The sequence below is a fragment of the Arthrobacter agilis genome, from assembly GCF_006494655.1.
Lineage (GTDB): Bacteria > Actinomycetota > Actinomycetes > Actinomycetales > Micrococcaceae > Arthrobacter_D > Arthrobacter_D agilis.
The window spans coordinates 56947-114617 of sequence record NZ_VHIM01000005.1 but is presented as its reverse complement, the minus strand read 5'-3'; the positions used below and the strand labels follow the sequence as shown (position 1 = coordinate 114617).

Here is a 57671-nt window from a genome sequence, read left to right as displayed (position 1 = left end):
GGCTTTTCCGGCCGGGCAGCGCTATTCGGCGGCGTGTCGCAGGAGGCCACGCTCCCGACGACGGCGAAGCCCCCGGATCCGGGCCGGAAGGGGGGCGTCACTCCCCCGCCATCACCGCACCGACGGCGTCGATCGCGGCCGGCGACAGCACGTGGGAGATCGCCAGGACGGCCGCGCCGGTCACGCCCGCGTTCTGCCCCGACACCGACGGCGCTATGCGCAGGTGCTCCGTCGCGAGCGGAAGCGACCGCGTGTAGACGACCTCGCGGATCCCGGCGAGCAGGTGCTCCCCGGCCTGGGCGAGGGAACCGCCGATCACGACGACGGACGGGTTGATCAGATTGATGCACATCGCCACGACGTCGCCGATGTCACGGCCCGCCTGGCGGATGGCCTGGAGCGCCCTGGCGTCGCCGGACCGCACGAGGTCGATCACGTCCTGGCTGCCCATGAGGTCCTGCTGCACGGCCCCGCCGAGCGAGGCTGCGAGCGCCGGACCGCTGGCGACGGCCTCGAGGCAGCCGAGGTTGCCGCAGCGGCAGGGGGCGTCCCCTCCGCTCGCCACCCGGACGTGCCCGAGGTCGCCGGCAGTCCCCTGTGCGCCGCGCTGCAAAATGCCCCCCGAGATGATGCCGGCGCCGATACCGGTGGCCACCTTGATGAAGACGAGGTCATCGATCTCGGGCCAGTTCGCGCTCTGCTCCCCCAGCGCCATGATGTTGACGTCGTTGTCCACGAGGACGGGTACCGCGAAGGTCTCCTGTACGAACCCCGGCACATCGAAGCGGTCCCATCCGGGCATGATCGGCGGGTTGATCGGCCGGCCCGTGTCGTGCTCCACCGGCCCCGGCAACCCGATGCCGATCGCCGCCAGATCGGCCGTCGCACGGCCAGCCGACGCCAGGAGCCGTCCGATCGCGGACACGAACCATCCGAGAACGGCGTCCGGACCATCGGCGATGCTGATTCCCGAGCGCTCCCGCGCCAGCTCCTCGCCCGCGAGGTCGGCAAGGATCACGATGGCATGGGTGGCCCCGAGATCGGCACCGATCACCACCCGCGCAGCGGGGTTCAGGGCGAAGAGCGACGGAGGCCGGCCACCCGTGGAGACCGCTCCGCCCGTGGGGGACACGAACCCGAGGGTCATGAGGGCGTCGACGCGCGCGGCGACCGTGGACCGGGCCAGGCCGGTGATCTGGGCCAGCTCGGCCCGGGTGCGCGGACGGCCGTCACGCAGCACCTGGAAGATCTCGCTGGCGCCCGGGATCGACGGCGGTGCCGGCCGCGGTCGCGAGCCGCCGTGGCTCGTCACGATCGGCATCGGGTGCAGGGAGGACACACTTCCAGTAAACCACGAGCGGCTTTCCCAGCTACTGCGAACATCTTTTGCATGTCTCTCGACAGAAGTGCCCCGTGCGTGTCACAGTGGGCGCGTGGACATCGATGTCAGCACCGGAAGGCCCTCCGCCCCGATCCTTCGGGTCGCCGGACTCTCGAAGAGCTTCTTCGGGGTGCCGGTCCTGCAGGATGCCGCCCTGGAGCTGTTCCCCGGCGAGGTCCACGGGCTCGTCGGCGAGAACGGCGCCGGGAAGTCCACGCTGATGAAGATCCTCGCCGGAGTGTATGAGCGGGACGCGGGGACCATCGAGATCGACGGACGTCCGGTGTCCTTCACCCACCCCGTCCAAGCCCGGCGCGCGGGCCTCTCCACCGTCTTCCAGGAGTTCAACCTCCTACCCGAGCGGAGCGTCGCACAGAACATCTTCCTCGGGCGGGAGCCGCGACGGGGCCTCCTGGTGAACCGGAGGGAGATGAACGACGCCACCGCCGAGCTCCTCGCCGAACTGGGGATCACGGACATCAGGCCCACAGCCACCCTGGCGTCGCTGTCCGTCGCCCAGCAGCAGATCGTCGAGATCGCCAAGGCAGTGAGCTACGACGCGCGGATCATCTCCATGGACGAACCCACGGCCGCCCTCGCCGGCGCCGAGGTCGAGCTCCTCTACGGCATCATCGACCGACTGAAGGAGCGCGGCACGAGCATCCTCTACGTCTCCCACCGCCTCAGGGAGATCTTCGATCTCTGCGACACCGTGACGGTGCTGAAGGACGGGAGAGTCGTCGCATCCGCACCTGCGCGGGAATTCGACGACGCCTCGCTCGTCCGGGCGATGGTCGGCAGGCCCATCTCGGCGTACTTCCCCGACCCGTCGCCGGGTACCGCCGCCGGGATCCCCCTGCTCGAGCTGAGCGGGTGCGGCAATCACCAGCTCGACGGCGTCGGTCTGACCCTGCGGGCCGGCGAGATCGTGGGTGTGGCGGGCCTGCAGGGCTCGGGCCGCACCGAACTGGTCGAGGCGGTCTTCGGCGCAGCGCCCTTCACCCGCGGGAGCATGACGCTGGGGGGACGCGCCTACAACCCGGGTTCCCCCCGGGACGCCATCCGCCACCGGGTGGCCCTCATCACGGAGGATCGCAAGGCCCAGGGCCTGAGCCTCAACCAGTCAATTATCGACAACGCCCTCAGTGTGGTCCGCTCGGTCCATCCCGGCCGCACCGGCGCTGCCCGCCGCGACGCACCGAACGTGTTCTCCTCCCTGGAGGTGGTGGCGCGGGACCTCGACCAGGAGGTGCAGTACCTCTCGGGCGGCAACCAGCAGAAGGTGGTCCTGGCCAAGTGGCTCGCCATCGACCCGCAGGTCGTGCTCCTGGACGAGCCGACCCGCGGCATCGACGTCGGCGCGAAGGTCGCCGTGTACACCCTGATGCGCCGCCTGGCGCAGGAAGGCAAGGCCATCCTCATGGTCTCCAGCGAACTGCCCGAGGTGCTCGGCATGTCGGATCGCGTGCTCGTCATGCGCGACGGCCGGCTCGCCGGCGAGCTGCCGGCCGGAGCCACGGAGGAGCAGGTGCTGCAGTTGGCCACCGGTGCCCGGGGGGTCCACTCGTGAATCGCCTGACCTCCACGCACATCGTGTATCTCGTGGCCCTGCTGACGGTCGTCGCCGGTACCGTGCTGGTGGGGAGCACGGGCCGGAACTTCTTCAGCGCCGGCAACATCTCGGACATCCTGACCGGGACGAGCATCCTCGGCTTCATCGCGATCGGGCAGACCCTCGTCATCCTCGTCGGCAGCCTGGATCTCTCGGTGCCGTACGTGATCAGCCTCTCCAGCCTCATCGGCGCCGGGATCATGGCGGACCAGGCCGGGAACATCCTGCCGGCGGTCCTAGCGGCACTGCTCGTCAGTGCGCTGATCGGGCTGGCCAACGGTGCGGTGGTGGCCGGCCTGAAGGTCCACGGGTTCATCGCAACGCTCGGCATGGGGCTGATCGTGAGCGGTTACCTCGGGTCCACCTATCAAGGCAGTTCAGGCCAGGCACCCCTGGCGTTCCGCCTGATCGGCGCCACCGGGCTGGGCCCTGTTCCGGTCTCCACACTCATCATGCTCGCGTGCGCCGCCGTCGTCCTCGTCATGCTCAACACCACGCGGCTCGGCCACGCGATGTACGCCGTGGGCGGTGACGCGTCCGTGGCGAGGATGTCCGGCATCAGGACCACGACCCCCGTGATCGCCGCCCACGTGCTCTGCTCCGTCCTGGCGGGACTCGCCGGCCTCCTGCTGGCCGCACGGCTCGGCGTCGGGAGTCCCACCATCGGCTCGCAGGGCGGGTACGCCCTGCTGTCCATCGCCGCGGTGGTCCTCGGCGGGACCCTCCTCGCAGGGGGCAAGGGTTCGCTCGTGGGGACGCTCGGCGGTGTCCTCATCTTCGCGATGCTGGACAACATCATGAGCGTGCTGCAGATCAACCCGTTCCTCAAGGACGTGGTGCGGGGCATCGTGATCGTCGTCGCCGTCGCCGTCTATGCGCGCCGCCGCACTGTCCACCGGCAGGCCCGGTTCGGCCGCACCTCGACGCCGCCGCCCGGCCCGGGCGATGCGCGGTCGGGCGACGACGACGGACGGTCGGGCCGGGATGCCGGCACGCGTGACGGGGTGACGGCATGAGTGTCGCGACCGGGCGGTCCGCCGTCCTGGAGCAGAATCGCTCTCCGCGCGGCGAACGGGTCCTGCGGGCCCTGAGGACTCCGAGCGGCGCGATCTTCGTCCTCGTCGCGGTCCTCTTCGTCGCCGTCCTCGCGGCGAACCCGTCGTTCGGCGAGCCGGGGTCGCTCATCCGGTTCATCGGCCGTACGGCCCCTATCGCCATCGCGGCGATCGGCCAGTACTTCGTGATCGTGTCCGGCGAGTTCGACCTCTCGATGGGCTCCGTCGTCACGGCCCAGGTGATCATCGCGGGCAACCTGATCGGCCAGGACGAGGCACGCGCGCTGCCGGTCCTGGCCCTGATGCTCGTCTTCGGAGCCTTCGTCGGACTGGTCAACGGGCTGGTCACCACGCTCCTCAGGGTGCCGAGCTTCATCGTCACCCTCGGCACCATGCTGGCCCTGCTCGGCCTCGTCCTGTACTGGACGGGCGGCGCGGCGACCGGCAACCCGGCCGACAGCTTCCGCCAGATCGGCCGTGGTGGCATCCGGGACGTCCCGGTCCTGGAGATCATCCCCTATCCCGTCCTGATCCTCGCGGCCGTCGCCGCCGGTGCTTTCTGGCTCATGCGACGGCCGTACGGCCGCACGCTCGTCGCCGTGGGTGACAACGCCCAGGCCGCTGCGCTCACGGGAGCCCCGGTCTGGTGGATCCGCACACGGGCGTTCATGCTGTCCTCACTCGCGGCCACCGTCGCCGGGATCATCCTCGTCGGCTACGCCGGAGTGCACCCGTCGGTCGGCCGTGGCTACGAGTTCACGGCCATCACTGCCGTCGTGCTCGGCGGGGTCGTCCTCGGCGGCGGACGCGGCTGGGTGCTGTCCGCGGCGGCGGGCGCCTTCGCCCTGGAGCTGCTGTTCACGCTCCTCAACTTCGTCGGCGTCCAGTCCACCTGGCGTGACAGCGTGCAGGGCGCCATCATCATCCTCGCCGTCGGCGCCGCGGCACAGAACTGGCAGCGCAGGCGCCGCACTGCCGCCAGCCCGACCCATGACCCGAACCGTCCGATCGAAGCACCACGGCCCACACCGGGCACCACTGAGGGAGGAACATGATGCGAGGAAGCATTTTGAGCAAGGCCACGGTGATCGCAGCGTCGTCGCTGCTCGCCCTGACCGCCTGTACCACCGATTCATCCATCGAGAACCCGCCGGCCGCCGAGACGGGAGCGGCCGGCGAGGCGACCCCGGCGGCCGGGGAGCCGTCGGAGTCGAGTGCGGAATGGTTCGACCAGGCCGTCTTCGACGAACAGGACGAGCAGCGATCCGCCACGTTCGAGGGCGATCCGGCGCAGCCCTACCTGCAGTACATCGACGGCGAGATGACGGACACCTCGGCCTTCGCCGCCGACGGCGCGCAGAAAGCGTGCTTCTCCAATGCCTCCATCTCGAACCCCTGGCGCCAGACCGGCTGGATCACCATGAACCAGCAACTCCAGGTCCTGCAGGACTCCGGCGTCATCTCCGAGATGGAGACGCGTGACGCCCAGGACGACGACAACACGCAGATCTCCGACATCGACTACTTCATCGCAGAGGGGAACTGCGATGCGTTCATCATCTCGCCCAACTCGACGGCGGCCCTGACGCCTGCCGTGGAACGGGCCTGCGAGACGGGCAAACCCGTCATCGTCTTCGACCGCGGTGTGCAGACCGACTGCGCCGTGACGTTCATCCACCCGATCGGCGGGTTCGCCTGGGGCATCGACACCGCCGAATTCCTCAGCGAGCGGCTGGAGGAGGGCGACAAGGTGGTTGCACTGCGCATCCTGCCCGGAGTCGACGTGCTGGAACAGCGCTGGGCCGCGGCCGAGCGCATCTTCGAGGAGAACGGTATCGACGCCGTGGACTACTTCACGGGCGCGGACCCCGTGGAGATCAAGTCCATCATCTCGGACGAACTCGCCACCGGCGATGTCCAGGGCATCTGGATGGACGCGGGCGACGGCGCCGTGGCGGCGATCGAAGCCTTCGAGGACGCCGGTGCGGACCTGCCCGTGATGACGGGCGAGGACGAGATGAGCTTCCTGCGCAAGTGGGAGGAGACAGGCCTCGACGGCCTGGCGCCGGTCTACTCGAACTTCCAGTGGCGCACGCCCTTGCTGGCACTCGAGAAGATCTTCGCCGGAGAGGAGATTCCCGCGGAATGGGTACTGCCGCAGTCACCGATCACCGAGGAGGAACGCGGCGAGTTCCTGACCGCGAACGAGGGCATGCCGGACGGGCACTACGCCAAGTTCGGCGGCGAGGACCTGCCGGGCTACCCGACCGTGTGGCAGGAACGCCAGATCCCCTGACGGAAGCACCTCACCCGGCCACCGGGTGAGGAACCAGCAGCAGCAAGGAGGCAGGGCCGTGCACAGCCGAGCAGTGCGCCCCATCGGCGTCAACACCTGGGTCTGGACGTCCCCGCTCACGGACACGGACCTGCCTCCCCTGCTCCGGCGGATCGCCGCGATGGGCTTCGACGCCGTCGAGCTCCCCCTCGAGAACGTGGCCGACCTGACGGCCGACGCCGTCCGGGAGGTCCTGGCGGAGACCGGTCTGTCACCCTCCGTCGTCGGGGCGATGGCGCCGGGCCGGGAGCTCGTGAACGCACCGGACGACGTCGTCCGCCTCACGCAGCAGTATCTGGCCGGCTGCATCGCCCTGGCCGGTTCGATCGGGGCCACCAGGGTGTGCGGCCCCTTCTACGCGCACACCGGACGGCTCTGGCGGATGGACGCCGGTGAACGCGAACGCTCCTACGCCGAGCTGCGGCGCAACCTCGAACCCCTCGCCGAGCAGGCCCTGGCTGCCGGGGTCACGCTCGGGATCGAGCCCCTCAACCGCTACGAGACCTCGCTCATCAACACCGTCGCGCAGGCGCTCGAGGCCCTCGGTCCGCTGCTGGGCCAGGGCGTCGGGCTGGCCCTCGACACCTATCACCTGAACATCGAGGAGCGCTCCTCCGCCGACGCCATCCGCGCAGCGGGCGAGCACCTCGTCCACCTTCAGGTGTGCGGCAACGACCGCGGTGCACCGGGTGGCGACCAGACCGACTGGGGAGGCATCTTCGGCGCGCTCGACGACGTCGGCTATGACGGTGCGCTCGCCATCGAGAGTTTCACGGCGCACAACGCGAGCATTGCCACGGCCGCTGCCATCTGGCGACCCCTGGCCGCCTCGCAGGACGAGTTGGCGGAGAATGGGCTGGTCTTCCTCCGCCATGCGGACCCCTCCCGCTCCCGGGACGCACCACCCCACCAAGGAGAAACACCATGACTTCCCCCCTCCCCGGTCAGGCGCCGGACGGCCAGGCGGCGAGGCCGCTCGGCGTCGCCATGATCGGCTACGCCTTCATGGGCAAAGCCCACTCCGCCGCCTGGCGCACCGTCGGCAGCCACTTCGACGTGCCCCGGATCGCACGCCGCGTCGTCGTGGGCCGTGATGCCGCGCGGACCGCCGAGGCCGCCGAGCGTTACGGCTGGGAGGGATCCGCCACCGATTGGCGCGAGGCGATCCACCGGGACGACGTCGACATCGTGGACATCTGCACGCCCGGCTACCTGCACGCGGACATCGCGATCGAGGCCCTGAAGGCCGGCAAGCACGTCCTCGTGGAGAAGCCGCTCTCCAACACCATCGCGGAGGGCACCGAGATGGTCGCCGCGGCAGTCGATGCCCGCCGCCACGGCATCCAGTCCATGGTGGGCTTCAACTACCGCCGGGTGCCCGCCCTCGCCCACGCCCGCGACCTGATCGCCGCCGGCAGGTTGGGAGCGATCCGGCAGCTGCGTGTCGCGTACCTGCAGGACTGGCTCACGGACGCGGACGCGCCCATGACGTGGCGGCTCCGGAAGGAGACGGCAGGGTCCGGTGCGCTCGGGGACATCGCGTCCCACGCACTCGACCAGGTCCAGTTCCTGACGGGCGAGGCCGTCACCGAGGTCTCCGGGAGGCTCCGCACGTTCGTCGAGGAGCGCCCGGGCCCCGATGGACGGGAACCGGTCACGGTCGACGACGCCGCCTGGATCACCGCCGAGCTGTCGGGCGGTGCCATCGCGACGGTCGAGGTCTCGAGGGTTGCGACGGGCGTCAAGAACGGACTGCGCATCGAGGTGTTCGGCGACCACGGTGCGCTCCGCTTCGATCTGGAGAACCTCAACGAACTCTGGTTCATGGAGGCGACGGGGCCCGCTACGGAGCAGGGCTTCCGCCGCATCCTGGTCAGCGAACCGGAGCACCCCTACCTGGCGGCCTGGTGGCCGCAGGGCCACATCATCGGCTGGGAGCACACCTTCACGCATCAGCTGCGTGACTTCCTCACCTCCATCCGGACGGGCGATGCCCCACGCCCCTCGTTCGAGGACGGCCTGCAGATCCAGCGTGTCCTGGCCGCGGTCGAGGAGAGTGCGGCGGCCAAGAGCGCCGTCGTCCAGATCGGCTCCGCCGACCACGCCCAGCCCTGATCCACCCCACCCAAGGAGCCCGTATGACCCGCAACTTCACCCTGTTCACCGGCCAGTGGGCCGATCTCCCCTTCGAGAAGGTCGCCGAACTGGCCGGGCAGTGGGGCTACGACGGCCTGGAGATCGCAGTCTCCGGCGATCACCTCGACGCCTGGCGCTGGGACGACGACGCCTACATCCAGGACCGCCTCGACATCCTCGATCGCAACGGTCTGAAGGTCTGGGCCATCTCCAACCACCTCAAGGGGCAGGCCGTCTGCGACAACCCCATCGATTTCCGGCACCAGGCCATCGTGGGCCCGAAGGTGTGGGGCGACGGCGACCCCGAGGGGGTGCGGCAGCGCGCGGCCGAGGAGATGAAGCTGACGGCGAGGCTCGCGAAAAAGCTCGGCGTGGACACCGTGGTGGGCTTCACCGGCTCTTCCATCTGGCAGTACGTGGCCATGTTCCCGCCAGTACCGGCGTCCACCATCGACGCCGGGTACCAGGACTTCGCCGACCGCTGGAACCCGATCCTGGACGTCTTCGACGAGTGCGGCGTCCGGTTCGCCCACGAGGTCCATCCCTCCGAGATCGCCTACGACTACTGGTCCACGCAGCGTGCCCTCGAGGCCATCGGCCACCGGCCGGCCTTCGGCCTGAACTGGGACCCGAGCCACTTCCTGTGGCAGCAGATCGACCCCGTCTCCTTCATCTCGGACTTCAAGGACCGGATCTACCACGTGGACTGCAAGGACACGAAGATGCGCATGGGCGGCGGCCGCAACGGCATCATGTCCTCGCACCTGCCCTGGGGCGACCCGCGCCGCGGCTGGGACTTCGTCTCGACGGGCCGCGGCGACGTCCCCTGGGAGGACAGCTTCCGGGCCCTGACCGCCATCGGCTACACCGGGCCCATCTCGGTGGAGTGGGAGGACGCCGGGATGGACCGCCTGCAGGGCGCGCCCGAGGCCCTCGCGTTCCTCCGGGGCTTCGACTTCGCGCCGTCGGACACCTCCTTCGACGCGGCGTTCAGCCAGTAGGTCCTTCCTCCGTCCACGCGGCTCGGCACGTCAGACCCGCGGAGGCGCCCCCGCGGGTCTGACCGCCCGGCGCGGCGGGTCACCCGGTTCACCCGGTTCACCCGGTTCACCCGGACAATCCACTACAGCACCGGCATCAGCGGTTCGCCGGTGCTGCTGTCCTGTTTGCCCCATTTCCGAGCGAAACAGGGCAACTCCGAGAGAAGCGAGAGAGCGCTCTCTTGACGTTGTGACATTCCGCACATACGCTGGTCCCACATCCCAGAGAGCGCTCTCCCGCCCGTCGGCGTATGTCGCTCGCATTCACACAAAGGAGTGATCGTGGAATACTCGCGACTCAGGAAAATCACCGCCCTCGCCGGCGTCGCATCCCTCGCCATCGTGGCCTCGGGCTGCGGCGGAGGCGGAGGGAGCGACGAAGCGGCCAGTGCCGACAACCCCGTGACCTTGACCGTCACCACCTTCGGGCAGTTCGGCTACGACGACCTCTACGCCGAGTACGAGGAGCAGAACCCGGGCGTCACCATCGAGGCCAACAACATCGACGGCAGCGCCAATGCCCGCGTCGACGCCTTCACGAAGCTCGCCGCGGGCTCGGGGCTGAGCGATGTCGTCGCCGTCGAGGAGGGCTGGCTCGGCTCGATCATGGAGGTCTCCGACCAGTTCGTCGATCTGAACGAGTACGGCGCCGCCGACATCAAGGACAACTGGGTGGACTGGAAGTTCGAGCAGGGCACCGACCCGGAGGGACGCGTGATCGGCCTCGGCACGGATATCGGACCCCAGGCCCTGTGCTTCAACCGCGAACTGTTCGACGCCGCGGGCCTGCCCACGGATCGCGAGGAAGTCGCCGAACTCTTCGGCGGCGACGACGCCACGTGGGAGACGTACTTCGATCTGGGCCGCCAGTACAACGAGGCCACCGGCAAGGCGTGGTACGACCAGTCGTCCTTCGTCTGGAACTCCATGGTCAACCAGATGGACGAGGGCTACTACACGGCCGACGGCGAGCTGAACATCGAGGGCAACGAGGCCATGCGCGCCCAGTTCGACCTCCTCGCCGCGGGGACGGCCGACGGCCTCTCCGCCAACCAGAAGCAGTTCGACTGGGGCAAGGGCAAAGCCTTCGTCGACGGCTCCTTCGCGGTCCACGTCTGCCCCGCGTGGATGCTCGGCACCATCAAGGAGCAGCTCGAAGCCGCCGGTGGCGGCCCCGAGACCGGGTGGGACGTCGCCGATGTCTTCCCGGGCGGTGCGTCCAACTGGGGCGGCGCCTTCCTCTCCGTCCCCGAGAGCTCCGAGCACCCCGCCGAGGCCGCCAAGCTCGCCACCTGGCTCACCGACCCCGAGCAGATGGTCAAGCAGTCCGCCGCCGCGAACAACTTCCCGAGCACGCTCGAGGCGCAGCAAAAGATCGTCGCCGACGCCGTGCCCAACGAGCTCTTCAACGACGCTCCCTACGGTGAGATCTTCGCATCACGCGCCGAAGGGGTCGTGGCCCAGTTCAAGGGCCCGCAGGACTCGGAGATCCAGGAGAACGTCTTCGCGCCGGCCCTGAAGATCCTCGACTCCGATGCAGGCACGGCCGACGAGGCCTGGAACGAAGCCCTCCAGCTCCTCAACGACCGTGTCGTGAACAACTAGCAGCACCGGCCGCGGGGCCTCCGGCAGCACCGGAGGCCCCCCTGGAGTCTGGAACCTCATGACCACGACACTGAACCGCCCGGCAGCCAGCAGCCCTGCCCCTGCGAAACCCGTCCTCACCTTCCGTCAGCGGCTGAGCGTCTTCGACATGAAGGCCTCGCCCTACCTGTACATCTCACCGTTCTTCATCCTCTTCGCCCTGGTGGGCCTGTTCCCTCTCGGCTACACCTTCTTCGTCTCGCTCTTCGACTGGCACCTGCTCAAGGGGCAGGGTGAGTTCGTGGGCCTGCGGAACTTCCAGGAGGTCCTCCAGGACCGCTTCTTCTGGAACTCACTGTTCAACACGATGAGCATCTTCCTGCTCTCGACCATCCCGCAGCTGATCGTCGCCACGGCCATCGCGGCCGTGCTGGACCAGAATCTCCGCGCCAGGACGTTCTGGCGCATGAGCATCCTGCTCCCCTACATCGTGACCCCCGTTGCCGTCGCCCTGATCTTCTCGAACCTGTTCGGTGAGCAGTACGGGCTGATCAACAACATCCTGGAGAGCTTCGGGATGGACCGGATCCTGTGGACGAACGAGACCCTGCCGAGCCATATCGCGATCGCCACCATGGTGAACTGGCGCTGGACCGGCTACAACGCCCTGATCCTGCTGGCAGCCATGCAGTCCGTACCCCGCGACATCTACGAGTCCGCGTCGATCGACGGCGCCGGAACCTTCCGCCGTTTCTTCAGCATCACGCTGCCGAGCATCCGGCCCACCATGATCTTCGTGGTCATCACCGCGACCATCGGCGGGCTGCAGATCTTCACCGAGCCCCGCCTGTTCGACCCGCGGACGTACGGCGGAACCGCAGCGCAGTTCCAGACAACGGTGCTCTACCTGTACGAGATGGCGTTCCAGCGATCGAACTTCGGCAAGGCCTCCACCATCGCCTGGCTCCTGTTCCTCATCATCGTGCTGTTCGGCCTCATGAACTACCTGATCTCGCAGAGGATCGCCACCACCGGCGACGGGCGCCGACCGCGCAGGAGTGCCGGCAGCCGCCGGCGCAAACGCTCCGCAGCGCCCGCCGTCGTACTCCCGGCCGTCGGTCCGCAGCCACCGGCGCCTACAGCCGACCCGGACCACGGCGCCGGCGCCGCGGGACCATCAGACACCAACGGAAGGAACGTGCGATGACCGCCATCGACACCAGGCCGCGGACGACGGCGGAAGCTCGGCCCGCCCGGAAGCGCTCCCTGCGTCGTGGGCTGTTCGGCAACGGGCGCCGGCCCGGGTTCCTGACCTACGGCCTGCTGATCGCGTTCTTCCTGGCCTCCGCCTACCCTCTCTGGTGGTCGGTGATCATCGGCAGCCGGTCCAACGAGGCTCTCGGGGAGACCTGGCCGCCGCTGTTCCCCGGCGGCAACTTCTGGACGAACGTCGGCGAGGTGTTCGACACCGTCCCGTTCTGGCTGGCCCTCGGCAACAGCGTGGCCATCTCCGGGATCATCACGGTCTCGGTGGTCGGGTTCTCCACCCTCGCCGGGTACTCGTTCGCGAAGCTCCGCTTCCGTGGCCGCAACGGACTCATGGTCGCGGTGATCGCCACCATGGCCATCCCCACGCAGCTCGGCATCATCCCGCTGTTCATGCTCATGCGCACGCTCGGCTGGACGGGTGAGATCGGTGCCGTCATCATCCCCACGCTCGTGACGGCGTTCGGTGTCTTCTTCATGCGCCAGTACCTCGTGGACGTCATCCCCGACGAGCTCATCGAGTCGGCCCGGATGGACGGAGCTTCCATGATCTCCACCTTCTGGCACGTCGCTCTTCCCGCCGCCCGTCCCGCCATGGCGATCCTGGGCCTGTTCACGTTCATGACCGCGTGGACGGACTTCCTCTGGCCGCTGCTGGTGCTAGGTCCCGGCAACCCCACCCTGCAGACAGCTCTCAGCCAGCTGCAGTCGGCGCGGTACGTGGACTACTCGATCGTCCTGGCCGGCGCCGTCCTGGCCACCCTCCCGCTGCTGGTGCTCTTCGTCATCGCGGGCCGTCAACTCATTTCCGGAATCATGCAAGGAGCAGTGAAGGGCTAATGCCACTCGACGCAACATCCCATCAGCCGACCCCGCCCGCCCCGAGGACCTGGCCCGAGGGCTTCCTCTGGGGCTCGGCCACCGCGGCCGCGCAGGTCGAAGGCGCCAGCCACGAGGGTGGCAAGGAGGATTCCGTCTGGGACGCCTTCGCGCGCGTCCCGGGCGCGATCGCCAACGGCGAGACCCTGCAGGACGCCGTGCAGCACTACCACCGGATGCCGGAGGACGTCGCGATCATGAAGGACCTGGGGCTCGGCTCCTACCGGTTCTCGACGAGTTGGTCCAGGGTCCGCCCCGGCGACCGCGGCCCCAACACCGAGGGACTCGACTTCTACTCGCGCCTCGTGGACGAACTCCTCGGTGCCGGAATCCTCCCGTGGCTGACCCTCTACCACTGGGACCTCCCCCAGGCGCTGGAGGAGAAGGGTGGCTGGGCCAACCGCGACACCGCCTACCGGTTCGTGGACTACGCCAACGACGTGTATTCGGCGCTCGGGGACCGGGTGGATCACTGGACCACGTTCAACGAGCCGTTCTGCTCCTCACTCCTGGGGTACGCCGCCGGGGTCCACGCGCCCGGCCGCCAGGAGCCCGACGCCGCGGTGGCCGCCATCCACCACCAGCACCTCGCCCACGGACTCGTGGTGAACGAACTCCGCGCCCGGGGGGCGTCGCATCTCGGGATCACCCTGAACCTCAGCAACTCGATCCCCCGTGACCCGGCCGACCCGATCGACCTCGACGCCGCGCGCCGCTTCGACTCGCTGCAGAACCGGATCTTCCTCGATCCGATCCTCAGGGGCGCCTACCCCGAGGACACCCTCGCCGACCTCGAGCAGTTCGGACTCCGGGACGTCATCCGGCCGGGCGACCTCGAGATCATCGGGGCCCCGATCGACTTCCTCGGCGTCAACCACTACCACGACGACCTCATCAGCGGTCACCCGACCACCGAGCACGGGGACGGCCACTCGGGCGGCGCCACCCGCCCGACGTCGTCGTGCTGGATCGGCTCGGAGGACATCTCCTTCCCGAGCCGTGGCCTCCCGCGCACGGCCATGAACTGGGAGGTCAACCCGGACGGGTTGCGCACGCTGCTCGTGCGCCTAGGCGAGGAGTACCCCGCCCTCCCGCCGCTCTACGTGACGGAGAACGGCGCCGCGTACGACGACGTCGTCAGCGGTGACGGCGCGGTCCACGACCGCGAGCGCACCCAGTTCGTCCTCGACCACGTCGACGCCGTCGGGCGGGCGATCGACGCCGGTGCCGACGTTCGTGGCTACTTCGTCTGGTCGCTGCTCGACAACTTCGAGTGGTCGTGGGGGTACGGCAAGCGCTTCGGCGTGGTGCGCGTGGACTACGACACCTTCGAGCGGACGATCAAGGACAGCGGGCTGGCCTACGCACGGCTCATCGCTGCCGCGAACGCGCCCGCCCTCACCTCCGCGAACGCCTAGAGTAACCTCCAGGCACACTGTTCGAGGTTCCGGAGATGACGATGACGCAGGACACCAGCGGGCCCCGGCCGGTACCCACCCTCGAAATGGTGGCTGCCCTGGCCGGGGTCTCGCGGGCCACGGTGTCCCGGGTGGTCAACGACAGCCCCAGCGTGGACCCCGAGCTCGCGCAGTCCGTGAAGAGGGCCATCCTCGCCCTCGACTACACCCCCAACCGCGCGGCACGATCCCTCGCCACGCGACGGGCGAACACGGTGACACTGATCGTCCCCGAATCGACGTCGAAGGTCTTCGCGGACCCGTTCTTCGCCTCGGTGGTCCAGGGCATAGCCCTGTACCTCACGGACACCGACTACACCCTGAACATGGTGATCTCATCGGAGTCGAAGCCGGAGAAGACCCGCGGGTTCCTTCTCGGCGGCAACGTCGACGGCGTCCTGGTGGTCTCCCACCACAGTGGGGACCACTCCTGGACGCACCTGTCCGGGTCGCTCCCCATGGTCTTCGCCGGGCGCCCGCTCGTCGGCGGCGGGGAGAGCTACTACGTGGAGGCGGACAACGAGCAGGCGGCCTACAGCGCCACGCGGCTCCTCACCGATGCCGGGCGGAAGCACGTGGCGACGATCGCCGGGCCGCAGGACATGCCGCCCGGGCTCGACCGACTCGCGGGCTGGCGGACGGCGGTGCGGGAAGCCGGGCTCGGTGAGGGCCTCACGGAAATCGGCGACTTCACACTCGCCTCGGGCGCCCGCGCCATGCACCGCCTGCTGGATCGCGGCAAGCCCATCGACGCCGTCTTCGCCGGGAACGACCAGATGGCCGCCGGCGCCTACACCGCCATCCAGGGCCGCGGCCTGAGCATCCCGGAGGACATCGCCGTCGTGGGCTTCGACGACGACTCGTTCGCCACCTCGGTCACCCCTGCCCTGACCACCGTGCACCACCCGATCATCGAACTCGGCAGGAAGATGGCAGAGATCCTCGTGAACCTCATCGAGGGCAAGCCCGCGGAGCGCGTCACGAGGATGCCCACCTCGCTCGTGGTCCGCGACTCCGCCTGACCGGGACTCTTCCGTCCCACCCGCCGTACCCCCCCCTTCCTCCGACGCGCCCGCGAAAGGCCCATGCCATGCTCCCCGCACCCGTCAGTGCCGTCCTCCCCTCGGTGGCCACCGGCCGCCCCCTCCGCTGGGGCGTCGTCGCCACCGGCTCCATCGCCGCCCGCGTCGTGGAGGATCTCGCCCGCCTCGAGGACGCCGCCCTTCAGGCGGTCAGCTCCCGGACAGAGGCCTCCGCCCGGGCCTTCGCACGGCGATTCGGGTTCGCAGCTGCGTACTCGGATGCCGGGGACGTCCCCGGGTACTCCAGGCTCCTCGCCGACGCGGCCGTCGACGTCGTCTACATCGCCACGCCGCACGCGCAGCACCACGCCATCGCCCTGGCGGCGCTCACGGCGGGCAAGCACGTCCTCTGCGAGAAGCCGATCACCATGGACGCCGGCCAGGCCCGGCACCTCGCGGACGTCGCGCGTGAGCACGGCCTCTTCCTCATGGAAGCCGTGTGGACCCGCTTCCTGCCAAGCTTCCGCCGCGCGCTCACGATCCTGCGCTCGGGTGAGATCGGCCGGCCCCGCTGGCTCCAGGCGGACCTCGGGTTCGCGCCGGCCTACGACGCGTCGTCGCGCACGTGGGACCCGGCCGCGGGCGGCGGAGCCCTGCTGGACCTCGCCGTGTACCCGCTGACCTGGGCGCTCGGGGCTCTCGGGGAGCCTTCGAGCGTCCGAGCCGACGGGGTCCTGACGCCCGAGGGGATCGACCTCCAGAACACCCTCACCCTCCGGTACGACGACGGCGCGCACGCGCAGCTCATCACCTCGCTCGGCGCCCAGTGCCCGAGCGTGGTCACCGTCGGCGGCACGGAAGGGTGGCTGCGGTCCTCGGCCCAGCTGTTCAACCCCACCGAGTTGATCGTCCAGCCTCGGAAGGGCCTGCTGCGGACGGAGCGTTTCGAGGTGTTCGGCAACGGCTTCGCGTACGAGCTGCGCGAGGTGACGAGGTGCGTGCAGGCGGGCCTGACCGAGAGCCCCTTCATGACACCCGCGGAATCGGTCGGCACCATGGCACTGCTCGACGAGGCGCGCCGCCAGATGGGCCTGCGCTATCCGAGCGACGCCGTCGCGGTCGAGGCATGAGCGACGCCCGGCCGACGTCGTCCTCCACCGCCGCCGCCGGACACCCGGCTCGGCGCGTCAAACCCGCGGGTGCGCTCCCGCGGGTCTGACAGCCCGGCGCGGCGGACCGCCACCCCAAGGAGCATCGTCGCCGCGACGATTCCCCGATTTCGTAACCTCGTAGAAATGCAACGGGAGTAGCCTTGGGCCATGCGTGAAATCCAGGCTCAGATCATCGAGGACATGGGCGTCAAGCCCACCATCGACCCCGCTGCCGAGGTACGCAGCCGTGTCGGATTCCTCAAGGACTACGTACGATCCACGGGCACCCGTGGCTTCATCCTCGGGATCAGCGGCGGGCTCGATTCGACCCTCGCCGGCAGGCTCGCCCAGCTCGCCGTCGACGAACTCCGGTCCGAGGGCGTGGACGCCGACTTCATCGCCGTCCGCCTCCCCTACAACGTGCAGCACGACGAGGAGGACGCCCAGGCCGCGCTCGCCTTCATCCAGCCCCGCACGTCCAGGGTCTTCAACGTGGCACCGGCCGTGGACGGCATCCAGCAGGAGTACGCGGACACGACGGGCGAGCCGATCTCCGACTTCACCAAGGGCAACACCAAGGCGCGCGCCCGCATGGTGGCGCAGTACGCGATCGCCGGCCAGCACAACCTGCTCGTGGTCGGTACGGACCACGGCGCCGAGTCCGTGACGGGCTTCTTCACCAAGTTCGGCGACGGCGGAGCGGACATCCTGCCGCTGTTCGGCCTGAACAAACGCCAGAACCGAGCCCTCCTCCAGGAACTCGGCGCGCCCGCAGCGCTGTACAACAAGATCCCGACGGCGGACCTGCTGGACGAGCTGCCGGGCCGGGCCGACGAGCAGGAGCTCGGTCTCACCTACGAGCAGATCGACGACTACCTCGAGGGACGCGAGGTCGAGGCGGACGCCGCGAAGGCGATCGAGCACCGCTACTACATCACGCGGCACAAGCGCACGGTGCCGGTGACCATCTTCGATTCCTGGTGGCGGGAGTAAACAGCGCCGTTGGTAACGTAGGGACCGTGAAGATCGCCACCTGGAACGTCAACTCCCTCCGTGCCCGCGCCGACCGCGTCGAAGCCTGGCTGAACCGCTCCGACGTCGACGTCGTGGCCCTCCAGGAAACCAAGTGCAAGGACGACAACTTCCCCTGGGAGCTGTTCGAGAACAGCGGTTTCGAGGTGGCGCACTTCGGCCTGAGCCAGTGGAACGGCGTCGCCATCGCGTCGCGTGTGGGGCTCGACGACGTCGAGCGCACGTTCCCCGATCAGCCCGCCTTCGGCAAGCCGGGCACCGAATCCGTGCAGGAGGCCCGTGCGATCGCGGCCACGTGCGGTGGCGTCCGTGTCTGGAGCCTCTACGTGCCGAACGGACGAGCCCTCGACGACCCGCACATGCCCTACAAGATCGACTGGCTGGACACCCTCCGCGGTCACTCCGAGCAGTGGATCACCGAGGACCCCGAGGCGCAGATCGCCCTCATGGGTGACTGGAACATCGCCCCGCAGGACGAGGACGTGTGGGACATCGACCTCTTCGTCGACGGCGGTTACACGCACGTGAGCCCGGCCGAGCGCGCCGCCTTCCAGTCCTTCCTCGACGCAGGGTTCGCCGACCTGGCCCGCCCCTTCACCCCCGGTCCCGGCCTCTACACCTATTGGGACTACAAGCAGCTCCGCTTCCCGAAGAAGGAAGGCATGCGCATCGACTTCGTCCTCGGCTCCCCCGCCCTGGCCAGGCGTGCCACCGACGCCTTCGTGGACCGTGAGGAACGCAAGGGCAAGGGCGCCTCGGACCACGCCCCCGTGATCGTGGAACTCAGCGGGCCGTGAGTCGCATGGGCCGAGCGGCCCGGCCCTTCCCGTACGTGTCCTTCCTGCGCGTGTACGAACCGCTCGACGCCTTCCCGGACGCCCAGCAGCTCGTCATCCTCGAGCAGCGCGCCCGCGACCGGCAGCTCACGGAATCGATCGACCAGGACCAGTCGCTGCGCCGGGTGCTGCGCACGGTCTCCGATCCGTTCCCCCATCACGAACCCGACCTGGTCCGGGTGACCCACTTCCCCAGCCTCAACGGCACGACGGCGCCGTACTACTGTCCCAACCAGCTCGCCGTCCGGACCACCCTGGCCGCGGAGTCGCTGGACCAGAGCCTGCGAGGACCACTGATCGACGTCCTCGTCCCGGAGGCTGCACGCGAAGCCCACCAGGCGAGGCTCGACCCCGACACGTTCGCCGATTCGGTGGCCAGGCTGCACACGCGCTCCGCCACCTGGGGCGTGCCCTTCGCATGGTTCGCGCTCATCCACGAGGACGATCTGACGGAGGTGGTGGAGGACGACGGCCGGGTCACGACGGTACGCGTCACCGCCAGGATCGGTGACTGCATCGACCGCGGCAGGCGGTCCGTCGCGCAGCTCGCGATCGGCGCACCGGAGATGGATCTGCTCGATGAACTCACCGAGATCGTCGAGTGGCTCGAGATCTTCCGGCGCGACGCCGTCGTGGAGGTGGACTACGGGCCCGTGGCCGATCGCGTCTTCCCGGACGATTCCCCGATGGACGTGCGCCTCGGCATCGAGAGCCTCGCCGACTCGGACATGCTCGGGGCGGCGGCGTCCTACCGGCGCCTCGCCTCCCGCTGGATTCCGATCCGGCAACTCGCCCGCGCCTCCTGAGCCGGTGCTTCCGCTCAGGCCCTGACGGGGCCCGTGGTCCCGCGCTCGACGAGCAGATGCGGACGGGACGGCGGGTAGTCGGCCGGCTGGTCCCGCAGCAGTTCGCCGAGCAGGATGTCCGCGGCGAACGCGCCCTGGTCCTCGGGGTCCTGCCGGACGGTCGTGAGACCCATCGGCTCGGCGAACTCGTGGTCGTCGATCCCGATCACGGAGAGCTCGCCGGGCACGTCGATCCCCAGCTCCACGGCCGCCCTCAGCACGCCGAACGCCATCTCGTCCGACGAGCAGAACACTGCCGTGGGGCGGTCCGACGGATCCCGGAGGAGCTGCAGGGCGGAGGCATGGGAGGTGGAGAACCGGAAGTCGCCGAAGGCCGACCAGTCCTCCCTGACGTGCAGTCCGTGATCCGCCATCGCGTCGCGGTACGCCTGTTCCCGGATCCGCGGCACCTCGAAGTCGATGTCGAACGACCCGCCCCCGCGCATATGGGCGATCCTCGTGTGGCCGAGCGAGATCAGGTGCTCGACGGCATCGCGTGCTGCCGCGGCGTCGTCGATCCCCACGTGCCGCACACCCTCCACCGCGCCGCCGACCACGATGTTGGGGTAGTCCAGCTGCTGGACGGCCTTCCGCTCCTCCTCTGTCAGGTGCATGCACATCACCAGCAGGGCGTCGATGCGCTTGCGGAGGATGGAGCGGTGGAACACGCGGTCACGATTGATGCCGTCGCCGCCGAGGCTGAAGACGATGAGGTCGTACCCGGCGGCACGCAGTTGGCGGTCCACCCCCTCGAGCACCGCGGAGAAGTACCACCGGTTGATGACCGGGACCAGGACCCCCATGGCCATGGTGCGGCCCGACGCCAGCCCGGACGCCGCCGACGACGGCACGTAGCCGAGCGTCCTGGCCGTCGAGACGACCCGGGCCCGCGTCTCCTCGGCGACGCCGGGCAGCCCCCGGAGGGCGCGCGACACCGTGGCCGTCGAGACCCCGAGGGACGCCGCGACGTCGTCGATGCTGGTCACGGATCAGCCCTTCAGGCCACCCGCCAGCAGGCCCCGGACGAAGTACCGCTGCAGTCCGAAGAACACCGCCAGGGGCACGATGATCGAGACGAACGCACCTGCCGTGAGCCGCTGCCATTCTCCGCCGCGGGAGCCCTGGAGCTCTGCGAGACGCTGGGTGATGGGCGCGACGTCGGCCCCTCCACCCGAGAAGACGAGCGCCACCAGCAGATCGTTCCAGAGCCAGAGGAACTGGAAGATGCCGAAGGACGCCAGGGCCGGCGTGGCGAGCGGCACGATGATGCGCCAGAAGATGGTGCTGTGGCCCGCGCCGTCCACCCGGGCGGCCTCGATGACCTCGCCGGGGATCTCCGCGATGAAGTTGTGCAGCAGGAAGATCGCCAGTGGGAGCCCGAAGATCGTGTGGGCCACCCAGAGCTGCGCGTAGGTACCGCTCGGCAGCAGCTGGAAGTCGCCGATGGTCAGGACCTGGGTGAACAGCTGCAGCAGGGGGATCAGCGCCATCTGGAGGGGCACGATCTGCAGGGCGAAGACGAAGATGAAGAGATTGTCCTTGCCCCTGAAACGCCCCCACGCGAACATGTAGGCCGCCATGGAGCCGAGCACCAGCGTGAAGACGGTCCCCGGGATGACGATCGCGAGGGAGTTGACGAAGTAGGAGAGCAGGTTGGGCGACTGGCTGCCGCCGGGGCTGAGGACGTCGGCGTAGTTCTCGAGCGTGAACTGCCGGTCCGTGAGGACGTTCCACCAGCCGTTGCCCTTGATGTTGTCCTCGGGCCGGAAGGACGAGATGAGCAGTCCGAAGGTGGGGATGGTCCAGATGACCGCGATGATGACGGCGGCCGCCGTCGCCTTCCGTGACGTGAGGCGCTGCTTGACGCGCCGCTGCATGGGCGGCCGGTCCTGTGTGGGATCGCCCTTGACGTCCGGCTGGAGGTTCTTCTTGTTCTCGAGGGGCACGGTACTCATCGGATCTCCTTCTGCTTGCGGAGCAACCGGGCGTTGAAGACGACGACGGGCAGCACCATCAGGAACAGGACCAGCGCCAGCGCGGCACCCCTGCCGGGTTCACCGGCCCTGAACGCCTGGGTGTACATCTCGTTGGCCACCACCGATGTCTCGTACTGACCGGCCGTCATCGTCCGGACGATGTCGAACACCTTCAGCGTGCCGATGGTGATGGTGGTGACCACCACGACGAGGGACCCCCGGATGGTGGGGATGGTGACGTTGCGGAACTGCTGCCAGGCGCTCGCGCCGTCGAGCCTGGCCGCCTCGACGATCTCCGTCGGGATGCCCTTGATCGCCGCGGAGAGCACCACCATGGCGAAGCCGGTCTGGATCCAGATCATGACCGCGATCAGGAAGAGCGTGTTCTCGGGGGCGTCGAGCAGGAACTGCTTGGGCTCCTGCCCGGCCCAAACGAGGATCTGGTTGAGGAGCCCGATCTGGTCCTGCTCGGGGCCCTTGTAGGCGTACACAAAGCGCCAGATGACGCCGGCCCCGACGAAGGAGATGGCCATCGGCATGAAGACCAGGGCCTTGAGCGCCTTCTCACCACGCGCCCGGTCGATGAACACGGCGTACGCGAGGCCGACCGACGAGGCGAGCAGCGGCACGAGGATCACCCAGATGAGGGTGTTGCGGAGCGTCACGAGCGCTTCCGGCTGCGTGAACATCCAGACGAAGTTCTCGAGTCCCACGAACTCACCGTTGCGGTTCGTCAGCGACAGGTAGGACGTCTGGAGGGCGGGGAACACCAGGCCGACGGCGAGGAGCACGAGGGCCGGGGCGAGGAATCCTGCGATCTGGATCTTCTCCCGACCACTCTTGGGAGCGCGGTCGACGATCAGCATGATGATCCCGATGATGGCCGCGAAGACCGCGAGACCTATGACGACCTGTAGCCCTTTTTCTGCAATATCTTCCACAGCACAGCCTCCTTGGTGCGCTTGATGACGTGAAGTCGGGAGGGCGGAACAGGACAGGGCACACCCGCAGGGGGTGCCCTGTCCCGTTCCTCAAGGAGCCGCCGTCACGCCCGGAGGCGGGTCGGCGGCTCCCCGTGCGTCAGGAGCTGGGCCAGCTGTCCTCGACGGACTTCGTGACCTCTTCGGTGGAGGAGCCGTTGATCCAGTTCACGATGCCGCTCCAGAAGGAGTTGGCACCGACGGCGCCCGGCATGAGGTCGGACCCGTCGAAGCGGAACACCGTCTCGGGATCCTGCAGCAGCTCGATCGACTGGCGATCGAGGTCGGACTGCGCGTTGGCCGGGTCGAGCCCCTTGTTGGCGCTGATGGCCCCACCCTGCGACACACGGGCGTTCGCGAACTCGGCGCTGGCCAGGTAGGTCTGCAGTGCCTCGACCTCGGGCCGGTCGGCGTAGGCGCCGATCAGCTCGCCACCGCCGGTGATGGCGGTGCCCTGGGACTCGTCGATCGGCGGGGTCATGAAGGCCCAGACGTCGCCGTCCTCGGCCACCTCGGTGCCCTCGGGCCAGTTCGCCGCCTGGAAGGACGCCTGGTGGTGCATCGCGCAGCTGCCGTCGAGCACAGGCTGCCCGGCCTCCGAGAACGGGGTGGAGAGGATCGACCGGACGTCGCCGAATCCACCGTTGACCATGGTGTCGTCCTTCAGGATCTCGCCGACCCGGTCGAAGGAGTCGACGATCATCGGGTCGTCGAAGGGGATCTCGTGGGCGACCCACTGGTCGTACACCTCGGGGCCGTGCTCGCGCAGGACCGCGTCCTCCACCCAGTCCGTTCCCGGCCACCCCGTGGCCTCGCCGGACTCGAAGCCGGCACACCAGGGCTTCATCTCACCCTCCGAGGCGATGGTCCCACTGAGCTCCATCATCTCGTCCCAGGTGGTGGGGACTTCCCAGCCCTTCTCCTCGAACGTGGCGGGGACGTACCAGACGTAGCCCTTCACGTTGGCCAGCATCGGTGCGGCGTAGAACGTCCCGTCGACGGTGCCGTAGTTCTTCCAGTCCTCGGACCAGTTCTCGTCCACGAGGTCGGAGACGGCCTGCGGGGCGGGCACGAGGTTGGAGGCCTGGTCCGCGAGCAGCCCGGGCTGCGGGAAGATCGCGAGGTCGGGAGCAGTGCCACCCTGGGCGCGGACGCCGATCTGGGTCTCGAACTCCTTCGAGCCCTCGTAGGCGACGTCGATCCCGGTGCACTCCGAGAAGTCCGCCCAGGAGTTCTCGAGCAGTTCGGCCTCGAGGTCGACGATGGTCGAGTAGACGCTGACCTCCGCGCCGTCGAAGGTTCCGTAGGACTCGTAGGCGGAGCAGTCCGCGTCGCCCGATGTTCCTGCACTGTCGGAGCCGCCGGAACCGCACGCGGTCAGGCCGAGGAGGGAAACACTGAGGGCTGCGACGGGCAGCACCAATTTCCGTGCGCGAGAATTCGCCATTGCAAAAGACTCCTTTGTCCTGCGGCACGCGTGCCCCGAGCGCTCGGCACCACTGCCGCCCCGCCGAAACCGGTCCGCCTCACTGAATAGATAGGGAAAGAGTAAGCGCTTACGTACGGTCCGACAAGACCAGAGCCCTCAGGACTGCGTTCGATACCGGATCGTGACGTACGTCATGCGCCGAGGGTTCGTCAGTCGACGCGCTCACCGCGGGTGAAACGGACACGTGCCCCCGTGGTGATGCTGATGAGGACGGGGCTCCGGTACCCCGTCACGAGGTCGAGCGCCTCGATGAGGCGTGAGACCTCCTCCGCGATCACGTAGGGCGGAACACCTTTCCGGGGGAGCACGCGGACCCGCAGTCCGGGGACGCCGCCCACCAGCCAGGTGCTCACGGACGCGCTCGCGAGGTCGGACCGCTCGAGCAGCGCGGCCTTGAGCACCTGCTCCGCCGCGGCCGCCGTGATCGTCACCGTCCCGGCGGTATCGCCGTCGCCCCGCGCCGCATCGCGAGGGGCGGCCCGACGGAACGTCCCATGGCCCCGACCGTCGGCTCCGGCGAAAAGGCCCGTGCGGCCACGCCCCTGCGTTGCGATCCAGAGGATCAGCAGCACGATGATGAGCAACAGGACCGCCGCCAGGACGATCCACAGCCACGAATCGGACTGGCCCTCGAGCGTGGTGCCGGATCGCACGTCGTCGATCGCCTCCCCCACACGCGGCGCCGAGGCCGCCCACCATGCAGCGGCACGGGGCAGCGCCACGAGCGCGAGACCGGCGGCGCCCACCGACAGGGCGAGCAGGCCGACGACGGCGAGCAGGAGGCGATTGAGCGCCCGTGGTGTCGTGTTCACTGCCCGATCACGCCCGATTCGGCCACGACGACGGAGATCCTCGGAGCGGGTTCGACGCTCGAGCGTCGGAGGTCGTCCGCGACTGCGGCCCGCACGGCATCGGCATCGACCGGCACGCCCGATGTGGGCCTGATCTGGACGGTGACCGAGGAGCGGCCCACCGTCACGAGGACCTGCTCGGGTGCTACCCCGGCTGCGACCCGTGCTCGCCGCGCGAGCGAGGACGCCACCACCTCCGCGTCGACCACGACGGCCGCCCGCGGGTTCGGAATCGTGTACCGGGCGCGCCGGCCGGGGAGGACAGCCAGGAGCAGGAGCAGGACGCCGAGCACCACGAGCAGCAGCGCTCCTGTACCGAGCAGGGTCGGCGGCACGCCGGCCGGAAGCGCCCCGATCCAGGCGGCCGTGGCCTCGAGGTCCACGAGGAACGGACGATCGCCGACGGCGCGCAGCACGGCCTCGAAGAGCAGCACCAGGTGTGCGACCACGAGCACGATCGCCGTCATGACCGAGGGGACGGCACGCGAGGAATGCAGTTCGCGTCGCACGATCCGGGCGGTGACCGCCGGGGAGGAGCGGTCGGACGGATCGGCGCTCACAGGACCCTCGCCCCCTTCGTCACGGTGCTCCCGATGATGCGGATGTCCACCCGGCTGAGGCGTGCGCCGGTCAGGTGCTGCACCCGCTGCAGGATGGGGGTGCGTGCGGCGTCGGCCCGGACCCACAGCGGCCCACCGAAGGCCTCGAGGACCCGCGGGTCCTGGACCACACGGGTCAGAGCGGGAACCGGCAGGGGCAGGGAGAGCAGGAGTGCCAGGAGACCCCGGTCATCGGAGAAGGACGCCCTGACCTGCGCGGCCTGGACGCCGAGCACCTCGGCGGCCACTGCCCGGGCAGTGCTCGTCAACGCGTCCGTGGTGATGCGGTTGTGGCCGGCATACGACGGCGCGGAGGGGGCGTGGTCGGGCGTCATGGAGCACAGGGGCCGGGCAGTCCTGCGGGGCGGTCTGCGGTGGTCACGAGGACGAGCGTCGACCGGACAGGGCGTCGAGGACGCCGCGCAGATCGAGCTTGCCCTCGGCGATGCGCCCTGCGAGGGCTCCACAGAGCATCAGCACGAGCGTGAGCAGGAAGCCCCAGAAGCCGAAGACCAGGGCCGCGAAAGCGAGGACGGCGCCTGCCGTCATGCCGATGGTGGTGGGTGTCATCGCCGCATCACTCCACCGGCTGCTTGAGCGAGGAGGCGCCGGTCGGACGGGGTTTGTCCGCCGCCTTCGATTCGGCGGCTGGCTGGATGTGGACGTCGAGGACTTCGATGTTCACCTCGATGACCTCGAGTCCCACGAGATCGGTCAGGGCCTCGTAGACGGCGGCCCGCACGGCGTCGGCCAACGCATTGAGTGGGAACCCGTAATCCGCGACGAGGCTGATATCCACGGCGAGCTGGGTCTGCCCAACCTCCACCTTGACGCCGTGGGCGAGATCGTTGGCCCCGACGGCGTCCCGGATCGCGCCCAGCGCGCGTCCGGCTCCCGGCCCCAGCGCGTGCACGCCGGGCACGGACCGCGCAGCGATGGCGGCGATCTTGACGGCCGCCGGATCCCCGATCACCGTCCGGCCCGCCGGCGCATCCTGCAGGGCGGGCGCGGGCCGCCCCATGGGTTGCTCGATCATCGGAGAGTCCCCTTTCACTTGAGCCCAAGCCTAAGCCACAGGCCCGGCCACGCTGCCGCGAGACAGCCGACGGCTCGGATCAGCGCGTGGCGCAGTGGCGGTCGAGCCAGTCCTCGACGGGCAGAATCGCCTGCCGGAAAGCGACCTCGTCGAAGGTACCCGACCCCTCCGGTGGGGCTTCCATGGTGTGGGCGAGCGCGGTGAAGTCGTCACTCAACTCGGCGGGCATCTTCTCGCGGAGATCCAGGATCTGCTGCTCGAGGACCACGAGCTGCTGATGAGTGGAGGAGGGGCCGAGACTCAGCGGAGCCAGCATGACCGTGGTGACGCCGCCGGCGACCATCACGCAGTGGTCGGACGGATCGGAGGCCGCCTCGGCCTCGGCGCTGCCGTCTGTCCGTCCTGTCGGATCGGCCGGCGAGGGCTCTGTCGACGGAACGGCCGATCGGGCGGCCTCTGCCGAAGGACTTGCGGGCATGATCAGGACGGTCTCGACCGGCGACGGCGCTCCCTGACTGCAGCCACTCAGGCTCGCGAGGACAGCGAGGGCACCAAGAGAACCGAGTAGGAATCTCACAAGTGTCCTTTCAGATCGGTGCAGTGCCGGAGGTGACAACGGGCGAGGGTCCCACTCCTCTCCCAGGTGGTTCTCCTGGGTAACGTCCGGACTCCGGCCGCGGGACTTCTCGACGGACGCGTCGCACCCGCGCTGATCGTACGGGGCCAACCAGCGGATTGGCTGGGAGGCGCACGCGCCGGCCGGCCGGCGCGCGGGAGATCGAGAAGAGGGTGCACGAAAAAACCCCGCGTTCCGAGGAACTACGGGGTTTTCAGCGGTGGCTCCGACCGGCGTCGATCCGGTGACCTTTCGATTTTCAGTCGAACGCTCTACCAACTGAGCTACAGAGCCTTGCGACCATCATTCCGATGATCACCGTATCCAGCCCGGCCGGCCCCCGAGGGGTACCAGCCGCCTGAGCGACCCTGACGGGACTTGAACCCGCGACCTCCGCCGTGACAGGGCGGCGCGCTAACCAACTGCGCTACAGGGCCTTGCTAACATCACTTGCTGTTTTTGCAAGAGCTCCAGCCTACCAGCACTTTTCGTGCCGGTTGACCGCCCGTGAGGGCTGCCCATGCGTACCCCCAACGGGATTCGAACCCGTGCTGCCGCCGTGAAAGGGCGGTGTCCTAGGCCGCTAAACGATGGGGGCCCGGGCCACGCGTCGAAGTACCGCTACCTGCCGGAAGACCTGCTTTCCCGGCGGATCACTCCCTGTCGTGGACCTATAAAACTATAGGGGCACGGAAGGGATTCCACAAAATCGCACCAGGGGCGCCCGCCCGGGTCAGGCGCGCGTGCGGGCTGGGAAGCACCCGAGTCCCCTGGCTCGCCCCGAGCTCACCCCGGACCGGTGCGGCTGCAGGGAATCGGTACGATCAGGGCGTGCCCTTCGAGATCCCGCGCCCGGAATTCGAGGATGCCGTCGACGATGCCATCGACCGCATCCCAGAGGACCTTGCGCGCGCCATGGACAACGTGGCCATCTTCGTCGTCGAGGAGTACCAGCCGGGTCCGGGCGAGCCGCCGGACACCGAGCTGCTCGGCCTCTACGAGGGCACGCCACTGACCGAACGCGATTCCTGGTGGGCGAGCGGATCGCTCCCCGACCGGATCAGCATCTTCCGCGGACCGCTCATGCGCCACTGCGAGTCCCGCGAGGAACTGGTGGAGGAGATCCTGGTGACGGTGGTGCACGAGATAGCCCACCACTTCGGAATCGACGACGATCGGCTGCACGAGCTCGGGTGGGGGTAGGCCGACACGCACGCAGGTGCCATGGAATGACAACCTGCGTCGAAGCCTTGCAACACTGGTCGCCGTCGTCGTGATCGGCTGCACAGCCGCCGTTCCCTCCCTCGCCGCTCCGAACGCCCCGCTCCCCCGGGTCTCGGACATCCCCTCCGATCAGGACATCCGGCGCACTCAGGACGACACAGCCACCGCGGCAGGTCTGGTCAGGGAGATCGAAGGGACGTCCGCCGGTCGCATCTGAGGCACGCAGTTGGGGGCCCGGGACGCGAGGGAGGGGCGTCGAGCGGAGGTGAGCCTCCGCCCGCAGGAGTGTCGATCAGCGGGCGGGAGCGATCATCGGGCCGAAAGCGCTCCGGTCCTCGAGGCGCGGATCGGCACGGTCGGGGACCACGAGCACGGGTCCCCGCGCATGGTGCAGCACACCCTGGCTCGTCGAGCCGAGGAGCATGCCGGTGAAACCGCCCCGGCCGCGCGTCCCCACGACCAGCAGTTCCGACGTCGCGGACGCACTGATGAGGACCTCCGCCGGGGACCCGTCCACGAGCTCGACCCGGATGTCCACGTCGGGGTAGTGGCTCTGCAGCCAGTCGCGCCCTGCCGCCAGCTGGACGGCGAGATCGGCGTGCAGGGCCTCCCGGTCCACGGGCGCGGGTACCCAGGCGAGCGACCCGTTGAAGGGTGCGACGGAGCAGATCACCCGAAGGGCGAGCCCGCGCGACCGCGCTTCCTCGGCGGCCGCGAGCGATGCCATGCGGGCCTGCTCCGAGCCGTCGACGCCGACCACGACCACGGGCTCGACGACGGCCTCCGAGCTACCGCCGTCCCGGTCCCTGCCCTGCTTCTTCCCCAGGTCGGGACGGCCGAGGCGCGCCCCGGTGCACACGGGGATGACCGCCGTCGGGCACTTCGCATGCGCCGGGAGGGCGCTGCTGACCGAGCCGAGTAGGCGTCCCACGAAGCCTCCGCGGCCACGCGAGCCGACCACCATCAGCTCGGCCTCCTCGGACAGGTCGAGGAGCACGCCGGCCGCGTCGCCGGTTTCGATGCGGGCGTGCACCTCCACGGAGATGCCCTCGATATGCGTCAGGGCCTCCTGTAGCACGGACTGCGCGCTGTCCCGGATCACGTCGTCGTCCACCGTGGCATACCCGGCGTCCATGCTCGACGCCGCGAAGACGGGGATGGTGTAAGCGGTCACCACATAGAGCGGGGCCTTTCGCCGCTCGGCCTCCTGCGCCGCCCAGAGCAGCGCGCACGTGCTCTGGTCCGAGCCGTCCACACCGACGACTATCCCGTGCTGCGCCAGCCCCTGCGACGGTCCCTGTGCATGCTCGCTGCCCACGGCAGGCCTCCCTCGGTCGCGTGTCCCTGCCACCTGTGGCGGCCGGTCAACCATTTGTAGCGCACTGTCGTTCATCGGTCCATCCACACCCCGGGCGCGGCCTATCCACGGTCCAAAAAGTTATATAGGCTTCGAGAACCCGTTGCCGGGGCTGGCCCTCGGGCACGTTCCCTGCGCGTAGTGCTCTTGGCTGACCCGTTCGCAGCCAAGAGTCCGTACGGCCCGGAAGAGGCGCCGGGCCGTACGGGACCAATGCTTCGTGTGGAGGTAACTCGGTGGATGCGCTGCCGCTTGATCCGGTCCGTTCTGCGTCGGCGATGTCCGCACCGGCAGAGCAGACGAGCACCGTGGTGATCGGCTCCGGGCTGTCCGGCCTCGCCGTCGCGAGCGAACTCAGCCGCCGCGGTATCGACTCGATCGTCGTCGAGAGCCTCGAGTGCTTCGACTCCGGCGCCATGCGAACGGTCATGACGGACACGGTCTCCCTCTCGGAGCGCACCGAGCTCATGCGGCTCCTTCGCGGCTACGCCGCCGCCCACCAACTCGACGTCCGGCAGAGCACCGTCGCGGAACACCTCAGCATCATCGGGCACCCCAAGCTCATCACCGCACCCGTGGGCAGCAAGAAATGGGCCGTCCAGACGGCCGACGGTGTCCTGCTCGCCGACCACGTGGTGCTCACCAAGTATCCGCAGAACGAACTGCGCAGGTTCCTGCGCTCCATGGGCATCGCGATCGGCCGGGACTTCAGGGCGGCACTGCGGGCCATCGGCCTGCACCTGGTAGGAGTCGGCGAGCTGCTGACACCCACCACGCGGGAGATCCTGCGTCAGGCGAAGCTCGTCAGCGACGCCATCCAGGCACAGGGCCCGGCCGTGCTGAACCGCATCTCGCCGCCCCGCGCCGCCATCTCACCACTCGGAGCCTGACCCCCGGGGTCCTGCCCGTCCGGACGCTGGTCCGCGTCCGCCGTTCGGTACCCGCGCCGCCTACCCCTGCCTGCCGGCTCCGAGCTTCTTCCGGGCCGTGACGCCGAGTACGACGGCGATGACCACGAGCGCCCCGATCATCAGGATGATGCTCCACGGGAAGTCACTGACGCCCGCCCGCTCGACCTCGTTGTCCGGTGCGTCCTGCGCATCGATCGGGCCGGCGGTCGTGGCCACATCGGGAGCCGTCGTCGAGCCTTGCTGGGCGGTGAAGGCGAAGGTGCCCTCGATCGGGTGGGAGTCGGAACTCACGACGCGCCAGTTCACCGTGTACTCGCCGGCGGGCGCACCGGGCTGCAGTGCCTGCGTGGCGGACCGGTCCACGATCTCGACGGGCCCGTCCGCCCAGTCCTTCCCGGCCTCGTCCAGAACCTGCACCTGAGCGCCGATCCCCGAGGGGACATTGGAGAAGTCCAGTTCGAGACTCGGGGGCAGCACCTCGAGGGTGGCGCCGTCGGCCGGGGTGGTACCGGTCAGCTCATCGTGTGCCTGGGCTGCACCACCGGCCCCGAGGAGCACGGTGAAGGCGAGGACGACGGCGGAGACCAGGGCGGAGACGCTACGGGCACGGCGACGACGCCCGCCGGGGGTTGTCGCCGGATGCTGGGGGGTCACGGGGAGAAGGGCAGCCATGGTGCAACCCTACGCGGACACTCCGACCGCGTGCTGGGACATCTGCGCGGTCGGACCGCGTTACGCGGACGGCTCTCCGCCGGTCACCGGGATAGAATCTTCGCGACTGCTCCCCTGCCCCTTCCGCCCGAGGATCCCCCATGCTCAAAACTGGTTCCGTGCTGGACCGCTACTTCGACATCACGCAGCGGGGGTCGACGTTCTCGCGGGAGATCCGTGGTGGCCTCGCCACCTTCTTCGCCATGAGCTACATCGTGGTGCTCAATCCCCTGATCCTTGCCGGCGCGGATTCCTCCGGCGCCGAGCTGGGCTTCGAACGGGTCGCCGCCGTCACGGCCCTCGTCGCGGGCATCCTGACCATCGTGATGGGGGCCTGGGCCAAGTACCCGTTCGCCCTGGCCACGGGTCTCGGCGTCAACGCGTTCGTCGCCATCACGGTGGCCACCAACCCGGGGCTGACCTGGCCGGACATCATGGGCCTCGTCATGCTGGCGGGCCTCACGATGCTCGTCCTCGTACTCACGGGGTTCAGGACGGCGGTCTTCAACGCCGTCCCCGAGAGCCTCAAGACGGCGATCGTGGTCGGCATCGGCCTCTTCATCGCCCTGATCGGCCTCGTCAACGCGGGCTTCGTGCGCCGCGTGCCGGACGTCGCCAACACCACCGTGCCCGTGGGGCTCGGCTTCGGCGGGGTGCTCATCGGCTGGCCCACGCTGGTCTTCGTCTTCGGTCTCATCCTCACGATCGCCCTCGTGGTGCGCCGCGTCCGCGGGGGGATCCTCATCGGCGTCCTCGCAGCGACCGTGCTCGCCGTCGTCCTGGAGGCCGTGTTCGACGTGGGCCCGAGCGTCACGCCCGGCCAGGACCCGAACCCCGCGGGGTGGTCGCTGGTGGTACCGGAACTGCCCTCGGGCACGTGGGTCGGGGTCCCCGATCTCACCCTGATCGGCAACGTGAGCCTCTTCGGCGCCTTCGGGCACCTGGGCGGCACGGCAGCGCTCCTGCTGACCTTCACCATCCTGCTGAGCATCTTCTTCGATGCGATGGGCACCATGGTGGGCCTCGCGAACGAGGCGAAGCTCGTCGACGAGAAGGGCAACATCCCGGGCGTCGACCGCGTGCTGATCGTCGACGCACTCGGCGCCGTCGCCGGCGGGGCAGGCTCCGTGTCCTCGAACCAGATCTACGTCGAGTCGGGCGCCGGCATCGGGGAGGGCGCCCGAACAGGTCTCGCGAACGTGGTCACCGGCCTGCTGTTCCTGCTGGCCATGTTCCTCACGCCGCTGATCAGCCTCGTGCCGTTCGAGGCCGTGGCCCCGGCGCTCGTGGTGGTCGGCTTCATGATGGTGGCGCAGGTGGGACGCATCGACTTCGACGACTGGGGCATCGCCATCCCGGCGTTCCTCACCTTCACGCTGATGCCTTTCACCTACTCGATCGCGAACGGCCTGGGCGCCGGATTCATCGCCTTCGTGCTGATCCGCGCCATCCAGGGACGGGGCCGCGAGGTCCACCCGCTCATGTGGGTCGTGGCCGCCGCGTTCGTGGTGTTCTTCGGCATCGGGCCCATCGAGGAACTGCTCGGCATCTAGCGTCCGCAGCTCAGGAGGAGCCGCCCCGCGGCCGCAGGCGGGCCTCCTCGACGTCCATGATGCGCTGCGCTCGCGCCAGGACGCGCGAGGAATAGGTCCCGCGGGCGCGGGCGGCGAGGAGCGCCTGCCGTTCCGCCTCCAGGACCGCGAGCCGGAGGTCGCGGTACTGACGGTGCGGTGACCGCACGAGCTTCTGCTCCGGCAACCGCGCCTTCTCCCACTCGAACTCCCCGCGCATGCCCGTGTCCGCCCGCACCCGGTCCAGGACGTCGTCGTCCACCATGACGTCCTCGCCGACGATCGATTGAGCGTCGTCGAGGACCCGCAGGCCCTCGACACGCAGTTCGTCGAAGAGCGTGGCGGACTCCTCCCGGTCCGTCGCGGCGTCGATCCCCTCGATCCTGAGCAGCCGGATGAGCGCCGGCAGGGTGCTGCCCTGCAGCAGCAGGGTGGCGACGGCGACCGTGAACGCGATCAGCACGAGTTGCTCGCGGTAGGCGAAGGAGGACGGCAGGGACTGCGCCGCCGCGAGCGTCACGACGCCCCGCATGCCGGACCAGCCGAGGACGGTGGCGCCCTTCCAGCCGAACCCCTCGCGGCGCTCGAGCTCGAGATCCGCCTGCCGCCGCTCGTAGAGGCGGGTGAGGGCGCGCTGCCGCCGCTCCTGCCGCGCATCGAGGGTCCGTTTGCGCCGCAACCGCCCGAGACCGCGGCGCAGCTGGACCGACCGGCGCTCGGCCCTGCTCGGGAGTCGCCGCATGAGCAGGACCAGGGGGAAGACCCACAGGAAGCGCAGGAGGATGAGCACGAGGGTGGTCAGCAAGCCGATCAGCACCGTGTCCGTGATACTCAGCAGCGACTCGTCGATGTTCTGGAGCAGGCCACGGATCTCGAGGCCGATGAGCAGGAAGACGCCGTTCTCCAGGAGGAACTGCACTGTCCGCCAGTTCACGCCGTCACTGATCCGGGCCCGCGCATCGAGGTGGCTGGCGCTCCGGTGGCCCGTGTACAGGCCCGCGACGACGACGGCCAGCACCCCGGACGCGCCGAGCTCCTCCGCGGGGACGAACGCGATGAACGGGACGGCGAAGGAGATCGCGGTGTCGAGCACCGGGTCGTCGAGCCTGCTCCGGACGAAGACCGTCACGAGGCCCACCGCGAACCCCACCAGGGCCGCCGCGGCAACGGCGAACACGAAGTCGCCGATGACGGACCCGAACCCGGTCATGGCGCCCGCCGACGCCGCGACGGCGCTGCGCAGCAGGACCAGGGCAGTGGCGTCGTTCACGAGCCCTTCGCCCTCCAGCACCGTGAGCAGCCGGGGCGGAAGTCCCAGCCGTCGCCCGATCGAGGTCGCCGCGACGGCGTCGGGCGGGCTCACGACGGCCCCCAGCGCGATGGCCGCCGCCAGGCCGAGCCCGGGGAGCAGCAGGTGGAGGATGAGTCCCGTGACGAAGGCTGAGACCACCACGAGCGCCACGGAGAGACTCGCGATGGGCGTGAGGTTCCGGCGGAAGTCCGTCACGGGTGTCTTGATCGCTGCGGCGTAGAGGAGCGGCGGAAGGATCCCGCCGAGGATCCACTCGTCGGGGATGCTGAAACTGGGCACCCCCGGGACGAACGAGAGCCCGATCCCGACGACGACCAGCAGGAGCGGTGCGGCCACACCGACGCGTTTGGCGAGAACTGCCACCGCGACGAGGACGGTGATCCCGATGATGCCCAACAGTCCCGGTTCCACGCGCCCAGCCTAGTTCCTGGCGGGTGGCGCCGCCGTCGTCGTCCGTGCCATCAGTCCGTGAGTGCCTGTGCCCCCGCGGCGAAGCTGCGCACCCGCGCGTCCTGCCAGAGATGGGCGGGCACTCCCCCGCCGAGCAGTTCCCGCGCCAGGCCGGGGGCGTCACCGAGCGGCGCATCGCTGCCCGCGACGATCACGTTCCCGTAGCGCCGTCCCTTGAGCATGGCCGGGTCGGCGAGGATGACCGTGTGGGTGAACTCCGCACCGATGGTCGCGGCCTCACGTTTGGCCATCGCGAGATTCGGGCCGTCACCGCAATTGACCACGTACACGCCGTCCGGCGCCAGAACACGCTTGGCCGCCCGGGTGAACTCCCGCGTGGTGAGCGGCTGCGGAGTCACCGCGCCGGCGAAGACGTCCCGGATCACGAGATCGCGGCTGGCCTCGCTGAGTGATTCCGTCACGGCCCGGGCCTCGCCGACCCGGATGCGCACCAGCGGCGCACGCGGGAGGTCGAACCACTGGCGCACCAGCTCGGCCAGGCGCCCGTCGAGTTCGACGACGACCTGGCGCGCCTGCGGATGCGATGCTGCGAAGCGGCGCGCGAGGGAGCACGCCCCACCACCGAGGTGCAGCACCCGGAGCCTGTCCGTGCCGGCCCACCGCGCGTCGACCAGCGATGCGATCCAGCGCATGTACTCGAAGTCGAGCTGCAGGGGGTCCGCCAGGTCGATGTGCGAGCTGGGTACCCCGTTGATGCGCAGCACCCAGCCGTTGGCGTTGTACGGATCCGGCTCGAGTTCACAGGTGCCGGTGTCGATCGGGAACTCGCCGATCTCCGGGCGGGGTCCCGACGGCTTCGCCATCAGCGACGGCCCGCGACGGTGCCGGCGGGCACGAGGGGCGCAGTTCGCGGCCGTACCTCTTCACCGGACAGGGCGCAGCGCGGCGAGGTGAGGCGGGGGGTGGGCATGCCTCTCATGCTAGCCGGGGCCGGGCGGCGTTCCGCGCCTCGTTCGGGCCTTGCCGTCGACGGCGTCAGGCGGGCCGGTCGGCGCGGTGCATCCGGAACATGGGCCGGTAGTGCCAGGTGGGACCGCAGAGCATCGCCGTGCCGTCGGGTTCGAAGCCGTTCCGGCGGTAGAACTGCTCGGCGCGCGGGTTGTGATCGAGGATCCAGAGGTAGGCGGCGCGCGTGCCGATCGCGGTGTCGAGCAGGCGCTGCCCGAGGCCGGTCCCGTGGGTGCTCTGCAGGGTGTAGATGTGATGCAGCTCGAAGTCGGGGCGGTCGTCGTCGCGGCCGGGCCCTGAGGTCGCGATCGCCACGGGCCCGCCGTCGTCGTCGAACGCCAGCCAGCTCCGCGCGCTGCCGGGCGTCCCCGCCGCCTCCTCGAAGGCCGTGCGACGCCGCTCGATGATGGCGGGCAGCTCGGCGTCGTAGTAGGCGTGGTACTCGGGCGGCATGATGTGCTCGTACGTCTCGTGCAGGCAGGCCACGTGGGTGCGCGCGTAGGCCTCGGCGTCGTCGACCGTGGCCGGGCGGATCACGTACGGGAGCGTCAGCAGGGGCTGTGTCACGGCCCCAGTTTAGTGGCCTCGGGCTACCGAGTGGGGACCCGTGTTCATCGGCCCCGGGTCACCCGTCCCGATGGGTATCGCGAATCAGGAGTGGCCCTCGAACTGCTCCTGCTCGGCGAGAGCGGCTTCGAGGCGGTCGAGCTTCCCCGTGAGCTCACCCGTGCGGCCGGGGCGGATATCGGCCTTGAGGACCAGCGAGACGCGGCTGCCGTACCGGCCCACCGCCTCGGTGGCATTCTTGATCACGGCCATCACCTCGTCCCATTCACCCTCGATCGTGGTGAACATCGAATCGGTGTGGTTCGGCAACCCGGACTCGCGGACGACGGCGACCGCGGCGGCCACGGCGTCGTGCACCGACCCCTCCGGGTTCTCGCTCGTGAGATCGGAGGAACCGGACGGGGCGACGCTGAAGGCTACGAGCATGGCCCCAGTCTGGCACGTCGGCGTCCTGTCGGGGAGCCCCCGTGCGACGTCCCACGGTTCTGGCCGACGTCGTCGAGCCGCTCGACGTCGTCCTCGCGGGGCTCGGCGCACATCGCGGCTGGGCGCATACCCGCGGCGCAGTGCCAGACCCGGCGTGACGCCCCCGCGCATCTGACAGCCCGGCTCGGCGCGCCCGCCGCCCACCGCGCGCAACACCCATCGCGGACGCGAACCCGCGGCGGAGTGCTCAGGACGAGCGGGCAGCTTCCCGTCGATGGAGCCACGCGCTGAAGGGGGCGGTGGAGATGCCGTGGACGATCACAGAGAGCGTGATGGCCAGCGTGCTGTAGATGAAGATGTCCTGATTGCCCGTCATTCGCTCGGCAAGGGTTGCGTAGAAGAGGGCCGAGACCCCGACCGGCCCGAACCAGCCGAGGAAGACCGTCTGCGGGACGTCGTGGATACGACGCAGGAAGGGGCGCAGGAGGGCGAGTGCGACCGCACGGCGCAGCAGCACTGCGGCGAGGAGGACGACCGGCACGCCCAAGCCGAGGGCGGACCACTCCTCCCAGGGCAGGGCCAGACCGAGCAGGATGAAGATCGGCAGGAGGAAGAACCTGTTCACGGCATCCTCGATGGAGTCCTCCTCGTTCTCGTCCTGTTGCGGGATGACTTGCCCGAATACCGCAGCGGCGACGAACACGGCGAGTACTGCGTCGGTGCCGAGGAGCTTGCCGGCGCCCAGGACCAGGAGGGAGAACGGGACAAGGAACCCGAGGTAGGAGCTCTCCTCCATCAGGCCCCGGTCCTTCGCCAGGACGAAGAGCTTGCCGAGGACGAAGCCGAGGACCGCGCCGAACAGGGCGGCCCCGAGAACCTCCCGGAGGAGGACTGTCGTCAGGAGCTCCCGTGCCGCGGTCGCAGGTGAGGTGAGGAGCAGGACCGGTAGCAGGACGAAGAGGTATCCGAGCCCGTCGTTCAGTCCGCTCTCGGAGGAGATGTCGTAACGCACACCGGCGGGCACCTTCTCCTTCGCCAGCGAGCCCGTGACGATCGGCGTCGTCACCACCGGGTCCGTCGGTGTGATGACCGCGCCGAGTGTCAGCGCGACGAGGAACGGTACGCCCAGCAGCGCCCAGAGGATGCCAGTCGCGACAGCGAACATCGCGACCATCCCGAGGGCGATGACCGAGATGACCCATCGGCGGCTGCGGCGCCAGTAGCCGTGCGGCAGGCGCAGGGCCACACCGGCGAGACCGACGGCGAGGGTCACCCGCGCGGTCTGCTCGAGCAGGTCGCCGGCGGGCAGGCCGAAATCCTCGATACGAATGATGCCGAGGGCTGCAGGCCCGAGCAGCACCCCCGAGGCGAGCGCCAGGACGGGGCCGGGCAGGCTGATCCTTTGCAGGACCGACGACGCCAGTGACAGGAGCAGGATGACACCGGCGAAGAGGGCGAGGATGAGGTTGATATCGATGGTCGGCACCACCTTCCGTAAGCGTCCGAGGAGCGGGGCGCAATCCACAGTAGCCTTGGTATCGGTCACGGGTGGGTCACGATGCCCCCGCGCAGCAGGCTTGATGGGAGTCACGCATGGATACGGTCCTCACGATCGCGGGAGCCGCGCTCATTGTCGTTGGCCTCCTCGACACCTACCAGTCCCTGGTGCATCCGAGCGGGACCGGTTTCATCAGTACCTGGGTCATGCGGTCCCTGTGGGCATTCTCCCGGCGCATGGGGCACCGCCTGGGATCGGCCATCGGGCCGGCCATCATGGTCGCCGTGCTCATCCTCTGGGTGGTGATGCAGGTTCTCGGGTGGGCGCTGGTGTACCTTCCGCACGTTCCCGCCGGGTTCTCCTACTCTCCGGGGATCGAACCAGCCCGGTACCCCGATTTCCTGGAGGCTGCGTACATCTCGAGCGTCACGCTCGCGACCCTCGGTTTCGGCGACGTAGTGGCGACGAACGCCTGGTTGCGCTTCCTCAGTCCGTTCGAGGGCCTGGCCGGCTTCGCCCTACTGACGGCTGCGCTCACGTGGTTCACACAGGTGTACCCACCACTGTCCCGGCGTCGTTCCCTGGCTCTCGAGCTCAAGGGCCTGGCCGATGTGCACTACCCTGATGCAGTGCCCGACCTGGACCCGCGGGACGTGACACGTGTGCTCGACACCCTCGCGTCGCAGGTCGTGGTGGCTCGGATCGACTTCACGCAGCACGCCGAGACCTACTACTTCCAGGAGGAGGACCCCTGCCTCTCCCTGGCCCGGCAGATCCACGTGGCGGTCCGGATTCAGCGAGCTGCGGCATCCGGCGCCACGCCTGATCTGCGGCTGAGTGCCGCCCGGCTCGAGGCTGCCCTCGACGAGCTGGCCTCGAAGCTGCAGGACGGTTTCCTGACATCGGCGGATGACGGCGAGGTCTTCGCGGCCTACGCGGCGGATCACGGGCGTCGTGGCAACAGCGACTAGCAGCGACTAGCAGCGGATCGTGCGGTAAACCCGCGGCAGCGGGTCAGACCCGCGGTACCGCCCCCGCGGGTCTGACCGCCCGGCTCGGCGGTACACAGCGGGGTGGCCCGGCTCGGCGGTACACGGCGGCGGATGGCCCAGATCGGCGGGCCTCCTGGTGCACGACGACGGCGAGACGTCCCCGTGCACACGGGAGGCCCGGACGTCGACGCCCGGGCCTCCCGTTCGGTGTGCATCAGGGGCCGGTGACCCGGAGGGCCTCCCATCCGAGGAGCTCGCCGTCGCCCGTGAAGACGACGATCTTGTTGTTCCCCGGGCGCGTGTCCTCCGGTGTGGTCACCGTGACCTCACCGGCAGCGGATGCCTGGCGCCAGCCGAGGCCCGTGCTGTCGAGGTACACGTAGAACCAGCTGCCCGGCTCGAGGTTCTCCAGCACGACCTCGTTGGCACCGCGCCCGTATTTCTCGCCGGCCAGGCCGAGATCGATGCGCGTCGACTGCTTGAGCTCCTTCGCCCCCGCGGGTTCCGGGACGAAGGACGGCTCCTTATTCACCAGGTCGCCCTGCCCACGATCCTCGCCCGTGTAGGCGATGCTCGGCGCGGGAGGTGCCTGCATGTCCATGCCGAGGAAGTAGGAGGTGTGCGGCGGCTGGTTGTAGGAGGTGTTCTGCCCGGCCACACCCAGCCGGTAGGTGGAATCCGACTGCAGGGTGCGCAGCCGGTGCTCGGTCAGGTCGACTGTCGTCGCGATCCGCAGCGCCGAGGAGTCCTCGGTCCGCGTCACGATCTCCTCGCGCCAGTCACCGAACAGGTCCGCCTGGAGGGCGGGATTCGCCTTCGTGGTGTTGTTGCTCAGCGTCCCTTCCGCCCGATAGATCTCCTCGGCCTCCTGGGTCTCGGGGTTCCACTTCGAGATGGTCGGCACTCCCGCGGCGATCTCGGTGTCGTAGTCGTTGTCCGTGATCTCGCGGAGGAGGTCGGCGTCCCACCAGGTGACGAAGTTGGCGGCCGGAATCTTCTCCGAGAGCAGTTCACCCTTCGCGGACCTCAGCTGCCCCACGGGCGAGTTGTAGGACGCGTCCCCGCCGATCGCCCAGCCCTCGGCCCCCGGATGGTTGGGATCGATGTCCGCCATCGTGGTCCGGCCGGTGTCGCGGGTCGCCGGGATGGACCAGAGGATCTCGCCCGTCGCGGCGTCCCGGAAGGTAGCGCCCAGGTTGCCCGAGGAGCCCATGTCCTCGTGCGCAGCGAAGACCTCCAGTCCCGGCCGTGACGGATCGAAGTCCGAGACGTGCAGGGCGTCACCGTGGCCGAGGCCCGTGGTGTACAGCGCGTCGCCGTCGTCGTCGATGGTCATGGACCCGAAGACGATCTCGTCCTTCTGGTCGCCGTCGACATCCGCGACGGAGAACTGGTGGTTGCCCTGGCTGCGGTACTCGTCACCGGAGACATCGGAGTCGAACGTCCACCGTGAGGTGAGGTCCGTGCCGTCGAAGTCGAAGGCGGCGATGACCGCCCGGGTGTAGTAGCCGCGGCTGAACACCACGCTCGGCTTCTCGCCGTCCAGGTACGCCACGCCCGCCAGGAAGCGGTCCACCCGGTTGCCGTAGGTGTCGCCCCAGGAGCCGACGTCGCCCCGGGCGGGCACGTAGTCGATCGTGTCGATCGCGGCACCGGTCTCACCGTCGAACACGGTCAGGAATTCGGGACCGCTGAGGACGTAGCCGGCGGAGTTGCGGTAGTCGGCGGTGGCACTGCCGATCACCGTGCCCGCGCCGTCGACGGTGCCGTCGGCGGTCTTCATGGTCACTTCGGCCTTGCCGTTGCCGTCGAGGTCGAACACCTGGAACTGCGTGTAGTGCGCGCCGGCCCGGATGTTCTTCCCGAGGTCGATCCGCCACAGCCGCGTGCCGTCGAGCTTGTAGGCGTCGACGTAGACGGTGCCCGTGTAGCCGGCCTGCGAGTTGTCGCGGCTGTTGGTCGGGTCCCACTTGAGGATGATCTCGTACTCGCCGTCGCCGTCGACGTCACCCACGGAGGCGTCGCCCGCCTTGTAGGAGTAGGGCTGCCCGTCCTTGGTGACGGCGTCGGCCGGCTTGTCGAGGGGTACGTCGAGGTACTGCTGGCCCCACACGGTGAAGTCCTCCGTGGCCCAGCGTTCGACGCCGTCCACGATGGAGCTGACCCGGTAGGTGACATCGCCGGAGCCGTCCGCGTCGAGCAGGTTCGTGCTGTCGGTGACGGGCTCACTGGTGATCCGTTCGCCGTCGCGGTAGACGTGGAACGCGATGGCGTCGTCGTCGAGCCCGAGCATGCGCCAGCCCACGTACACGCCGTACGCGCCCTGCACGGCGACGGGTGCGCGGTCGAGCCGCTCGGCCTGGCGCTGCAGGGTGGTCGCGGCCGGGGAGGTGATGGTGGAGGACCGATCGGACGTGCCGCCCGCGTTCACCGCGGTCACCGCGTACGTGTACTCGATGGTCGTCAGCACGTCCGTGTCGGTGAACGTCGCCCCGTCCGCGCGGCCCACGAGCTCGAGGTCGCCGAGCGACCCGTCCGCCGTCGGCTCGGCCCGGTACACCTGGTAGAACAGGGCGCCGTTCGACGGCGTCCAGGTGATGGTCACGTCGTTCTTGTTGACGGCGCCGAGGGCCAGACCGGTCGGCACGGGCGCCACCGGGACGTCCGGATCAACCGTGGTCAGTTCGAGCGGGTTCGACGCGACGGATTCCGTGCCGGCCGCGTCGAGCGCCACCACGGTGTAGGTGTACGCCAGGCCGACGTCGGCCGTGGTGTCCCTGAAATCGGGGGCGTCGGTGTCACCGACGGCGACCGGGGCGTTCCCGGCCGACGCGCGGTACACGCGGTAACCCGCAGCACCCTCGGTGGGTTCCCAGCCGAGGTCGACGGTGACGGCGGACCCGTCGATGGTGAGATCGTCGAGCACCAGCCCGGACGGCGCCAGGATCAGCGGCGTGATCTCGATGCCGTTGAGACGGGACGACGACCCGGTGAGCACGAGGTTCAGCTGCCCGTCCGTGACCTGTACCGGCTGGCTGACCTTCTGCGAGACCGAGGCGCGGCCCGCGTTCGAGTCGCCGAAGTTCTTGCCCTCGAGCTGGATGGTGGAGCGGCTGGTACCGATCCAGTCGCCGTTGTAGGTCTTCACGGCGTAGGAACCGTTCGGGACGTCCACCGCGAACTCGTGGGTCGTCGTCGGGAGCAGGAAGTCGCGCTCCAGGTCGGTCGGCGCCGGGTCGAAGCCGACGCCCCGGTCGCGGCCGCCCAGTCCGGAGACGTCGAGGAAGCCCCACCCGCGGTCGGCGTCGTACGTGCTGTTCTGGTTCACCTCGGTGTAGCCCGGCATCACGGGATTGCCGGCGAGCTGCACGTCGAACGAGTAGAGCGGCGCCTTGGTGGTGACCCTGACGGCTGCGGACGGCGCGGAATCGCCGCGTCCGTTGACCGCGACGACCCGAAGATCGTAGGACTCCCCCTCGGTCAGACCGCTGACAGCGGCCTGCGGGAGCGTCGACGTCGTGACCAGCGCGTAGGCGTCGTCGGCGTCGGACGCCTTCTTGACGCTGATCTTGTAGATGTCCGCACCGTCCACGGCCTGCCACGTGAGCTGCGCTCCCGCGTTGGAGATGTTGCTCGCGACGACGCCCGCGGGTGCCGCGGGAACCGCTGCGGGCGGCTCGACGGCGGCCACGTTGTCCGCGAGCGGGATGTCCAGGGCGGCGACGTCGGTAGCCACGAGGCGGGCCATCTGGATGGCGCCGTAGTCCTGGAAGTGCGTGTCATCGGCGGTGCCGGTGGGGCGGTTCGCATACACCCCGGCCGGGACGTGGAGGAAGACGGACTTCGCGGCCTCGGCGCCGATCCCGGTCAGGTAGGCGCGGCTGGAGGCGGAGAGATCCACGACGGGCGTGCCGGTCTCTTCCGCGAGCGCCTTCACGGCATCCACGTAGGCGGGGAAGGAGACATTCGCCTCTCCCGTCGCGGCGTCGAAGGAACGGCGCGAGACCGGAGTCACGAGGACCGGGGTGGCTCCGCGCTGGCGCGCGCCGTCCACATAGGTGCGCAGGTACTCGTAGTAGTCGGCCGGGGCCGCGAACCGGTCGTCCACGCCGTAGCTGTTGTCGTTGTGGCCGAACTGCACGAACAGATAGTCGCCGGGACGGATGGTGCGGAGCACCTCGTCGAGACGGCCCTGGCTGATGAAGTTCTTCGAGCTGCGCCCGCCGATCGCCTTGTTCTCGACGGTCACGCCGTCGTCCAGGAAACGGTCGACCATCTGACCCCAGCCCGCCTGCGGAGCGTAGTCGCTGGTGTAGGTCTGGACGGTGGAGTCGCCCGTGATCCACATCGTCGGCTCGGCACCCTCGGTCCGCTCCCCCTGGCGCGTGAGCACGAGGGCGTTCAGGTTGGGCGCGGTACCCGCGAAGTCCAGGTTCAACTGGCCGTCCACGACGGCGATGTCGAAGGACATCTCGAGGAATTCGCCGGTGGCCTTCGTGGTGGGCTGGACCTTCGCCATCTGCTCGGCGGTGATGGCGACGTCGGTGGGGCCGCCCGCGTCACCGGCGATCAGGTCCACCGCGTAGTCGCCGTTCGGGAGGTCGACGACGAGTTCGGTGTCGCCGACGGTCACGAAGTCGCCTCGGGTGGCATCCTGGCCGCCGCGGTCGGTTGCCGTGACCTTCGTCGGGTCGATGAACCCGACCCTCGTCGTCGCCGAATAGGCGGAGGTGGCATCGAGCCGGACCGACCCCTGCGCCGTCGTGCCACTGCCGAGATCGAAGGTCAGGACGCCGCCGTCGGGCAGGGCGGGCGGGTCGTCGAGGGGGTTCGAGACCGTCAGGCTCGACGGCGCCGAGAGGCCGTCCGCGGCCCGGGCCTGGACGCGGTAGAAGTTGGGGGTGGAGGTCTCGGCCGTCGGGTCGGTGACGAAGACGTCGCGCCCTGCAGCCGTCTCGGCCACCTGCTCGAACGGCCCGGTTGCGGAGGAGGAGCGGGAGACGATGTAGCCCGCGGCACCGGCCACCTCGTTCCAGCGGAGGACGACGCCGTCCGCTGCGACGTGAGCGACGCGCAGATCCTGCGGGGCCGCGAGGGCGGACTCGGGTTCGTCGGGGTCGGGCTCGACGGGTGCGGTCGGAGCTTCCGTGATGACGATCCCGTTGACATAACCGCCGGCCCCCGGTCCGGAGACGTCCACCGTCAACTGCCCGTCACTGACCGTGGTGCGCCAGGTCTGCTGCTCCACGGCCTGCCGGGCCTGCACCACACCGGCGGGCGTGCCCTCGAGGGAGATCGAGGTCTTGGTGGTGCTGGTCCCGGCGAGCTGATCCCCGGAGAGCACCGTCACGTCGTACGTGCCATTAGGCACATCCGCCACGAATCCCCAGGCGGCGCCGAGGACGAAGTCGTTGGCGACGGCGTCCGGCGTTCCTGCCTGGCGGTACCGGGAGACGGGGGCGGCGCCGTCGACCGGGACGATGCCGAAACTGGCACCCGGCGCGTAGGTGGTGGAGTCTGCAACCCGTTCCCACCCCTCCTCCACAGGGCTCGAGGCGGTGCCGAAATCGAAGGAGTAGGTACGGGGCGGATCGGCGGCGACGGCCGGAGCGCCCATGAGCGCCAGGCTGAGGATGGTGACGCCGGCGAGGAGTGGAGACGCCAAACAGGCGCGCTGAAGACCGGGATGTGGCATGGGGAGGTACCTTCTCGTTTCGTCATTGAAAACGGCTACTGGACTCCGACCACCCTTCCCACGGGCCGGGTACGGCGGCACGAGGAGCGCTGAGACGCGGTCGGTGTCGTCAGCCTAGCGGGGCCTCGAGGGGGGATCAAGAGATTTGGGAAAACGCTTCCCGTTCGAGGTGTCCGTCCACGCCGGCCCAAACCCGCGGCACCGTGTCAGACCCGGCGTAACGCCCCCGCGGATCTGGCAGCGCGGCGCGGCGCGCACACCCGATAGGTTCGTGGGGGGCGCTCGCCGAGGGTGCAGCGACGGACGGAGGATGCATGCTGGGACTACTGGGCGGGTTCGCCGTCGTCGGAGCCGTCATCGTCGTCGGTTACCTCGCCGGTCGGCTGGTGATCGGCGGCCCGCAGGCGGGCTTCGCGCTCAACCAGGTGGCGTTCTTCGTGACGAACCCCGCCCTGCTCTTCACCGTGCTGGCCGGCGCCGACCTCCGTGCCGTCTTCTCCGAGTACGTGCCGATCGCCCTGATCTCGTCGCTGGCCATCGCGGCCCTCTACCTCGTGATCAGCCGCTTCCTCTTCCGCAGGCCGGCAGCGGAGACCGCCATCGGAGCGATGGCCAGCTCCTACGTGAACGCGAACAACATCGGCATCCCCATCACCGTCTACGCCCTCGGCGACGCCACGCTCATCGCTCCCGTGCTGCTCGTGCAGCTCCTCGTCCTCGCTCCGCTCTACCTCACGATCCTCGATCTCACCTCGAGCCGGAAGGCGTCCGTGCGGGCCGTCCTGACCCAGCCGTTCCGCAATCCGATGATCATCGCCTCCCTCCTCGGCGTCGCCGTCGCCGCCACGGGCGTGGCCCCACCGGCCCCGGTGTGGGACTCGCTCACCCTGCTCGGCGGCGCGGCCGTCCCGATGGTGCTGCTCTCCTTCGGGATGTCGCTGCCCGGGAGTCGCCCGCTCAAGGCCGGCCCGGACCGCCTGCAGGTCCTGACGGCCACGGTGCTCAAGACGGCCCTCATGCCGGTGGCCACCTACCTCATAGCGCACCATCTGTTCGGGCTCGACGGCGAGCGCCTCCTCGGCGCCGTCGTCGTCTCCGCCCTGCCGACCGCCCAGAATGTCTTCATGTTCGCCAGCCGGTACGGCCGCGGCATCCCGCTGGCCCGCGACGCGGTGCTCCTCTCCTCCGTCCTCGCCATCCCCGCGCTGATCATCGTCGCCGCCCTGCTCGCCTGAGTGGCGGGTGGGCAGGGCGGCGGGTGAGCGGGTGAACGGGTGAGCAGGGCGACGTGAGCAGAGTGGCGGGTGGGCCTGGACAGCGCGTGGTGCAACGGGTACTCAGCGTCCTGCTTGCTGACGGTCGTCGGGAGCCCTACCATTCGAACGGTCGCCGTGCAGTTCACGGCCTGCACATGGAGCGGATATGAAAAGCAGGATCACCCCAGACGAGCCATTCCCCGAGAAGCTCGAACGGCTCCGCGACGAGGAGGTCGAAGTCCTCAACAGCAAGGTCCACCGGGAGATCGACCACGAGTACGCGACCGACGGGCAAGTCGATGCCGAGACCGCCTCACGCAAGGACGAGCTGGCCGATGAACTCGACGAGCGCGACGCCGGCCCCCGCCTGAGCCTCGTGCCCGCGCAGGACGACGGGGCCGACGACGATGCGTCGGCCCCGTCGTCGGCGTCGACGGTGGCGTCGACGGTGGCGTCGACGGTGGCGTCGGCGGGGAGCCGCAGCGACGACGAGTCGTCCTCCGGGCACGCCGGCAGTGCCCGCGGCCGATCCTGGTCGGATACGGAACGCCGCTAGCCGGTCGGGGCACGGCGGCCGGGCAAGAAGCTGCGCCGAGGCAGCAGGGGTCGGACGGTCACCGCCGGCGGGGCCGCGAGCAGCGTCGGACAGGCAGCAGGAATGTCATCGACCCGCACGGTGTTAGGCCAGTGTCGGGGCCCTCGCTACCCTTGACGGCAGTACTCCCTCCGGTATCCAACGGTGCAGCCGGGGCAGCACCCACCGGAACACGTCCCCATGATTGGTAGCCCTTGTCTGTCTCCTCCCCGCCCGTGAAGGCGACCGCACCCTTCCCCTACATCGGGCTCCTCTCCCTCGCAGGCGCCATCTTCGTCTCCGTGACCAGCGAGTTCCTCCCCACCGGGCTCCTTCCCGCCATGGCGCGGGACCTCGGGGTCGGCATCTCGACGGCGGGCTACCTCGTGACCATCTTCGCCGGCACCGTGGTCGTCGCCACCACGCCGCTGGCCGCCCTGACGCAGCGCTTCTCCCGCAAGTCCCTGATCGTCGTCGTGCTGCTGGTGATCGCCGTCGCGAACGTCCTCGCGGCCGTCGCGCCGACGTACGCCGTGCTGGTGATCGCGCGCATCCTGGGCGGCCTGGCGCACGGCCTCTTCTGGGCCGTCGTCGCCGCCTACTCGGCGCACCTCGTGCCCGCGCACCAGCTCGGCAAGGCGGTCGCCATCACGGCGGGCGGCGGCACCGCGGCCTTCGTCCTCGGTGTGCCGGTGGGGACGGCGATCGGCAACGCCCTCGGCTGGCGCACCGCGTTCACCGTCATCGGCGTGGTGGTCGCCCTCCTCGCGCTCGTGATCGTCAAGTTCCTGCCGCCGGTCAACCATCACGTGGAGCAGAAGGCGGGCGAGGTGCGCGTACCGCTCACGCGGGACCCGAGCTTCCGGTCGGTGATCCTGCTGTGCACCGTGATCCTGATCATCCTGACCGGCCAGAACACCTTCTACACGTACATCGCGCCGTGGCTGACGAGAGTCTCCTCCTTCGAACCTTCGTCGATCGCCCTCGTCCTGTTCCTCTACGGCGGAGCGGGCATCATCGGGCTCGTGGGTGCCGGGTACGCGGCGGACCGCTTTCCGCGCAAGGCGTTCGTGGGCGTGGTCTTCGGGGTCATGGCGGCGGTCCTCGTCCTGGCCATGGCCACGACGAACACCGCGGTGGTCCTGATCGCGGTGATCGTCTGGGGCGCGGCCTTCGGCGGCATCCCCGCGATGCTGCAGACCCGCATGCTGCGGACGGCGTCCTTCCGCACGCGTGACCTCGCGGCCGCCCTGCAGACCACCGCGTTCAACGTGGGGATCGGCGGCGGCGCCCTGCTCGGAGGGCTCCTGCTGGACGGCATCGGGCTTGAGATCCTCCCCTTCGTGATGATCGTCCTGGTGGCCGCGGGCCTCGCCCTGAGCCTCGCGACCGACACGGTCAGAGATCGCAGGGAGCGGCACCGCCTCCGCGAGCCCTGACCCTCCCGCGATGCTGCCGGCGGGGAGCACCGGGCAGAATGGAGCGATGCGCGCTGTCTGCTTCGACGAGTTCTCCGCCCGACCCGTCCTCCGGGACGTGCCACCGCCCGTTCCTTCGCCTGCAGGCGTCGTCGTCCGTGTCGAGGCGACGGGACTCTGTCGCAGCGACGTGCACGGCTGGCTGGGCCACGACGCCGGCGTCACGCTGCCCCATGTCCCCGGCCACGAGCTGGTGGGAACCATCGAGGCCGTGGGCGACGACGTCCGGCGGTTCACCGTCGGCGACCGCGTCACCACGCCCTTCGTCTGTGCGTGCGGCACCTGCCCGGAGTGCGCCTCCGGCAACGGTCAGGTGTGCCGCAACCAGACGCAGCCGGGCTTCACGCACGCAGGTTCCTTCGCCGAGCTCGTGGCGCTGCACCACGCCGACATCAACCTGATCGCGGTTCCCGCTGCGCTCGACGCCGGCGCCGCCGCCCTCCTCGGGTGCCGCTTCGCGACGTCGTACCGGGGTCTCGTGCATCAGGCGCGCCTCGAGGCGGGCGAGACCCTCGTGGTGGTCGGCTGCGGGGGCGTGGGGCTGAGTGCCGTGATGATCGGCGTCGCCCTCGGTGCGCGGGTCATCGCGGTGGACATCGACGGCGCCGCCCTGGCCCGCGCCACCCGTTTCGGCGCCGAGGTGACCATCGACGCCGGTGGGCGGTCGCCGGAGGCGGTGGCCGCCGCCGTCCTCGCGGCAGCACCCGGGGGCGTGGACGTGTCCGTCGATGCGCTGGGCCGCGAGGAGACCGCCGCAGCCGGCATCCTGTCGCTCCGTCCGCGCGGCCGGCACGTGCAGATCGGGCTCTTCCCCGCCGATCCGGTGATTCCCATGGGTGCCGTGATCGGGAAGGAACTCTCGGTCCTCGGCAGCCACGGGATGCCCGCGCGGGACTACCCGGGCCTGATGGCGCTGGTGGCCGAGGGCCGGTTGCGGCCGCAGGATCTGATCGAGCGCCGGATTCCCCTCGACGACGCCCCCGACGCCCTGGTCGCCATGGCGGGCGACCGGTCCGCCGGTGGGGTGACCGTGATCGAGGTCGGGCGGCCCGGTACGGCGTGACACCGACGACAGGGGGTACCTATCGGTTCCACCGTCTGTGTGGGGATACTGGGGAATGAGCGCACCTCCCTCCCACGACCTCGCGACCGCGGCACAGAACTCGGTCACCCTCCGCTTCCTCGCCTCGCCCACCGACCTCGGGCACAGCGGGTCGGTGGACGCCGGCACGGTCCTCGAATGGGTGGACAAGGCCGCCTATGCCGCCGCCGTCGGCTGGGCCAGGGCCTATTGCGTCACGGCGTATGTCGGGAACATCCATTTCGCGGACCCCGTGGTGATCGGGGACCTCGTGGAGGTCGAGGCGACGATCGTGCACACCGGCACGTCCTCCATGCACATCCGCACCACGGTGTCCTCCCGCTCGGTCTCCGAGGACGACGGCGGCAAACGCAGCGAGTGCCTCGTCATCTTCGTAGCGGTGGGTCCCGACGGCCGGCCCGTCCCCGTGCCCGCCTTCGAGCCGCGGACGGACGCCGAAAGGCTCGACAGCGAGCATGCGGTGGCCCGGATCGGCGTCCGCCGGGAGATCGTCGAGGAGATGCGCCGCCAGGAGTACAGCGATGCCGGCACCGCCGAGCGGACCGTCCTCCGGTTCCTGGCCGCCCCCACCGACGTCAACTGGGGCGGCAAGGTGCACGGCGGAACGGTCATGGACTGGATCGACGAAGCGGCGTACGTCTGCTCCACGCGCTACTGCGGGCGCGACACCGTCGCTGTCTTCTCGGGCGGGGTGCGGTTCCTCAAGCCGCTGCGCATCGGCGACGTCGTCGAGGTGGAGGCCCGCCTCGTCTACACGGGGCAGAAGGGCATGCACGTGGCGGTCCACGTACGCTCCGGGAGCCCGCGGTCACGCGAGATGGAGCTCACCACCACGTGCCTCACGGTCATGGTGGCGCGCGACGACGACGGCACGGCCGTGCCCGTCCCCTCGTGGGTGCCGGCCTCGGAGGAGGACCGCCGGCTGCACGAGCACGCCCGGAATCTGCTGCTCATCCGCAGCAGGGCACCGGGGAGCGTCCTGCCGACCCACCTGCGCCCCGGGGCGGGCGACAGCCGGTAGGGTCATCACCCGAGGAGCCGCGGCCCAGGGCGTGTGGCAGCCCTCTGCTGAGACCCCTCAGCCCCTGAAGAGCCGCTCGAGGAGGTCGACGGCGATCACCAGGGCGTCCTCGTCGAGATCGAACCGGCGGTGGTGGTGGGGAGCAGGGTTCGAGGCGCCGACGAACACGTAGGTCCCGAGACCGCCCGCCTCCTGCACGGCCCGGATGAGCAGGTGCGCGTCGTCGCTCCCTCCGCCCGAGGCGCCCTTCGGGGTGAAGGCGGTCACCGCGGGAACCGCGGCCACGGCACGCGCCAGCTCGTCCAGCAGGACGTCGTCGGGCTGGGACACCGCGGCCCGACCGTACGCCGTCGTCTCGGCCGTGACCCCGTACATCTGCGCCGCACCCTGGACGGCGGCCCGGGCGCGGCCGTTCAGATCCGCCAGGACATCGTTCGACGTCGACCGCGTCTCGTACGTGATGGTGGCGAGCGCGGGGATGATGTTCGCGCTGCCGTCCGCGTGGAAGGTACCGACGTTGACGCGGGTGTCCGCCGCCGCGAAGCGGGTCAGGCCGAGGATCGCGAGCGTGGCCTGCGCCGCGGCCGCCAGGGCGTGCCGGCCCTTCTCCGGGGCCGCGGCCGCGTGCGCGGCCTCACCCTCGAAGCGCGCAGTCCACTTGGTGGTGGCCATCGCATCCGTGACTCCGCCCACCACGGTGCCGGTCGGCAGGTCGCCGCCGAGATGCACCGCGAGCATGCGGTCGACCCCGCGGGCCACCCCGGCATCGATCATGGGTTGCGCGCCGCGCACGCCTTCCTCCGCAGGCTGGAACATGATGCGCACGCGCCCAGCGAAGTCCCCGTCGCGGAGCCGGTCCGCGAGCGCGAGGCCGATCGCAGCGTGCGCGTCATGCCCGCAGGCGTGCATGTAGGGCGTGGTGGAGCGGAAACCGCCGGCAACAGGACGGTGGTCCTCCGCCGTCTCCTCGTCGACGGGCAGGGCGTCGATGTCCACGCGCAGGCCCCACGTGGGTCCTGGCCGGTTTCCCTCGAGTTCCGCGATGATCGCCGTGCCGTGCTCCCGGAACCAGGCGACGTCGTCGGCCGGTGCGCCCGACTCGACAGCGCGCCGCGCCCACGCCTCCTGTTCGGCGTCCGTCGGCGGGAGGGCGATGCGTGTGACGTCGATGGCGTCCGCGCCGGTGGTGGCCGGCACCCCCAGCGAACGGAGCGTCCCGAGGATGACCCACGCTGTGCGGTACTCGAGGAAGCCGGGCTCGGCGTGGGAGTGGAGCTGGCGGCGGAGGGCGATGATCGCGTCGGGCTGCATCACCCGACCCTACGCACCCGGCTCCTGTCCGGACCAGCCGGGCGCACCTCGGGACAGCAGGCCCCGACGAGCGCCTGATGCCGTCCGCGCATTGCCGTGAGGTCACGGGCCATGCACGGATCGGCAACGATTCCGGGCATCAGGCCACAGTTCGGTTGCGCTCCTGTGCAGTCCGTGCGCGGAGCGTGACCATGGAGCGATCCACCCATTCTACGAAGGAGTAATCATGGGTCGTTCAGCCGGATCCGCGCTGATGTCCTCGGGGGCGCTGGCCCTCGCCCTCACCCTCTCGTCCTGCGGCGGTGCAGGCTCCGATTCCCCCGGCTCGGACCAGGAGACACCGGATGCGCAGCCCGTGACGACGACGTCGTCGGCTGCCCCCGAGCCGACAGCCGCGCCGACACCCGCCGGGTCCGCGACGCCCGCCCCGCAGCCTTCCTCCGGTCCGTCCGGCGCGGCTGATCCGTCGGCCGACGGCGCGTGGACGACGTACTCGACGGCGGACGGCAGCCTCGCCTTCGACCACCCGGAGGACTGGACCGTGACCGATGCAGCAGGCGCACCGCAGGGCGGGGTCTCCGTCGTGATCGGCGACGGCACCGGCCGTGACCTAGCGACCCTGCAGACCAACCTCGTCACCGGGGCGGTCTGCCCGGCGGAGATGCCGTACTCGCTCCTGGACTCCGAGCCCCTGCCGGCTCTCGCCCAGGAGACCAGGACACCGCGGTTCGTGTTCGAGGGAAGGATGGACCCCTCCGAGACCGACCCGATGCTGCAGAACACCCTCGTGTACGGGATCACCTCCGCTCCGGAACCGACCGGCGGCACCGCCTGCCCGATCGCGCACTTCTTCAGCTGGCCGCCCTCGGGAGCGGCTTTCACGGGGATCTACGATCCCTTCGCCGTGTACCCCGGCCAGCCGATGCATGTCGACACGCCGCACGCCTACATGGAGACCGAGGAGTACCAGGACATCCGGGCCATGATCACCTCGCTCCGTCCTGCGAGCTGATCGCGGGCCCCACGGGGCGATCAGGTGATTGTCAGGGCCCGGGGCCTGCCGTACAGGTAGCCCTGGCCCTGATCGCAGCCGAGGCCGTGGAGGATCAGTGCCTGGGTGGAGGTCTCGACGCCCTCCGCCAGGACTTTCATGCCCAGCGAGTGCGCGAGGCTGATGACGGCCGTGACGATCGCGAAGGACTCCCGGCGGCGCGCCGGGCTGTCCAGGCCCGCGACGAACGAGCTGTCGATCTTGATGATGTCCACGGGGAACTGCCCGATGTAGGAGAGGGAGGAGTACCCGGTCCCGAAGTCGTCGATCGCGAGCTGCACGCCGAGGGACCGCAACCGGTTGAGGGTGCGGTGCGCCCGCGTCAGGTTGGTCATGACGACGCTCTCCGTGATCTCGATGCCGAGGCGATGGCCGGGGACGCCCCGCCGCGCGAGGGCGTCCTCGACGCGTGCGGCGAACCCCTCGCTGTCCAGTTCTGACGCGGACGCGTTGATCCACGTCACGCCGATCCCGTCACCCGAGGCGAGGCACGCAGCCGCACGGGTGATGGCCTGCCCGAGCACCCACTGGCCGAGCTCGCGCATGAGCCCCGACTCCTCGGCCAGCTCGATGAAGTCTCCGGGCTTGAGGACGCCCAGCTCGGGGTGGTCCCAGCGCAGCAGCGCCTCATTGCCCACCTGCTCCTCCGTGGTCAGGTCCATCTGCGGCTGGTAGTGCAGGCGGAATTCCCCCCGGTCGATCGCATGCGGCAGCGACGCCTGCACCAGCAGCCGTCGTCGGGCGTTCTCGCTGTGCACCTCGTCGTGGACGGCGTACTGGTTCCTGCCGGAGCCTTTTGCCGCGTACATCGCATCGTCGCTGGCGCGGAGGAGTTGCTCGGCCGTGCTCTGTCCAGGGACGGAGAGCGCGATACCGATGGAGATGGTCACGGGGATCAGCGCACCGCTCACGGCGATGGGTTCGCGGAGCGCGTCGCGGAGACGTTCCGCGGTGGCCTGTGCCTCGTCGGGCCCTGCAGCCGTGCAGAGCACGATCAGCTCGTCGCCGCCGAGGCGCGCCACCGTGTCCGTGGCCCGGAGCGCGGACTGCAGGCGTTGGGCGATCGACGTGAGGACGAGGTCTCCCGCATGATGCCCGAAGGTGTCGTTGATGGTCTTGAAGCGATCCACGTCGCAGAAGAGCAGGGCCACGCGGTCCGGCCCCTCGGTGGTCAGGGCGCGGTCCAGCCGGTCCATGAACAGCGCCCGGTTCGGCAAGCCTGTCAGTGTGTCGTGGAGGGCCTGGTGCTGGAGCCGGGCCTCGAACGCCTGGCGGTCCGTGATGTTCTCGATGTGGTCGATCAGCAGCGTCGGCACCCCCTGTGGATCGCGGACCACCGAGGAGGAGTGGAGGATACCCACCACGGTGTCGTCGGAGTGGAGGAAGCGCGTCTCGTGGCGGTGGCTGTCGTGCGAGCCCCTCGTGAGGGCCTGCCGCTGCCGCTCGGTGTGCGCCACGTCCTCGGGGTGCGTGATGTCCAGCACCGTCAGGGAGAGCATCTCGTCCACCGACCGCCCCAGCAGCGCGCACAGTGCGTTGTTGACCTGCAGGAAGCGGCCGGAGAGGGAGGTCATCGCCATGCCGATCGGGGCGTCGTCGAACGCGCTGCGGAAGCGTTCGTTGGTCGCGGCGAGTTCCTCCTCGACCCGGACACGGTCCGTCACGTCCACGCAGGAGATGACGACGTCGGCGCCAGCCCTCCCGCCGAGGTCCGCGGCCACGAGATCCAGCCAGCGCCACGTACCGTCGCGGTGCCCCACACGGGCCCTGAGCGTCGGGGCAACTCCGACGCTGTGCACCGCGGCATCCACCACGAAGGCCTGCACGGCCGCACGGCTCGTGGGATGCACGAGGTTGATGAAGGGCTTGCCCCGCAACTCGTCGGGTTCGAACCCGAGCACTCGTGGGCACACCGAACTGACGGCCGTGATGCGCCCCTCGTTCAGGACCACCAGCAGATCCGAGGTGCCGTCCAGGATTCCGCGGAGGGAGAGTTCGCGGCGCTTGCGGACGGTGATATCCCGCTGGATCGCGATCCAGTGGGTGATGTGGCCGGTCTCGTCCGCCACGGGGGTGATGTTGAGCTGTACCCAGAATTCCGTACCGTCCTTCCGGACGTTGAGCAACTCCACCTCCGCCGGCTCCCAGGCCTGCAGCGCCGCACGCAGCCGCGCGAGCTCGGTGCGATCCGTGGCGGACGACTGCAGGATGCGCGGGGTCCGGCCGATGATCTCGTGGGGTGCGTACCCCGTCATGCGGGTGAACGCCGGGTTCACGTACAACACCCTGGGACCCCCGGCGTCGGCGTCGAGCGGCTCCGCTTCCGTCACGAGCACGACGTCGTTCGCGTACGTGACCACCGATTCGAACAGGGCGCGGCGCTCCAGGGCCGGTGCCGACCCGGGGTCCACGACCACGTCGGCTTCCGGCGCCGCCTGGGGCGGCAGGGATGGGGCGGACACGCTGCGGTCGGTATTGATCATGCTGCGACTCCGCGGATCGATGGACGGTGGCAGGCAGAAGGACCGGCGGCTCGTGGCCCCGCCGAGGAGGCGCCGTCGGACGTCATGCCGTTAGCCGAACGCTAACGCGGACCCACCGGGCTTGGGTACTACTTTCTGGGCAGCGGGGCTGGTCGACGGGACGTGTGACGCGGCATAATGGCCGGCACCACGGCTATGCCGCGCTTGCTCTCCCGCCTCGGGAGCGGCGTCCGCTACTGGTCCTGTTCCTGCACCTGGAACCAGTTTCGTGCGGGGTTGTCCACCTGCGGTGCGGACCGGTCGTTTCCCTGCTGCGCCACCCAGTCGACGCCGTTCGCGAGGACGCGGCGGATCTGCGGGTGGTGGTACACGGGGTATTCCTGGTCGCCGGGACTGAAGTAGAAGATGCGGCCCTTCCCGCGGGAGAACGTCACCCCGGAGCGGAAGACCTCCCCGCCCTCGAAGGAACTGATGAAGATGAGGTCGTCGGGCTCGGGGATGTCGAACAACTCGCCGTACATCTCCTGCTCGGGGATGACGATCGGGCTCTCGATCCCCGCGGCGATCGGATGGGACGGCTTGACCGTCCAGACGAGCTCGCGCTCGCCGTCGTTCCGCCAATTCAGCGAGCAGGTGGTGCCGAGCAGGCGCGTGAGGATCTTCGAGAAGTGGCCGGAGTGGAGCACGACGAGCCCCATGCCGCCGAGCACGTGGCGCTGCACGCGGTCCACGACCGTGTCCTCGACCTCGCCGTGGGCTATGTGGCCCCACCACAGCAGCACGTCGGTGCCGGCGAGCCGCTCCTCCGTGAGCCCGTGCTCCCGGTCGGCCAGGGTTGCCGTCGAGATCTCCGAACCCGGGAAGTAGTCGGCCAGGGACGCGGCGATGGCGCCGTGGATGCCCTGCGGGTACATCTCGCCGATGGTGGCGGGCTCGTTGCGGGCCTCGTGGACGCCCTCGTTCCACACGACGATGCTCGGTGTACTGGTGAACTCCATCAGAGCTGGACCTCCCGGTGCTCGGCTGCCGACAGGTAGCAGGCGTCGATGATGCGGGCGCGGCCGAGGGCCACGGAGCCGTCGTGCCGCCCCCACTCGGATTCGCCGGCACGGATGGCGGCGAGGAAGTCGTCGACGACGCCCTGGTGGCCCAGCGACGGGCCGACCTCCGGGTCGTGGTCGCCGTCCTCGGTGTAGACGTGGAGGCTCTCGACGGCGTCGGCGGGCGAACCGACACGGCTCAGCTCGGCACCGCCGTCGGTTCCGTACACGCGGAAGTCCATGACGTCGCCCTCGTCGCGGTAGGCGGCCCACCCGGCCTCGACCAGGAGCGTCGCGCCGCCGTCGAGCCTGATGAACGCCGACGCGAAGTCCTCGACCTCGAAGGCCGACCCCGCGCCCTGCGGGCCGTACGCTCCACCGCCGCGGCCCTGTGGGCCGAGTTCGGAGTAGGTGGACGCCGTGACGGAGAGGACCTTGGGCTCGCCGAGCAGGTGGAGTGCGTAGTCGATGACGTGAACGCCGATGTCCGCGAGCGGTCCGCCGCCGGCCATGTCACGGTTCGTGAACCAGCTGCCGAGGGACGGGATGCCGGCTCGGCGCAGCCACGACGCCTTGGCGTAGTAGGGGCGGCCGAGGGTGCCGTCGTCGATCACGCGCTTGAGGGCCGCGATGTCCCCGCGGCGGCGGTGGTTGAAGGCGATGTCGAGCACGCGGCCGGCCTGGCGTGCGGCGTCGACCATGAGTCGACCTTCGTCGCCGTTCCTCGCGATCGGCTTCTCGCTCAGCACGTGGAGTCCGCAGGCCAGGGCGGCGACGGTGATCGGTGCGTGCAGGAACGTCGGGACGGCGACGCTGACGGCGTCGAGACCGTCCAGTGCGATCAGGTCCTCCCAGCGCTCGACGGCATGCGGCACCGCGTACTCGGCCTGCAACTCCGCGAGGAGGTCCGGCTCCATCCCGGCCAGGCCGAGGATCTCGACGTCCTCGCTGTTCGCATAGGCGTCGAGATGCTGGCGGCCGGCCCAGCCGATGCCCACCACCCCCACCTTCAGCCGGCGCCGGCCGTTCGTTGCGTGCTCGTTCTGCGGCTCGGTCACTGATGCTGTCCTTCGCTCGTCGGCTCGGCGCCCTGTCGAGGCACCCCCAGCAGTCCTACCGGCTGGCCGCGCCGCTGTCCACGGGGTCACGTCCGGGAAGGGTTTTCGCGTGCCGCCGGTTACCGCCGGTAGACGCACCGCACGGGTGCCCGATCAGGAGGACTCACATGAGCATCGTCATCACCGGAGCCACCGGACACCTCGGCCGTCAGGTGGTGGAGCAACTGCTGGCCCGCGGCGTCGATCCGTCCACCGTCGTCGCCGGGGGGCGCAACGCGGAAGCCCTCGCTGCACTCGCCGGACTCGGCGTCCGCACGGCGCACATCGACTACGCGGATCCGTCGACGCTGGAGGACGCCTTCGTCGGCGCCGAGAAGGTTCTCCTCATCTCCGGCAGCGAGGTGGGCAAGCGGTCGGTGCAGCACAAGGCCGTGAT

51 protein-coding genes and 3 tRNA genes (1 of these 54 running past the window's edge) are annotated in these 57671 nt (G+C 69.6%); 28 read left to right on the top strand and 26 right to left on the bottom strand.

The features are described 5' to 3' along the window. Positions 1-97: 97 nt before the first annotated feature. The gene (locus tag FJV46_RS09295) at positions 98-1321 is read right to left on the bottom strand and encodes an ROK family transcriptional regulator (protein ID WP_087028041.1); all 1224 of its coding nucleotides are present in this window, start codon (positions 1319-1321) and stop codon (positions 98-100) included. A 112-nt stretch (positions 1322-1433) separates the two neighbouring features. On the opposite strand from FJV46_RS09295, the gene FJV46_RS09290 reads away from it, so the two are divergent. The 16 genes from FJV46_RS09290 to FJV46_RS09215 all read left to right on the top strand — a co-directional run bounded on the left by FJV46_RS09290 (position 1434) and on the right by FJV46_RS09215 (position 19592). Next, entirely contained in the window at positions 1434-2951 is a 1518-nt protein-coding gene (locus FJV46_RS09290; protein WP_232008556.1) for a sugar ABC transporter ATP-binding protein, read from the top strand. Then, the gene (locus FJV46_RS09285; protein WP_087027733.1) at positions 2948-4009 is read left to right on the top strand and encodes an ABC transporter permease; all 1062 of its coding nucleotides are present in this window, start codon (positions 2948-2950) and stop codon (positions 4007-4009) included. The genes FJV46_RS09290 and FJV46_RS09285 overlap by 4 nt, the downstream gene beginning before the upstream one ends. Beyond that, a complete protein-coding gene (locus tag FJV46_RS09280) occupies positions 4006-5103 on the top strand; it encodes an ABC transporter permease (RefSeq protein ID WP_087027731.1) in 1098 nt (365 codons plus the stop codon). The genes FJV46_RS09285 and FJV46_RS09280 overlap by 4 nt, the downstream gene beginning before the upstream one ends. Further along, positions 5103-6344, top strand: coding sequence for a substrate-binding domain-containing protein (locus FJV46_RS09275; protein ID WP_087027730.1), 1242 nt, complete (start codon positions 5103-5105; stop codon positions 6342-6344). Before FJV46_RS09280 ends, FJV46_RS09275 begins: the two co-directional genes overlap by 1 nt. Before the next feature lie 58 nt (positions 6345-6402). Continuing rightward, positions 6403-7311, top strand: a complete 909-nt coding sequence (locus FJV46_RS09270) for a sugar phosphate isomerase/epimerase family protein (protein WP_232008555.1) — start codon at positions 6403-6405, stop codon at positions 7309-7311. After that, complete coding sequence (locus tag FJV46_RS09265; protein ID WP_087027727.1) at positions 7308-8498, top strand: Gfo/Idh/MocA family protein; 1191 nt, start codon at positions 7308-7310, stop codon at positions 8496-8498. The genes FJV46_RS09270 and FJV46_RS09265 overlap by 4 nt, the downstream gene beginning before the upstream one ends. A 23-nt stretch (positions 8499-8521) precedes the next feature. Next, positions 8522-9520: a sugar phosphate isomerase/epimerase family protein gene (locus FJV46_RS09260; RefSeq protein WP_087027725.1), complete on the top strand. Its 999-nt coding sequence runs from the start codon at positions 8522-8524 to the stop codon at positions 9518-9520. Between the two features lie 321 nt (positions 9521-9841). After that, entirely contained in the window at positions 9842-11164 is a 1323-nt protein-coding gene (locus FJV46_RS09255) for an ABC transporter substrate-binding protein (protein WP_087028038.1), read from the top strand. Between the two features lie 58 nt (positions 11165-11222). Continuing rightward, positions 11223-12350 (top strand): carbohydrate ABC transporter permease, encoded by a 1128-nt coding sequence (locus FJV46_RS09250; protein ID WP_087027723.1) that lies wholly within the window; start codon positions 11223-11225, stop codon positions 12348-12350. Then, a complete protein-coding gene (locus tag FJV46_RS09245) occupies positions 12347-13249 on the top strand; it encodes a carbohydrate ABC transporter permease (RefSeq protein WP_087027722.1) in 903 nt (300 codons plus the stop codon). Before FJV46_RS09250 ends, FJV46_RS09245 begins: the two co-directional genes overlap by 4 nt. After that, positions 13249-14706, top strand: a complete 1458-nt coding sequence (locus FJV46_RS09240) for a GH1 family beta-glucosidase (protein WP_087027720.1) — start codon at positions 13249-13251, stop codon at positions 14704-14706. The genes FJV46_RS09245 and FJV46_RS09240 overlap by 1 nt, the downstream gene beginning before the upstream one ends. A gap of 41 nt (positions 14707-14747) precedes the next feature. Continuing rightward, positions 14748-15767, top strand: a complete 1020-nt coding sequence (locus FJV46_RS09235) for a LacI family DNA-binding transcriptional regulator (protein WP_087028036.1) — start codon at positions 14748-14750, stop codon at positions 15765-15767. 68 nt (positions 15768-15835) lie between these two features. After that, positions 15836-16897, top strand: coding sequence for a Gfo/Idh/MocA family protein (locus tag FJV46_RS09230; RefSeq protein WP_087027718.1), 1062 nt, complete (start codon positions 15836-15838; stop codon positions 16895-16897). 189 nt (positions 16898-17086) lie between these two features. Then, positions 17087-17911: an NAD(+) synthase gene (nadE, locus tag FJV46_RS09225; protein WP_087027716.1), complete on the top strand. Its 825-nt coding sequence runs from the start codon at positions 17087-17089 to the stop codon at positions 17909-17911. A 26-nt stretch (positions 17912-17937) separates the two neighbouring features. Beyond that, a complete protein-coding gene (locus tag FJV46_RS09220) occupies positions 17938-18747 on the top strand; it encodes an exodeoxyribonuclease III (RefSeq protein ID WP_087027715.1) in 810 nt (269 codons plus the stop codon). A 5-nt stretch (positions 18748-18752) separates the two neighbouring features. After that, positions 18753-19592, top strand: a complete 840-nt coding sequence (locus tag FJV46_RS09215) for a DUF8083 family protein (RefSeq protein ID WP_087027712.1) — start codon at positions 18753-18755, stop codon at positions 19590-19592. Positions 19593-19606: 14 nt separating this feature from the next. On the opposite strand, the gene FJV46_RS09210 is transcribed toward FJV46_RS09215, so the two are convergent. The 13 genes from FJV46_RS09210 to FJV46_RS09150 form a co-directional block, all read right to left on the bottom strand. Beyond that, the gene (locus FJV46_RS09210) at positions 19607-20617 is read right to left on the bottom strand and encodes a LacI family DNA-binding transcriptional regulator (protein WP_087027710.1); all 1011 of its coding nucleotides are present in this window, start codon (positions 20615-20617) and stop codon (positions 19607-19609) included. Between the two features lie 3 nt (positions 20618-20620). Then, positions 20621-21586, bottom strand: coding sequence for a carbohydrate ABC transporter permease (locus FJV46_RS09205; RefSeq protein ID WP_087027708.1), 966 nt, complete (start codon positions 21584-21586; stop codon positions 20621-20623). Continuing rightward, positions 21583-22548: a carbohydrate ABC transporter permease gene (locus FJV46_RS09200; RefSeq protein WP_087027707.1), complete on the bottom strand. Its 966-nt coding sequence runs from the start codon at positions 22546-22548 to the stop codon at positions 21583-21585. Before FJV46_RS09200 ends, FJV46_RS09205 begins: the two co-directional genes overlap by 4 nt. Positions 22549-22687: 139 nt before the next feature. Then, positions 22688-24034, bottom strand: coding sequence for an ABC transporter substrate-binding protein (locus FJV46_RS09195; protein ID WP_087027705.1), 1347 nt, complete (start codon positions 24032-24034; stop codon positions 22688-22690). A gap of 191 nt (positions 24035-24225) precedes the next feature. Beyond that, positions 24226-24888: a hypothetical protein gene (locus FJV46_RS09190; protein WP_087027704.1), complete on the bottom strand. Its 663-nt coding sequence runs from the start codon at positions 24886-24888 to the stop codon at positions 24226-24228. Next, positions 24885-25487 carry a DUF6286 domain-containing protein gene (locus FJV46_RS09185; RefSeq protein WP_087027702.1) on the bottom strand — a complete coding sequence of 201 codons (603 nt, stop codon included), beginning with the start codon at positions 25485-25487 and terminating at the stop codon, positions 24885-24887. The genes FJV46_RS09190 and FJV46_RS09185 overlap by 4 nt, the downstream gene beginning before the upstream one ends. Then, positions 25484-25861: a hypothetical protein gene (locus FJV46_RS09180; RefSeq protein WP_087027701.1), complete on the bottom strand. Its 378-nt coding sequence runs from the start codon at positions 25859-25861 to the stop codon at positions 25484-25486. The genes FJV46_RS09185 and FJV46_RS09180 overlap by 4 nt, the downstream gene beginning before the upstream one ends. Before the next feature lie 43 nt (positions 25862-25904). Then, positions 25905-26096, bottom strand: a complete 192-nt coding sequence (locus tag FJV46_RS09175; protein ID WP_087027699.1) for a DUF2273 domain-containing protein — start codon at positions 26094-26096, stop codon at positions 25905-25907. A 7-nt stretch (positions 26097-26103) separates the two neighbouring features. After that, entirely contained in the window at positions 26104-26562 is a 459-nt protein-coding gene (locus FJV46_RS09170) for an Asp23/Gls24 family envelope stress response protein (RefSeq protein ID WP_087027698.1), read from the bottom strand. Positions 26563-26641: 79 nt separating this feature from the next. Continuing rightward, positions 26642-27040 (bottom strand): hypothetical protein, encoded by a 399-nt coding sequence (locus FJV46_RS09165; RefSeq protein ID WP_126130545.1) that lies wholly within the window; start codon positions 27038-27040, stop codon positions 26642-26644. A gap of 359 nt (positions 27041-27399) precedes the next feature. After that, positions 27400-27472: transfer RNA gene (locus tag FJV46_RS09160), tRNA-Phe, on the bottom strand. Between the two features lie 69 nt (positions 27473-27541). Next, positions 27542-27615 (bottom strand) — tRNA-Asp (locus tag FJV46_RS09155). Between the two features lie 88 nt (positions 27616-27703). After that, positions 27704-27776: transfer RNA gene (locus FJV46_RS09150), tRNA-Glu, on the bottom strand. A 233-nt stretch (positions 27777-28009) separates the two neighbouring features. Here FJV46_RS09150 and FJV46_RS09145 point away from each other — a divergent pair. Together FJV46_RS09145 and FJV46_RS09140 are read left to right on the top strand one after the other, a co-directional pair. After that, the gene (locus tag FJV46_RS09145) at positions 28010-28381 is read left to right on the top strand and encodes a metallopeptidase family protein (protein WP_232008554.1); all 372 of its coding nucleotides are present in this window, start codon (positions 28010-28012) and stop codon (positions 28379-28381) included. 16 nt (positions 28382-28397) lie between these two features. After that, on the top strand, positions 28398-28619 hold the full coding sequence (locus FJV46_RS09140; protein WP_104150512.1) for a hypothetical protein: 222 nt from the start codon (positions 28398-28400) through the stop codon (positions 28617-28619). 75 nt (positions 28620-28694) lie between these two features. Here the strand turns inward: FJV46_RS09140 and FJV46_RS09135 are convergent, their stop codons facing one another. Beyond that, positions 28695-29720, bottom strand: a complete 1026-nt coding sequence (locus FJV46_RS09135) for a universal stress protein (RefSeq protein WP_232008553.1) — start codon at positions 29718-29720, stop codon at positions 28695-28697. Positions 29721-29995: 275 nt separating this feature from the next. On the opposite strand from FJV46_RS09135, the gene FJV46_RS09130 reads away from it, so the two are divergent. After that, positions 29996-30649: an FAD-dependent monooxygenase gene (locus tag FJV46_RS09130; protein ID WP_232008552.1), complete on the top strand. Its 654-nt coding sequence runs from the start codon at positions 29996-29998 to the stop codon at positions 30647-30649. A 60-nt stretch (positions 30650-30709) separates the two neighbouring features. Here the strand turns inward: FJV46_RS09130 and FJV46_RS09125 are convergent, their stop codons facing one another. Next, positions 30710-31342: a copper resistance CopC family protein gene (locus FJV46_RS09125; protein WP_087027690.1), complete on the bottom strand. Its 633-nt coding sequence runs from the start codon at positions 31340-31342 to the stop codon at positions 30710-30712. Between the two features lie 140 nt (positions 31343-31482). Here FJV46_RS09125 and FJV46_RS09120 point away from each other — a divergent pair, with 140 nt between their 5' ends. Then, positions 31483-32934 (top strand): NCS2 family permease, encoded by a 1452-nt coding sequence (locus tag FJV46_RS09120; protein ID WP_087027688.1) that lies wholly within the window; start codon positions 31483-31485, stop codon positions 32932-32934. A 10-nt stretch (positions 32935-32944) separates the two neighbouring features. On the opposite strand, the gene FJV46_RS09115 is transcribed toward FJV46_RS09120, so the two are convergent. From FJV46_RS09115 to FJV46_RS09095, 5 genes are all read right to left on the bottom strand, one after another. Next, entirely contained in the window at positions 32945-34675 is a 1731-nt protein-coding gene (locus FJV46_RS09115; protein ID WP_087027687.1) for a cation:proton antiporter, read from the bottom strand. A gap of 50 nt (positions 34676-34725) precedes the next feature. After that, on the bottom strand, positions 34726-35538 hold the full coding sequence (locus FJV46_RS09110; RefSeq protein WP_087027685.1) for a spermidine synthase: 813 nt from the start codon (positions 35536-35538) through the stop codon (positions 34726-34728). Positions 35539-35710: 172 nt separating this feature from the next. Continuing rightward, positions 35711-36250: a GNAT family N-acetyltransferase gene (locus FJV46_RS09105; RefSeq protein WP_232008551.1), complete on the bottom strand. Its 540-nt coding sequence runs from the start codon at positions 36248-36250 to the stop codon at positions 35711-35713. Positions 36251-36334: 84 nt separating this feature from the next. After that, a complete protein-coding gene (locus FJV46_RS09100) occupies positions 36335-36676 on the bottom strand; it encodes a thiamine-binding protein (protein ID WP_087027683.1) in 342 nt (113 codons plus the stop codon). Positions 36677-36923: 247 nt separating this feature from the next. Further along, positions 36924-38162, bottom strand: a complete 1239-nt coding sequence (locus tag FJV46_RS09095; protein ID WP_232008550.1) for a cation:proton antiporter domain-containing protein — start codon at positions 38160-38162, stop codon at positions 36924-36926. Positions 38163-38269: 107 nt separating this feature from the next. Between FJV46_RS09095 and FJV46_RS09090 the strand changes: the two genes are divergently transcribed. Then, positions 38270-39145, top strand: coding sequence for a potassium channel family protein (locus FJV46_RS09090; RefSeq protein WP_087027682.1), 876 nt, complete (start codon positions 38270-38272; stop codon positions 39143-39145). Between the two features lie 235 nt (positions 39146-39380). On the opposite strand, the gene FJV46_RS15700 is transcribed toward FJV46_RS09090, so the two are convergent. Further along, complete coding sequence (locus tag FJV46_RS15700) at positions 39381-44831, bottom strand: rhamnogalacturonan lyase family protein (RefSeq protein WP_269461564.1); 5451 nt, start codon at positions 44829-44831, stop codon at positions 39381-39383. Between the two features lie 344 nt (positions 44832-45175). Here FJV46_RS15700 and FJV46_RS09080 point away from each other — a divergent pair, with 344 nt between their 5' ends. From FJV46_RS09080 to FJV46_RS09060, 5 genes are all read left to right on the top strand, one after another. After that, complete coding sequence (locus tag FJV46_RS09080) at positions 45176-46096, top strand: AEC family transporter (protein WP_087027680.1); 921 nt, start codon at positions 45176-45178, stop codon at positions 46094-46096. A gap of 187 nt (positions 46097-46283) precedes the next feature. After that, positions 46284-46673 carry a hypothetical protein gene (locus FJV46_RS15355; RefSeq protein ID WP_179195202.1) on the top strand — a complete coding sequence of 130 codons (390 nt, stop codon included), beginning with the start codon at positions 46284-46286 and terminating at the stop codon, positions 46671-46673. A 233-nt stretch (positions 46674-46906) separates the two neighbouring features. Then, positions 46907-48130, top strand: a complete 1224-nt coding sequence (locus FJV46_RS09070) for an MFS transporter (RefSeq protein WP_087027679.1) — start codon at positions 46907-46909, stop codon at positions 48128-48130. 46 nt (positions 48131-48176) lie between these two features. Beyond that, the gene (locus tag FJV46_RS09065) at positions 48177-49232 is read left to right on the top strand and encodes an alcohol dehydrogenase catalytic domain-containing protein (protein ID WP_087027677.1); all 1056 of its coding nucleotides are present in this window, start codon (positions 48177-48179) and stop codon (positions 49230-49232) included. Positions 49233-49287: 55 nt separating this feature from the next. Further along, positions 49288-50292, top strand: coding sequence for an acyl-CoA thioesterase (locus FJV46_RS09060; protein WP_087027676.1), 1005 nt, complete (start codon positions 49288-49290; stop codon positions 50290-50292). A 57-nt stretch (positions 50293-50349) separates the two neighbouring features. On the opposite strand, the gene FJV46_RS09055 is transcribed toward FJV46_RS09060, so the two are convergent. After that, entirely contained in the window at positions 50350-51603 is a 1254-nt protein-coding gene (locus tag FJV46_RS09055; protein WP_087027674.1) for an amidohydrolase, read from the bottom strand. Positions 51604-51829: 226 nt separating this feature from the next. On the opposite strand from FJV46_RS09055, the gene FJV46_RS09050 reads away from it, so the two are divergent. Further along, positions 51830-52615, top strand: a complete 786-nt coding sequence (locus tag FJV46_RS09050) for a hypothetical protein (RefSeq protein WP_087027672.1) — start codon at positions 51830-51832, stop codon at positions 52613-52615. A 20-nt stretch (positions 52616-52635) separates the two neighbouring features. On the opposite strand, the gene FJV46_RS09045 is transcribed toward FJV46_RS09050, so the two are convergent. The 3 genes from FJV46_RS09045 to FJV46_RS09035 form a co-directional block, all read right to left on the bottom strand. After that, entirely contained in the window at positions 52636-55137 is a 2502-nt protein-coding gene (locus FJV46_RS09045) for a sensor domain-containing protein (protein ID WP_087027671.1), read from the bottom strand. Positions 55138-55370: 233 nt separating this feature from the next. Next, positions 55371-56135 (bottom strand): ThuA domain-containing protein, encoded by a 765-nt coding sequence (locus tag FJV46_RS09040; RefSeq protein WP_087027669.1) that lies wholly within the window; start codon positions 56133-56135, stop codon positions 55371-55373. Next, positions 56135-57235 carry a Gfo/Idh/MocA family protein gene (locus tag FJV46_RS09035; RefSeq protein ID WP_170212729.1) on the bottom strand — a complete coding sequence of 367 codons (1101 nt, stop codon included), beginning with the start codon at positions 57233-57235 and terminating at the stop codon, positions 56135-56137. The genes FJV46_RS09040 and FJV46_RS09035 overlap by 1 nt, the downstream gene beginning before the upstream one ends. Positions 57236-57402: 167 nt before the next feature. Here FJV46_RS09035 and FJV46_RS09030 point away from each other — a divergent pair, with 167 nt between their 5' ends. Next, positions 57403-57671, top strand: partial view of an SDR family oxidoreductase gene (locus FJV46_RS09030; RefSeq protein ID WP_087027667.1) — the 5' end (the start) only. The gene runs 589 nt beyond the window's last position; 269 of the gene's 858 nt are visible here — the first part of the coding sequence; its start codon is at positions 57403-57405; its stop codon lies beyond the right edge, outside the window.

Excerpts from the sequence above, each read along its gene's own strand:
- FJV46_RS09295 (WP_087028041.1), bottom strand. The coding sequence starts at position 1,321 with ATGCCGATCGTGACGAGCCACGGCGGCTCGCGACCGCGGCCGGCACCG.
- FJV46_RS09280 (WP_087027731.1), top strand. The coding sequence starts at position 4,006 with ATGAGTGTCGCGACCGGGCGGTCCGCCGTCCTGGAGCAGAATCGCTCT.
- FJV46_RS09275 (WP_087027730.1), top strand. The coding sequence starts at position 5,103 with ATGCGAGGAAGCATTTTGAGCAAGGCCACGGTGATCGCAGCGTCGTCG.
- FJV46_RS09265 (WP_087027727.1), top strand. The coding sequence starts at position 7,308 with ATGACTTCCCCCCTCCCCGGTCAGGCGCCGGACGGCCAGGCGGCGAGG.
- FJV46_RS09260 (WP_087027725.1), top strand. The coding sequence starts at position 8,522 with ATGACCCGCAACTTCACCCTGTTCACCGGCCAGTGGGCCGATCTCCCC.
- FJV46_RS09250 (WP_087027723.1), top strand. The coding sequence starts at position 11,223 with ATGACCACGACACTGAACCGCCCGGCAGCCAGCAGCCCTGCCCCTGCG.
- FJV46_RS09245 (WP_087027722.1), top strand. The coding sequence starts at position 12,347 with ATGACCGCCATCGACACCAGGCCGCGGACGACGGCGGAAGCTCGGCCC.
- FJV46_RS09240 (WP_087027720.1), top strand. The coding sequence starts at position 13,249 with ATGCCACTCGACGCAACATCCCATCAGCCGACCCCGCCCGCCCCGAGG.
- FJV46_RS09235 (WP_087028036.1), top strand. The coding sequence starts at position 14,748 with ATGACGCAGGACACCAGCGGGCCCCGGCCGGTACCCACCCTCGAAATG.
- FJV46_RS09230 (WP_087027718.1), top strand. The coding sequence starts at position 15,836 with ATGCTCCCCGCACCCGTCAGTGCCGTCCTCCCCTCGGTGGCCACCGGC.
- nadE (WP_087027716.1), top strand. The coding sequence starts at position 17,087 with ATGCGTGAAATCCAGGCTCAGATCATCGAGGACATGGGCGTCAAGCCC.
- FJV46_RS09215 (WP_087027712.1), top strand. The coding sequence starts at position 18,753 with ATGGGCCGAGCGGCCCGGCCCTTCCCGTACGTGTCCTTCCTGCGCGTG.
- FJV46_RS09205 (WP_087027708.1), bottom strand. The coding sequence starts at position 21,586 with ATGAGTACCGTGCCCCTCGAGAACAAGAAGAACCTCCAGCCGGACGTC.
- FJV46_RS09195 (WP_087027705.1), bottom strand. The coding sequence starts at position 24,034 with ATGGCGAATTCTCGCGCACGGAAATTGGTGCTGCCCGTCGCAGCCCTC.
- FJV46_RS09180 (WP_087027701.1), bottom strand. The coding sequence starts at position 25,861 with ATGACGCCCGACCACGCCCCCTCCGCGCCGTCGTATGCCGGCCACAAC.
- FJV46_RS09175 (WP_087027699.1), bottom strand. The coding sequence starts at position 26,096 with ATGACACCCACCACCATCGGCATGACGGCAGGCGCCGTCCTCGCTTTC.
- FJV46_RS09170 (WP_087027698.1), bottom strand. The coding sequence starts at position 26,562 with ATGATCGAGCAACCCATGGGGCGGCCCGCGCCCGCCCTGCAGGATGCG.
- FJV46_RS09165 (WP_126130545.1), bottom strand. The coding sequence starts at position 27,040 with ATGCCCGCAAGTCCTTCGGCAGAGGCCGCCCGATCGGCCGTTCCGTCG.
- FJV46_RS09125 (WP_087027690.1), bottom strand. The coding sequence starts at position 31,342 with ATGGCTGCCCTTCTCCCCGTGACCCCCCAGCATCCGGCGACAACCCCC.
- FJV46_RS09120 (WP_087027688.1), top strand. The coding sequence starts at position 31,483 with ATGCTCAAAACTGGTTCCGTGCTGGACCGCTACTTCGACATCACGCAG.
- FJV46_RS09110 (WP_087027685.1), bottom strand. The coding sequence starts at position 35,538 with ATGGCGAAGCCGTCGGGACCCCGCCCGGAGATCGGCGAGTTCCCGATC.
- FJV46_RS09100 (WP_087027683.1), bottom strand. The coding sequence starts at position 36,676 with ATGCTCGTAGCCTTCAGCGTCGCCCCGTCCGGTTCCTCCGATCTCACG.
- FJV46_RS09090 (WP_087027682.1), top strand. The coding sequence starts at position 38,270 with ATGGATACGGTCCTCACGATCGCGGGAGCCGCGCTCATTGTCGTTGGC.
- FJV46_RS09080 (WP_087027680.1), top strand. The coding sequence starts at position 45,176 with ATGCTGGGACTACTGGGCGGGTTCGCCGTCGTCGGAGCCGTCATCGTC.
- FJV46_RS15355 (WP_179195202.1), top strand. The coding sequence starts at position 46,284 with ATGAAAAGCAGGATCACCCCAGACGAGCCATTCCCCGAGAAGCTCGAA.
- FJV46_RS09065 (WP_087027677.1), top strand. The coding sequence starts at position 48,177 with ATGCGCGCTGTCTGCTTCGACGAGTTCTCCGCCCGACCCGTCCTCCGG.
- FJV46_RS09060 (WP_087027676.1), top strand. The coding sequence starts at position 49,288 with ATGAGCGCACCTCCCTCCCACGACCTCGCGACCGCGGCACAGAACTCG.
- FJV46_RS09055 (WP_087027674.1), bottom strand. The coding sequence starts at position 51,603 with ATGCAGCCCGACGCGATCATCGCCCTCCGCCGCCAGCTCCACTCCCAC.
- FJV46_RS09050 (WP_087027672.1), top strand. The coding sequence starts at position 51,830 with ATGGGTCGTTCAGCCGGATCCGCGCTGATGTCCTCGGGGGCGCTGGCC.
- FJV46_RS09045 (WP_087027671.1), bottom strand. The coding sequence starts at position 55,137 with ATGATCAATACCGACCGCAGCGTGTCCGCCCCATCCCTGCCGCCCCAG.
- FJV46_RS09040 (WP_087027669.1), bottom strand. The coding sequence starts at position 56,135 with ATGGAGTTCACCAGTACACCGAGCATCGTCGTGTGGAACGAGGGCGTC.